Origin of the sequence: Moritella yayanosii, from assembly GCF_900465055.1 — a bacterium.
In the GTDB taxonomy this organism is placed as follows: Bacteria; Pseudomonadota; Gammaproteobacteria; order Enterobacterales; family Moritellaceae; genus Moritella; species Moritella yayanosii.
In genome coordinates this window covers 576,712-634,382 of the sequence record NZ_LS483250.1, presented here as the reverse complement: position 1 = coordinate 634,382, position 57,671 = coordinate 576,712, and the positions used below count along the sequence as shown (strand labels likewise).

Sequence of the window (57,671 nt, the reverse complement as noted above, 5' to 3'; positions counted from 1 at the left end):
CAACGCCACCACTACCAACACGCTTATAGTAGATACTTGGCATTTTCAGGCCGTTAAACCAGTTCAGTTTCACCATGGTATAACCTGCTGAATCTTTGATGGTTAAACGATCGCCAACTTGTAATGGTTGTGGAAAATTGGCTTCACCAAATATATCCCCCGCCAAACATGAACAGCTGCCAATAATATAAGGGTGCTGACCATTTTCAGTTGCTTCAGCAAAACTCGCCGGTTCGTTATAAATAAGCGTATCTAAACGATGCGCTTCGGTTGCACTGTCTACAATCACCGTTTTTTTATCATTTTCAACAATATCGAGTACCGATACCACTAAGTCAGTGGTATCGGTGATCACCGCTTCACCCGGTTCAAGATATAATTGTACTTGGTGTTTTTCTGCGAAGGCTTTAAGTGCTAATGCTAATTCTGCCACTGGATAGCCAGGATAAGTGAAAAACAAACCGCCACCCAAACTCACCCATGAAACTTGATCTAAGTGTGCTGAAAACTGTTCTGAAATAGTAGCCAAGATCTTGTTATAAGCAACAAAGTCTTTATTTTCACAGTTCATATGGAACATCAAACCATCAAGTTTAGCCACTGTTTCCGCAGTTAATCCAGATTTTTTCACCCCTAAACGAGAGTAAGCACGCGCTGGATCAGCAAGATCTTGCCCTGCGTAGCTCACTTCTGGATTAATGCGTAAACCAACACTGCTTGCTGCATTTAACAACGGCTGCATACGCTCAAGTTGTGATACCGAATTAAAAATAATTTTATCGGCGATATCACGCACGGCAATCACGTCATCTTCGCTGTAACCCACGCTATAAGCATGTGTTTCACCGGGGAATGTTTCGTGACCAAGCTGCACTTCGTACGGGCCACTGCTGGTGGTACCGTCTAGGTATTTACTGATAGTGTTGAATGTTCCCCAAGTAGAGAAACATTTCAATGCTAATACCAGTTTCACACCAGAAAGATCTTTTAACTGCTTGCAGATCTCAAGATTACGCAGCAGTTTGTCTTCATGGATCATGAAATACGGGGTTTTCAGAGGCGTGCTAGACGCCTCTGTTTGCATAGCTTTAGCAGCCGGCATTATTAGCATTCCAACTCTTGAACTTCCCACTTTAGACCAATACGAGGCATCAAGTCTAAGAAGTCATCAGGGTTAAGCTGTTCTACATTGAACAAACCAACGTCGCTCCACTTACCTTGGAAGTAAAGTAATGCAGCAGTGATTGCTGGCACGCCCGTAGTGTAAGAAATCGCTTGATGCTCAACTTCTTTGTATGCTTCTTCATGGTCGCAAATGTTGTATACGAATACGCTACGTGGCTTGCCACCTTTGGTACCACGAACCCAAGTACCGATACAGGTTTTACCTGTGTAACCAGCAGCAAGTGACGTTGGATCCGGTAAGATAGCTTTTAATACTTTAAGCGGCTCAACCGTAATACCGTCAGTTGTTGTTACTGGTACTTGGCTTAATAAACCAATATCACGCATTACGTTGAAGTAATTTAGGTAGCTATCAGAGAAACCCATCCAGAATTCAATACGTTTAGCAGGAATGAACTCGGCTAATGAACGCACTTCATCATGCGCCATTGAATAAACTTTTTGCGGACCAACAACCGGGAAATCAAATTCCATGACACGGCTGTGACAAGGTACTTGATGCCATTCTTTGTTCTCGTAATAGAATGAATCGCCTAAGATCTCTAACATGTTTGTTTCTGGATCAAAGTTAGTCGCAAAGCGTTGACCGTGATCACCCGCGTTTACGTCCATTACGTCGATACTATCAATTTCATCAAACAAGTGCTTGTAAGCATACGTTGCGAACACGCTTACTACGCCTGGATCAAAACCAGCACCAAGAATACCTGTGATACCGGCTTTTTCGAAGTCTTCACGGAATGCCCATTGTGGATCGTAAGCTTCTGGCACTTGTTGGCCTTCACTACATAGATCCGTTGCTACAGATGTATCTAGGTAAGCCGTTTTCGTTGCGACACAAGCTGCCATGATTGCTACGTTAACCCACGGAGGACCGGCATTGATTACTAAATCTGGATTTACTTCTTCGATAAGCGCAATAAGTGCTTCTTTGTTATCAACGTTAATCTGACGTGATACTAAGCTACGGCTCTTATCTTTTAAGTTGTCACGGTTGTGCACACTGGTGATGATCTTGTCACATTTAGCGATTGTGCGTGATGCGATAGTGATATCACCAAACACGTCATTGTTTTGTGCACATTTATGCGCAATAACCCAACCAACACCACCAGCACCAATTTGTAATACAGACATATCTATTCCTTAAACTTATTCTTTTTTGTTATTTATTAAATGGCTGGTTTATTCGAGAAACACCAACCACTGTTCTATTTGTTTTTCGTTATTCAGCACTGCTTATTTGCTATCAATTATTAATATAATCTTGCTCTGCTGCAAAATCAGCAATCTTGGTAAACAAGCTTTCAAAATCATTTAACTGCAAGCATGGATTCAAAATGGTCAGTTTTAGACAGGTATAACCATTGATTTTGGTTTCGCCTAATACGGCTTGCCCTGCTGTCAACAGATCTAAACGTAAACGTTGGTTGATCACGCTGATTTCTTCTTCATGCTCAATCGTTACGTCGTTGCCGCTGCAAAGGTGGTTATATCTAAATAACACAGTGCTTAGTTGCGGTTGTGCTAACAGATCAAACTTGTCCGTTGCTGTTACTAACGCTGCTACATCTTGAGTTAAGCTAATGAGGTGATCGTACATCGCACCAAATTTATCTGTCCCCAAAGCTTGCATAGACATCAGTAGCTTTAACGCATCAAAACGCTTGGTCGTGGCAATGGATTTATCCACCAAGTTTGGCAGTTCATCTGTTTCACGATTTAAATAATCGGCATGATGCAGTAAGTATTTGAAATTGTGTTTATCGCGGATCAACAATGCGCCACAGCTAATCGGTTGAAAAAACAACTTGTGAAAGTCAGTGCTAATCGAATCAGCTAGCTCAATACCCGCTAAACGGTCTTTGTGCGAGCTCAGGATCAATGCCCCGCCATATGCACCATCAACGTGGAACCACATGCTGTGCTGTTCGCTGATAGCCGCAATGGCTTGTAGATCATCAATCGCGCCAAGGTCAGTGGTACCCGCAGTACCAACCACGCAGAACGGGATCAAGTCTTGAGACTGTAAATCAGCTATCGTTGCAGTTAACGCGTTAATGTCTAAACGACCAAAGTCATCAGTCGCTACAGTAACGACGGCGCGCTCACCCAGCCCCATTAACGATGCTGATTTTTGCACTGTAAAATGACTGGTTTTCGAACATAGGATGCGTAATTTTTTGGCGTAACTTGGTAAACCGTCTTTTTGAACGCTTTCACCCGAGATCTGTTCTACCGCACGATCACGTGCTAATAATAGTCCCATTAAATTACTTTGCGTACCACCACTGGTAAATACACCATCAGCGCCATTACTTGTCGCTGACTGTTCCAGGTTATAACCAAATAGTTCACATAACCAATCTGTCATTTTCTGTTCTACGTAAGTAGCAGAAGACGCTTGGTCCCATGAATCCATCGACTGGTTTAATGCCGAGATAATCGTTTCAGCAGCAAGCGCTGGAATTAACGGTGGCGTATGCAAATGCGCAATACAGTGCGGGTGTTGCACAATAATTGAGTTTTTACCAATGAGGTCAACGTTATTCGAAATGATGTCTGCCAAGGGGGCAATCGGAGCTTTGCCAATTGGCATTGCCTTGATCCGCTCATTCAATTGCGCTGGTTCCAACCCTGAATACGGCGCATCAATCGCCGTAATCATTGTCGAAAGTTGTTGCACAGTATGCGAGATCGCATTCAAATAATGTGGTTCTGCAGTCGGATCTATATTTACAAATACATCAGACCAATCATTGTGTTGTTTTGAGTTTGTCATCATTCTTCAGCTTGAAATAAAATACATATTTAATTGTTTATCTCTAAAGTGTGTAATTACAAATATAACAATTGCGATTCACAATTTAATAAATAACGAGAGATGTTAAATTCTAGGCGGCAAAGCAAATAGCTCGCGCTAATCAGAGATCAGAAGTACGGTAGGGAAATTTGAAATGTGTGATTAATGGTTTGTATCACTGTATTTTAAAGTCCATATAAAAGAAAATAATCGATCGGGTCGATTTAATGACCGCAATGTAATTTAAATGTAATCGAGATGCAAGTTTTTTATCGCACGATTAATATAAATTAATCTGTTAATACAAGCTGGTTTAGTTATATCAACTATACAGATAACAACATATAGGTATATTTAATATGTTTTAAACGGTTTCAATTCTTCTGTCGGATAAAGCATTTGATCTAATGTGGCTTGTTGCTGAAAGCGAAAATACAGATTATCGACTTCTTGATAGAACTGCTTACTGCTGGCCTCACTCAATAACCGACTCGCGGAGTAAAATGGATAATTAGTCCCTGTATGTGAAGAGATCGCTTCTTTGATAACTCGCTGATTAACCCTGACTAATGTCTGATGCATAGGCCCATCAGAACGCCTCTTAATCAGTCGGTTTACAACAAAGTAAAAATGGTTGCCTTGTCCTAGTCTAATCAACGACAATTTTTCTAACTCTCGTAAATATAAATATATATCCGTTTGCTGTAAGTTATTTTGTGACGCCATCTCTCGACGGTGTCATTGTGACCGCGGATATAGGTGCAAACAAACAATATCTATTCACACTTATGATGATGGATAATAAAGTTAACGCATGGAAACTAAGTAATTTTTAATCATTCGCCTCCATCAGTTAATTCAAAACTAACTAGCGCCTCTTTTTTGGTACTGATCCTACTTTCCTGGCTAATAATAACGGCCAATTTATGGCTGCCCAAATGAAACACACGGGTGTTAATCACTTTGAAACTTTGGTGACGAATTATCTGTCTGCACATTATGACCTAACCACTGCGACAAAAAATATCTCATTAAAATCGCTCAACTTTAGTCCCCAACTAAAAGCATTACGCATATCAGGTAAATTGGTGTTATGAAACGCTTGTTTATTAGCCATGATGTTCTTCCTTGAGTTTTATTCGTGTTGGCCTTGCAGACCCGATAACGCTACTTTGCCACAATCCAAACATATCGTCCAATTGATGATTTATATAGTATTCATTGGTTATATCAATAATTAATTGAAGCGTATGGTTATCCTGTGTATCTTGTTTTCATTATAAAATTAAGACAGTTTTTATCGTCAATCGCGGTAATAAACTGGGGCAGTAAAAACGCCATGGTACCAATAAATGGTGATGATATTGCAGAGCTTGAATCAAAGTTAAATGGTTTTTTACCTGAGTCATATAAATATTTAATATCTACCTATGGCTTGGTTCACACGCCAAACGTGTTAACTAAGATTTGTGATTTGAATTCCGATATTTCTGAAGTGCAAGATTTCCTAAGCCTCGAAGATATCTCTTCGCTGTCTCAGTTATATGAAATGAGCGGTATGCCAAAGGGGCATATTTTGTTTGCATCTGATTGTAAGGGCAACATGTTTTGTTTCAAACTGAGCAATTGTATAAGTCAGCAAACCGATGCACCCGTCTGGTTTTTTGACCATGGTGCTTGTACCGTGACGCAAGTATCTGATTCTTTTACTCAATGGCTAGCCCAGTTCAATGAACTTTAACTGTGAATCGGATCTGTTGTTGTGATCTTATCACACACTTAATTGCGCGCAATTTGATTTTACACAACATTCATAACGTTGAACAAGGTTATCGTGAGTTTTAATTTGTAGACTTAAAAGGAAATATTTTATGTTGAGTTTAATCACAGGCTTATTCCTATTTCTCGGAATTCATTCAATATCAATCATTGCTGACGATTTCAGAAACAGAATGGCCGCCAAAAGCGAGAACGGATGGAAAATTATCTATGCACTCATATCCGTTGTAGGTATCGTACTTATCGCCAAGGGCTATGCTGCACTTCGACTCGAGCCTGTACTTGTGTATGTACCACCTTACTGGTTGAAGCATCTGACTTACTTGTTGATGCTGCCAGCTATGGTACTTTTTGTCGCTCCTTACCTCCCGGGAAAAATAAAACAAGTAACCAAGCATCCCCAGCTAATCGCGGTGAAACTATGGGCATTCAGCCATCTGCTAGTAAATGGCATGCTGGCCGATGTCATACTTTTCGGGGCGTTTATAATCTGGGCTGGTGTTGCTAGGATCTCGATGAACAAGAGAACGCCACGCGTCATTCCAGGACTTAAATCGAACGGAATAAACGACATTATTGCTATCATTATTGGCGTGCTTTTAACCGGTGTATTTATATTTTATCTACATCCATTATTGATCGGCATGCCATTGTCTATTTGAGCTTTTAACATTAAAAATCATCTAGTATAGCAGCTAGTATGATCCTAACTTCCCCCCATTCTATGTGTTTCGCTGGCGTTACCTAAACGCATTATCAATGAGGCAATTGGATGGGGGAAAGGGGATGATGCGGCAGTTAAAGTTTTACCTTATTAGCCATAAACGAATTGAGTTAATTCACTGTGCCACTGCAAAATCATCGATAAATGAGTAAGCAAGTGGCCAGCAATTTGTTTTTTAGTGAGAGTTCAACCAATTAGAGATCTTTTTATTAACGAGATCAGGTGAAGACTGCATAAACCAATGGCCTCCAGGTACAACTTCAACTTGCCCCTTATTCTGTTCTTGTAGCTCTTTTTCCCAGCTTTTAGCATGGAACCAGACCTTTTTGTCCTTCCCGTACATGAAAAGGAAAGGCGTGCCATAATCTTTTATCGCTGTCGCTTTTGTTGTGTTTTTCGTCAATACAGAGTTCCACAAATGCCAGTATGGATAAGTCATACGGGGATCTGAACGCAAATCGGCGATTGTTTTATTAGGGTCAACATCTTCAATTTTTAAAATTTTGTCCGCAGTATATAGTGCTAATTTATCGCCTAAAAATTCCGGTAACGTCCAAGCAACGGCAAGTGCAAAGGTATATTTAACATTGATGGTTGGTCGTTTCTCATCGCCAAAACTACCGATGTCAAATAGTACTAGTCTATCTACTAAGTCATTTTTCTTAAGATACTGAGAAGCATAAGCAGCACCCCAGTCGTGAGCCAGAACTGTTACATGTTCCTTATTTAAACCTTTGATAAAGGCGTTAATAATCATTCGGATCTGTTTTATATTGTAATGAGGTCTTTCTCCATTATCTTCTAATTCAAACCCAGGTAACGTGAATCTAGCAATCGAATAATCATCTTTAAAATATTCAACCTGCTTGTCCCAAAGCTCCAAACTGTCAGGGTAACCATGGATAAACACTAAGGTCTCTTCACCGTCACCATCGAATTTAACTTCAAGGTTTTTTACTATTTCAGGAAGTTTTTTCTGAAATTCCGCATCTGGCATAGGACCTGTAAAGGCAAATGTGTAAATGAGGTAGAGAACGGGAGAAAGTACAACGAGTACAATCAACAATATTCTAAGCATAATTTTTTTCATGTATATCCTTTTATTTCTACTTTTGTTTTCAAATCTGGTTTAAAAAGACCAAGCAGGTGTTTATCTTTGTATAAGCTAATTAAATTGAAACCTATTTATATTTAGCTAAATGAGCTAACAAGTGGCCTGTTAGTTCGTCATATTTTTCCTGGATAATCCAGTGGCCGGCATCCATTTCAATAAATTGATATTCACCTTCGACGTAATTTCTGGTGTCATCAACGCCAGAACGCTTAAGCGCATGGTCTTGATTTCCCCAAATAAACGTAACGGGTACGTTCACTTTACCAACATCTAAACCGTTGGTGAATACAGAGAAATTGGCACGATACCAGTTGATGGCACTTGTCAGGGCTTTCTCCTGACCAAGAATACCAACGTAGTGTTCAATTTCAGCTGCGTCATGCTGTGACCAAATAGATCTTAAACGCTCATAATCATTTTTTGCCATCATGAATTCAGGTAAGATCGGTTTCTGAAAGAAACGGATATAAGCACTCGATTCATATTGTGCTGTATCTTCACGATATGCTTTACCGAAAGCATCAATATGTGGAACAGAAATAGCCGCATAGCTGATCACACGATCAGGGTTTTCTGCAGCAACCTGCCAACCTACCGCTGCGCCCCAGTCATGACCAATTAAATGAAATTGTTTTAATTCAAGCTGATCGGCAATCGCAATGACATCTGAAGCCAGGTATTTCAATTGATATTGTTCAACGTCATCAGGTCGAGCACCGGCGCTGTAACCACGCTGATTTGGTGCAATAGCGTAATAGCCCTTTGTAGTGAGCTCATCCATGAATTTGTCCCACATCACTGCTGACTCTGGGAATCCGTGGAGCAATATAACCGGTGTCCCCGTTTTATCTCCACGTATATCAACCGCAAAACTAAGACCATTCGCTTCAATGGTTGTATAGCCTTGCGGGTCTGCTGCTGGTAGGCTACCTTTTCCGATTACATTGGCATATAACACGGCGCCAACCAATACACATGCAGAGGCGGCCGCTAAGCTTAAGAGTATTTTTGTTATTTTATTCACTTGTAGTTCCTTGTATAACAAATATAAAATAGAGTAATAACTCTATTTTATATTTGTTATACACTTTGCAATAATAGATGTAAAGCTACGTTAGATTAAAGAAGCTTTAATTATTGATTTTGTTACAGTTGTCACAAGCATAATCGGCAGAAGTCACAGAACGAGTTCAGATAGCGCGACTGACTTTATAACGGATGATTATCTAACTAACGCATGGATGCCGCACACTCACCCGATTCTTGCGGCGGTTAAATCTATCGCCATTTAGTTTCGAGCAAGTGACAGGCCAGCCAGCATTAGCATATGCGGTTATAGCTATCGTACAATAACTCTGAGCTTAATTTTCCCAGTAACAATTTAGCTGATACAGAAACGAACAACCAAAACGTTTTTATGTTTTTGGTTGTTGAGCTAGACCCGAGAACTAAAGAAGCTAAGACGATATTGATACAAGCGATCTGCTTTATAAACTTGCCAATCTTCATCATTCATTGTTTTCTTTGACGTTGCACGTTCATTAGCAAGTGTGGCCTCAAGTTGATTTAATCTCTGCTGATAATCCGTTATTTCTTGCTTTTGCTTATCAACTTGCTGATCTCGGTTAACAATGGATTGTTGTTCGTTAGCGGTTAGATATTGCGAAGCCAATTCGGCCTTAATTCTGACCGTTTCATCCTCGGGCATAGATGAAGGGATTAATTGCAACGCTTGTTCATACTTGGCTGTATCAGAGCTTAACGCAAAGCTATCTAAGTCCTCACCCCGGTCTGCCAACATCGCATTGTATTCATTGATAAAGTCATCCGAATTCTGAGTTTGGTTTAAACGATTATCAAGATCAGATAGCGACAAGCGGTAATCATAATAAGCATCTTGCTGCTGAAATAACAGCGCTGCATCATCACCCCATATTTGCTCTCTAATCGCTTTAACATTGGCGATTTTATCCGTCAAACTTGCATCCAGACTGATTAACGACGCCCCCATCAACCGCTGTTCGTTCTGTAGGTTTACAGGGAAGTTGACTAATAACTGATAACGATCATCATCAAGTAACAACTGCTGTTGGGTTAACAATTCATCGCAATTACTTTCCCTTCTACATTGCTGCCAAAATGACGTTATCGCTGTCATTAACGCTTGCCCTGATTGTAATAAAGTATCTTGCTCAGGCATATCCTCATTAATTTGTATCTGTGCTGTAGTTTGACTCGATGCAGAGGCTGTCGGCTGCACTTTTTCATCAGCCGTTTCAAATAATACTGGGCTCGCTGTTTCAAACTTAATAGCGTTGAGTTCATTTTCATTGGTGATGAATAAATAAACGCTGCCAATAAAGGCAACGCTTATTAATAGTAATGGCCATCGCATTAACGGATCACTGCTTTAACAGGGAAATGATCGGACAAATTCCAATGTTTCCATAAACTAGCAACCGTTGTACGCGGTATTTTCACTGTGTTTATGTTCTCGTTTCGCTTGGCAAACTCATTACTGACAACAATATAATCAAGATATTCGATATTTTCACCACCCGATAGTGCATTACCTGCGTAGGCATTAATACGCGGGTCGAACGTTGATTCTGTATAACCAGCATATTGCGGTTCATCAGCGCTCAAGTTGGCAAACATTTGTTGATAGTCAGTTGGGAATTTAAGTTTGTTCACATTAAAATCACCACCATAGACAACAGTATCAGTGATTGGGATATTCTGTGCATGAGCAAATTCGCGGATCTGGCGAAATTGACGCTGGCGGTAATCGCGTGCGGTATCAGTATCGAACGACGCGGTATGGGTTGCGAATACATGATATGCCTTACCATTTTTGATCACTTCAGCATAATTTACGCCTTTGTCAGCAAAGCAGTCTGTTCCAGAGCAATCGGGATAGACGTATTGCCCTTCATTAACAATTGGATAGCGACTCACAATAGTCACACCACCATCGTAAACATTAATCCCAGGGTAATCTAACATCTTCGTTTGATACGGGTATTCTTTAGCCAGATCACGCAAAAATGCATCACGACCAGAAGCAAATACTTCCTGTAGCATGAGTACATCATAGCCTTTTAAATGCTTCGGTATTTCCTGAAAACGGTCACCGATGTGCTTTGCAATCACAGGCAGAGCCCAGACGTTATATGACATGACTTTGAGTGTATCTGCGTCGGCTACAGGCTGTTCATCAATTTTTTGCGGGGTGATACTGTAATATATATCATCATAACGACCAGTCGCACTCGCTTTAAACGCAATTTCAGTACTGCTGCTGTTACTGTTATATTTTGACTGATAACGATGAGTATCACGATCATCCGCCCAATTCAACGCAACATCATTGGCACTGGCACCATGATCAAGTGTTGATTTATACCAATAGCCTTTCACTTGTTGTAACAACGACAGCGACTCGCCATTTTCATTGGTCACCAGTGTTTCGAACTGATAAGTATCACCCGACTTAACCCCTTCCCAGCGATTAAAACTTAATACCATTTTAGTTTCCCATGGTTTAAGTGTCTGTACATGTTGTTGCCATTCTGTGCCTTCTTCAAGTAAATCTGAACCGGTATGGTTAACTTGAATAGACATGGTCTGGTTGGAGTTATTCGTAAGGTAGATATCACTGTCGGCAAGTGCAGGCACACTCATAACACAAGTGAGGCAAGTTGTTGTTATTACATTTTTTAGTATATTCACATCAAATCCTTTGATTGTTGTTATAGCGAATATGAGGTTAAGTTAAGAATATGACATTTAAAATACAATAATATTAAATATTTAGTTGGGATCACAATTAAACATAAACATAGATAAAAAGCGTGATCGCTGATAATAAACACCAAAGTAACAACAAAAATAATCCGCTTTATCACTCCACCTTAAACCGACCACGGATCACACTTATATCGCTTTCTATATAAGTTTCGATCAAACCGTTTATAATGCTGTTAAATTTGACCTTTAATCAATAAATTATACGGAGAATCATGAGTAAAGTTTCTATCTTTCTAAAAGGCGTGGCGATGGGCGCAGCAGACGTTGTTCCTGGCGTGTCCGGCGGTACAATTGCCTTCATTACCGGCATTTACGATACTTTGTTAGGGAGTATTAGTCGCATTACCCCACGCCTTATCGGTATGATCAGAAAAGATGGTCTGAAAGCGGCTTTTGATTACATCAATGGGTCATTCTTGATCGTGTTACTGGCAGGTATCCTAACGAGTATCTTTACGCTAGCGCGTGTCATCACATGGATGCTGCACACCCACCCTATTCCGCTTTGGTCGTTCTTCTTTGGTTTAATCATCATCTCAGTAAACCACATGTTTAAGCAGGTCGAATTCTGGAAAGTCAACCGCTTTGTAGCTGTCATCGCCGGTATTGGTTTTGCTTATAGCATTACCGTGCTGCAACCGCTTAATCTTGAGCCAACGTCGCTCAATATCTTACTTGCAGGATCTATTGCGATCTGTGCCATGATCTTACCGGGTATTTCAGGTAGTTTTATCCTGTTGATGTTAGGTATGTATGCACCCATTCTTGCGGCGGCTAAATCTATCGACATCGTCACATTAGCGATTTTTGCATCTGGTTGTGCTATTGGCCTGCTGACATTCTCGCATGTGCTGACATGGGTACTAAAACACTACCGCGATATCACATTGACGTTTTTAACCGGACTTATGATTGGTACACTTGGTAAAGTATGGCCATGGAAAGAAACGTTAACGTGGCGAACTAATTCAAGTGGCCTTGAAGTGCCATTGTTAGAACGTAATCTTTCACCATTTAGCTTCGAGCAAGTGACAGGCCAGCCAGCATTATTAGCGTATGCTATCGTGGCTATGCTTGCTGCTATTATTCTTATCTTGGTGTTAGAAAAGACCGCAGAAAAAGCATCTTAAAAATATCAGTTCAATATCGAGTGAAAAATGAATGCGGCAGTTGATGTTGTCGCATTCACAACAGTTACTATCAACACCCTTTATATCAATGACTATGAATCCGTATTAGCATCATGAATGCGTTCCAACGCTTTAATACGGCGTTGTTGTTGAGATGGAAAATTCGTCTCACGTAATTCTGTTATCGCTGATGATAGCTCTCCCATCGTTAAGCGATCATCAGTCATTAACGCTTGTCGTTCATTTAAATAGTTATCAACGTCAGCGTTAAACACCTCGTTCTTTGCATCTAACTCAGCTAAACGTTGTGCTCCTTCGGCCCCTACCAGATCTTGACGTATTAAGTACTTTTCTTGCGTATCCAACCCTTTGGTATCTGCTAACGACCCCATTAAGGCCGCATTTTTATACGTTAGCTGCTCTTTCTCTGGAAGCAACTGTAATTCTTGTTGCCACATAGCATTGAACTCTTCTTTCGACGCAGCAACTTGCTGGAGCTCTAGTTTTTTCAATGCCATGGTTCTAAGTTGGTTTTCTTCTGCGAACAATAATTTTTGTTGTTCTGGTGTAAAAAACTTAAGCTGAGCAGCAAGTAATTGATCATTTAACGCCATAAGATCAACTAAACCAAAGTCAGCAGAGTTCGCATCTGACTCTAATGTCTGTAAATAGGTTTTATAATGAATATATTGCTGGAATAATGCTTTATCTATTTGTGAGTCAACAGGACGCTGCGAATTAAACTGCATAAATTTCGCTTGTAAAGCGTTTAATTCTTTCTCTCCTAATCCAGATAAAAAATACTCAAACGTATCGCGTGCAGATGCTGAATCAATAGCAGTGTCCAGCTGCGATTTTGACTGTAACGATTGCGTTTGTATTTGCTTGTCCGTGTTATTCGTATCGATAAAAATCGCAGTAACGACTGCAATTAAAATTATCGACGTTAATGCGATTTTTTTCATTTCTATAAGCCTTGTAATTGTAAACGGTTAGCGTGTTGACGATATAAGGTTTTTGGATCAGCCTCAAACAGGTGATGAATACCAAATGTATGGTTAATTTCATCAACATGATTCATTTTATAATCATCGCGAATTACTTTACCTAAGTGCGAACTACACGCAGATACCACACCATCATTAGGCTCACTAAAACCAATGCCAATTAAAACAAGTGCCGCATCGAGTGGGTCTAACAAATTAGTGAAATTAGCGGAACCACTCCATGAATAATAATAAACACCATTATCAGCAAGATACTCACCTTCACCACACGCTGTTGTCGGAATACCTTCTGGGTATGATTGATTAAATTCTAACGATCTTTTAGTTGTTAACGATTCTAATGCCGCAATTGGATCTTGTGGTAAGTCACCACCACCAGAAAGGAAGTTAATTAGGTTACTAAAACCAGCCGTGATCGTAACGGCTAACGCTTCTGATATTGAACCTTCTGGTACTTCTTTACGTATGATATCGATAATAATTGAACCTTTATTAACCCCACCAATACTGGTGACGGATGCCACATATTGAGGCGCAACAGATGCTACATAACGTGCTGTAGGCCCGCCATGACTATGCCCAATTAAGTTAACTTTATCTGCTCCTGTAGCAGCTAAAATCTGTTCAATCTGTGTTAATAGCTGCTCACCACGTTCTTCTGTTCGATTCGTTGCAGAAACCTGAGCGACGTACACCACAGCACCACTTCTGGTTAATGTACGAGGAATACCATAAAAATATTGAACACCAACAATTGAATCAAAACCAAAAAGTCCATGAACTAAAACTATTGGATACTTCGTTTCGGTATAACCTTTTTGTTCAGTTCTATCGCTCGATTCAGCAGCCAGACTGCTAAAAGCAACCAAACACATAGTTAAAAATGTAAAACATTGTTTCATTTATTCATCCCTAATTATTAAATTTAAATTAACAAGTCAGTTCAACCCCCAGAACAGAGCTGTACCTAAATAAATACAAAGGCATAGTATAGAGAGACGTTATTAATAAATGTGATGAAGTTCAATGAGTTGCTAAAGATAAATAGACATAAAATATAATGGGAGCCAGCCAATAGATGTTATGCTTAATAATAATTAAACATTGGGCTATTTATTGGGAATATTCAATTTGTCGATATAATAGTCCATAACTGTTATCGCCATCAGTTTATTGTACTAAATTGATCTTAAACAATAAATCAAAATAAAAGCACTAATCCAACACAAATAATCAGCTCACTATCGACGCCGTTACTTTACGATAACCCAACCAACCAAATAACATAATAAAAAACAAAGGTCCAAGCCACAACACGTAAGTTCTGGGTTCAAATTTAGGGTTATACAAAACCACATCACCAAAACGACTAGTCAGAAATTCAATCACTTGTCGATCGGTTTGCCCCTCATTTACCATCAAATACACTTCCAATCGCAAATCTTTGGCGATCGGCGAATTTGATTCCATCAGGTTCTGGTTTCGGCATTGAGGGCAACGTAATTGACGTGCTAAGTTAATCGCCCTATTTTGTTTATCTAAGGTATTAAATTCAAATATTTCTACCGACTGCTTAGGTTCACCACGAGACAAGCTAGACTGCTGTGCAGAGAGTGGCGTTATAATTAACATCGCCATCATGCCAAAACACGCTGATAATCGTTTCATTTATATTCTCACTTGATTAATTCATTTGTTCGTTAGCCGTATTCATTTATCTGTTAACAGCTGCATAAATGGCTTGAAGTAATGCTGCCAAACCGTTTCATCCAGAGCCCCTGAATAACGAAAGAGTACAATGCCCTGATTATCTAACAAGTAGGTTTCTGGCGTCGCAATCACCCCCATATCCAAGGCAATCTTGCCGTCAGGATCAAAGATGGTTGCTACGTAGGGATTGCCCAGCGATCTTAATACACGATTTGCATCAGCGCGATCATCACGGTAGTTTAAGCCAACGATGCGCACGCCATCTTTACCCGCAAGCTTCATTAAAAAACCATGCTCACTTTGGCAAACAGCGCACCAAGAAGCCCATACATTTAGCAAGGTGTAGTTTTTATCCGTCTGAAATATGCGGTTATCTAATCGTGCGCTATTACCTAATAACTGATTATTATCGACTAGCTCATTGTTATCGATTCGCTCATTATTACCAACTAGTTCAGTAGCACTTAAACTGCTGGCGGTAAACGCAGGGATCGGTTTCCCAACCAAGGCTGAAGGCGTCACTTGCCCCTCTTGAGAGGTTAATGCAAACATCATCGCTGCCACAAACAACAACCCTAACAAACTCGGTAGTATTAATTTAAAGTTATTATTTAACATATCGTTGCCCTATTGCCAACAGACCACCAACCATCATTATTATGCTGCCCGCCCATAACCAGTTGATAAATGCTCTATTCTGGATTCGGATTGCATAAGAGTTACTATCAATCTTTTCACCCATAGTAATGTAGATATCACGCAGCCAAGTTGAATGAATAGCGGGCTCACTCATATTCATCACTCGGACTGGATAATGGCGTTTTTGTGGTTTCAATTGCACAATATGGCCGTCCTTATCAACGACCTCAAGTACCGCCTGCTCTGCGGTATAATTAGACGCGACCAACCACTCAGTCTCTATATAGTTAACGGTTAAATCACCTAATTCGACCGAAACACCTGGGCTCATTTTAGTACTTATCTCGGAAGAATTATAACTGACGAGTAATATCCCAACCGCAGTAATCGCAACACCAACATGCGCAACGGTCATGGCTAAATGGCGAATACGCACGCCGCCAAATAAACTCGACATAACCACAGCCGCACACAATATCAGTACCAGAAGTACAAATACCGACAAGCTATCATTAACTAAGTAGCTAGCCACCGAACCGATAATCACAGCAAAAATCCAAATTAATATTAACTTGCTCTTCATGGCATCAAGGTTAGTTTTACTCCAGTGTATAAAAGGAGCAATACTCATTAATACAAAACACAATAACGCCAAAGGTACAAATACTGCATTAAAGAAAGGTGCGCCAACAGAGATACTGCCAAAATTGAAGACTTGAAAGATCATCGGATAAAAAGTGCCAAGCAATACCGATAATGTTGCAACCACCAGCACACTATTTAGCATCAAAAATAACACTTCTCGGCTAACAATACTGCGCAGTTTTAATGGTTTGATCTTACCGCTTTGTAACATAAACAACGTTAGCGGCACCACAACACAAACAGCTAAGATCACGAGCAATACCAGTCCGCGTGTCGGGTCTACCGCAAATGCATGCACAGAAGTTAAGATCCCAGAACGCACCACAAAAGTACCGAGTAAACTTAAGCTAAATGTAAATATGGACAGTAGTAAACTCCAGTTAATCAACGCCTGACGCTTTTCACTGGCTATCAATGAATGCAATAATGCAGTACCCGTTAACCAAGGCAGCAATGACGCATTTTCAACCGGGTCCCAAAACCACCAGCCGCCCCAACCCAGTTCATAATAAGCCCACCAAGCACCCAGTGCGATACCGCCCGTTAGCATGACCCAAGCAGCAAGCGTCCAAGCACGGCTCCACTGTGGCCAAGGAATGTCGATATCTGGCATCGTTAACGCCGCCACCGCAAAGGCAAAGGATCCCGAAAATCCCACATAGCCTAAATACAATAATGGCGGGTGAAAAATAAGACCAACATCTTGTAACATCGGGTGTAAATCTCGTCCTTGCATCGGTACCGGCAATAACCGCGAGAAAGGATTAGAGCCCAGCAGGGTAAATAAACCAAACGCGGCAGTTAATAAACTTAATACAATCAATACCCGGCTAATAAAAGCTTGATTGTGATGACGGTTAACGAACGCAATTGCCGCCGACCATAACGACAACGAAAACACCCAAAATAATAGTGAGCCTTCATGTCCGCCCCACACAGCGGCTATCTTAAACAATACTGGTAACTGAGAATTAGAATGTTGGGCAATATAGGTGACAGAGAAGTCATCGACAGTGAAACTATAAGCAAGTAGACAAATTGAGGTGGTCACCGCGACAAACGCGCCATAACTCAATGGCCACGAATAACGGCTTAAATGTGGTTGTTTAGTCGCGATGCCAAACAAGGGAATCGCGGCACCGAGAATAGCGCACAACGTACCAAGAATAAGTGAAAATAATGCAATTTCTGGGATCATAAATGGATCCATTGATAATAAAAAACAAAGAGAGTCCTAATCAACCCTCTTACTTTATATAAGTCATTAGCTGGTACTTAAGACATTAACTTATGCCCAAGATATTAACTTTGATTTAAGACAACCGTTAATAACACAATAAGATAATCCTTAAGTGATAGTCAGTTGTCAGTAACTAACAGTTAAACAACTGTCATCTGTCCCGCATACAAAATAAATGTACGCAGCATTAACACACCAGCAAGGCTGAGTGATGTAACTAACAATACAAACGCTTTGTTATGACGTGACTGTGCTGGCACAAAAAAGTTTAACGCTAATGGCATTAACATACCCGCACCGACGACACCGTACCAGAACCAAGATGCCCAAAAACCGCCGCCAATCGCGGCCATCGCGGCCACTTCCTTCTGGCCACCACCAAAGATAAGGCCAGTAAAAAATGTGAGCAATACAAACAATTCGAATACGACAACAGGACGTTCAATACCATGGATCCATTGCACACTTTTACTGTGGAATGATTCTTTAAACCCAACAATACCAAGCATGAGACAGGCAGCGGCACCCGATGACACGCTAGAGAAAATAAATAGCACAGGTAATACTGGATTATTTAACATCGGATAGGTTTTTAATGCCGATAATAAAAAACCAGTATAAGCCGCTAACATCATAGCGAGCAGTGCTAAAAGTAGCTCTAGTGCATTTTCAAATTTTGCCAGTTTATCTACTATCGAATTGACAAAATCAAAGCGACCTTTAAATAACTTCTGCAGTAATACCGCTAATTCATCTTTAAACATGATGGCAATCCAAGTAAATAAGATCATCATGTAAACTTGGAATAAGATCACGCCCATCGACATCACCGAAGTGGGATTAAAGTAAACCAAGATCTTCCAGAACGCTAAGGGCTTAGTTAAGTGGAAAATCAAAATGGTTAAACCAGTGATAATTCCGAGCGGTGCTAAAATAGCCGTTGCCTTAATGATGCCATTAGCTGACGCTTTACCATCAATAACCTTGCGCTTCAAATGAATCGAAATTAATACCATACCAGCCGACATCCCGGTTAAAAACAGGTATATCGCAATAAGCCAGTCCCACACCAAAGAATCAAACGTAAACGCACTTACAATTGTATTCATCGTTTTATCTCCCCTTTTGTATCCGCTACTTTATACAGTTTTGGCTCGGTACCTAATTCTACTTTCGAGCGATAAACGGCATTACTGGCAATCACTTTGTTTATCTCACTCGTCGGATCGTTCAGATCACCAAAGGTCAATGCTTTAGTCGGACATGATTCAACGCAAGCAGGCAATTTACCGGCTTTTAAATTAGTATCACGACAGAAATTACACTTATCTGCCACTTTAGTTTCTGGATGGAAGAATCGCACTTGATACGGACAAGCCGCTAAGCAATAACCACAACCAACACACTTATCGCTATGAACATCGACAATGCCTGTTTTTAAATCAACATACGAAGCACCCGTCGGACAAACAGTGACACAAGGTGCATTATCACAGTGCTGACAAGACACACGATTGAATGTGTAATCGACATCGGGATACTCCCCCATCGGTGCACTGCGTTCAATTTTTAAACGTGATACGCCTTCCGGTACATTGTTAACTTCACGGCAGGCATCTGTACAAGCTGTACAACCAATGCAAGCCGTTTCGTCAAAAACCATACCGTAGCGTTTATCACCGTCTTCTTGCGTAGCAACTAATGATTTTTTGGCTAGCGCAATTTTAGAGACGCCAGTCGTAAAAATTATCGCACCAGCACCAATTAATAAATTTCGTCTAGAACAGACCATGTCATTCTCCCTTATCTTCTTTTATCAAGTTAAAGTCTTTATGACAATCGACGCATTGCGCAATTTGCTCCTTACGTTCTAGCGCTTGCATACCTTCTTTCTCGCCATCGGCATGGATCATATGGCAAGACGAACACGTGGCTTTTTTCGCATGTACATCATGTACCCAGGTTTTTTCTTGTAATTTTTCTGGAGTGTGACAATCAGTACAATTACCCGTCGCTTTTAAGATAGCGCCAAAATCCAGCAGGTTTTTATGTGTGCCAATTTTAGATTGAGCGGCGAAAAATTTAGTGACTTGCGGGGCATCTTCGCGGTGGTTTGGACCAATAGTGTTATGGCATTCAACGCATTTCAGGTCTCTGCCTATTTCTGCTACGACTTTTTCACCATGTGTACCCTGGCGTGTTTCTTTCGAATCCTTATGACATTGTATACAAGCATAATCACTGTCGCGATTAAACGTCACTTCGTGTCGACTATCAGTGTTTGCATTAATGACCGCGTGATCTGGCGACTCTGCTGCAGCACTGACATTAAAACCATAGATACATATGAAGAGCAGAAAGCTAATCGTTGTACGTATGGCTAATTTTACATTACCCATTTTGCATCCTTCTATGAGAATTATAAAAATGTATATTAATTAAAAATACATTTTAATTTTCGTTAGTTTAATTATTCAGACAAAACATATTTTAAAATTAAAAGTAATTTCAATTTGTCAATTATTTGCTTTACTGAATAACACTAATTCTTATTAAGAATAATTCTTATTAACAATGCCAGCCACAACGCTTAACGATTCCATTATATTTTAAAACTGGAAAATTAAAAACAAATAACGCTTACCTATAACAAGTTAATTTTATATTTGAGATATACATCAACAAACGCATAAGCCAATGTTTTAAAAAGATTAATGTAACATGTTGAAATGTAAATAAATGTCAGTGTGTGTCATTTACTGTATAGCCGTCTCTTTGACCATCTTTTTTTCGTACTTATTTTGGGATTATTAAAACACATTGTTTATTATTTTAATAATCTTGATCGAGAACAACAAACAAGAGAGTAAGCGGCGATTTTTATTTATATACAGGTATATTTGAGATATTTTAAATAATGTGGTTATATGTTTTAAAAAATAATTATGACATTAAAGATTAAATTAAAATATATAGATACGTTTCCAACTCTTATTTATTGCCACTCTCACAACGCTTGGTCAACCTAAATAATTAATAATTGGAGACAACATGGCTAGTGTATATAAAACTCTAAAACCAGCCTCTGGCGTGGCAGTTCTGCTCGCGACATTATTACTTGGTGTTAGCAGTAGTACTGTATTTGCTGCTGATCAAGTATCAGCAAAATTAGAACCACGAAATGAAAAGTTCCAACAAGCACATCCTGATCAATACAAAACCTGGAAAGCGACCAGTGAAAGTAAAGAAATAGAAGATGCATTACAAGGTGATCCAAATATGGTCATCATGTGGGCCGGTTATGGTTTTTCTAAAGACTATAATAAAACCCGTGGTCATTTCTATGCCATTGATGATATTCGTAATACCCTACGTACAGGTGGACCAACTAATGCTAAAAATGGCCCTATGGTTATGTCTTGCTGGAGTTGTAAAAGCCCGGACGTAGCGCGCTTTATTGAAGAAAATGGTGAAGATGCTTACTTCTCAGGTAAATGGGCGAAAGGAGGGGCTGAGATTGTTAATGCCATTGGTTGTGCCGATTGTCATGATACCCGTAGCGACGCATTCAAAAATGGAGAACCCGCACTTAAATTGACTCGTCCATACGTTGAACGAGCAATGGAAGTAATTGGTAAGCCATTTAAAGAGCAAGGTCGCCTTGATCAACAAGCACAAGTTTGTGCGCAATGCCACGTTGAGTACTATTTCACGGGTCCAACTAAAGCCGTAAAATTCCCATGGGATAAAGGCACAACAGTTGACCAAATGGAAGAATACTATGACGAAATTGGTTTCAAAGATTGGACGCATGCAGTGTCTAAAACGCCCATGTTAAAAGCACAGCATCCCGGTTATGAAACATGGCGTGAAGGTATCCATGGTAAAAACAACGTAACGTGTGTTGATTGCCATATGCCAAAAATAAAAAATGCGGATGGTACCGTATTTACCGATCATAAAGTAGGTAATCCATTTGATCGTTTCCAAGATACTTGTGCAAACTGTCATACCCAAAGTAAAGAAATGCTACAAGACGTGGTTAAAACACGTAAAGATCAAGTGACTGAATTGAAACTGTTGGCTGAAAAGCAAATCATCGCAGCACACTTTGAAGCGAAGGCTGCATGGGAAGCCGGTGCCACACAGGCAGAGATGGATGAGATCCAACTCAACATCCGTCATGCGCAATGGCGTTGGGATTATGCGATTGCATCTCATGGTATACATATGCATGCACCAGAAGTTGCCTTACGTGTATTAGGTACAGCGTTAGACCGTGCGACAGATGCACGAACTCAGTTAATTCGCCTACTGGCCAAGAAAGGGATTACCGATCCAATCGAGATCCCTGATATCTCAACCAAAGAACTTGCACAACAAGCACTTGGTATGGACATGGACAAGATGCGTAAAGAAAAAGCAGAGTTCTTGAAAACACTTGTACCAAAATGGGAAGCGGAAGCAGAACAACGTGAAGCAACTTATTAATTACTGAACATTGGCAATGATAACAATGCCGACTTGATGTCGGCATTGTTTTCTGATTAAATAATAAGATGACTGAATGACGACAAGCCAAAGTGGTTCATCGTTATTTAATAAATTGCTTCGCTTGATTAATGGAATTAATAATTGAAATCCGGTCTAACCCCTGCTGATCTGAATCGAGTAATTGCACCCAAAGGTCGATTGCATGTTGATACCGCACATTCATAAATTCATTTGCCGCTAACATCATCAATGCCGTTTGGTTGTTAGGTTGAAGCGATAATGCTTGCTCAAGTAGCGCTTTAACCTCTGCGGTTAAATGCTGGCCGCGCGCGTAATACAACGCGGATGCTTTTGCAGCATAATGTATTGCAGTTGGTTCCGTCGTTAATCGAATTGAATAATCAAACACTAACAAAGCATCATCATATTCACCGTTATACAGGTAAGCATTGCCAAGTTGAAACCAAAGCTTGGCATTCTGCTTATCATCGTAAAGCTTGTCTTGCAGCGTTAAAATGCGCTTATCACTTATTTCAGACGCAGAAAGTTGTTCGAAAGAAACAGCCGCCATTAGCGCTTGTTGCGTCTCTAGCCGCTGATAATCGCTCAATAAATAGTAACTAGCCGCACTGCCGACAATCAGAACCGAAGAGATAAACGGTGTCCATAGACATTTACTCATAGTCAATTTCATCTGTTGATAATGATTGCGAACAGTTTAACAGACCTACCTATTAATAATTAGTTATTAAGCTCATTTATGAATATGCACTATTTGTCCTGCAATTCTTTACTCAATAAGCGTTGAGCCATACGTTCTGCAAAATTAACCGGATCAGTGAGGTCCATACGACTTAACAATCGCTGAATTTCTTCAGTTGGTTTTGTTGCCGTAAGTCCTTGCAACATCAGCTTGAACTTACCCCTTCTCGACTGTCCTTTATTTTTCAAAGACTTTAATGCCTTCATCAGTTTCAACTCAGCATGAGTAAAACTACTTCCGTGTGGGAATTGAGGAAATACGCCATGTTGCTTATGCTTGTTACAAAGATCGGTGATCGCCTCAGGTAAATTATGACAAAATGCGATGGGGATTTGGTAATTAGCAGCGACTTTGCCAGCGTCTTTTGCTTGTTGAAGTAATTGAGGTTGAAATCGTGAATCTGCAATCTTGATTAATTCGGTATAAACAATGTGATCGGGTTTACTACGTAGATCTGCAATACCATATTCAGTAATCACAATATCACGTAACTGACGCGGTATAGTGTTATGCCCATAGTTGAACAATACGTTGGATTGCAGTTTACCATTTCGTACACAGGTACTGCGTAATTTAATAATCGATCGGGCATCTTTCATTTGATGAGATTGAGCCACAAAATTATACTGGCCACCTACACCACTGACCACTTGGCCATTTTCTAATCCATCGGAGATCACGGAACCATCAAGTGTCACCATCATGGCAGAATTAAAAAAGCGAGCTTCTTTACGTTGCATCGCTTTAATTTTTTGATCACCCAAGAAATGATCGTATAGATCATTCACATACATCACACTTGTCATACAGAACTTAGCATGATCTTCTTCAGTCATTGCATTCAGTGCTTTATAAAATGCCTTAGGACCAATAAAAAAGGCGCCATGCATTACAATGCCACCTTTAAGCTTGTCTCCGAGGCAATGCTGCTCAATCCACAAAAGTGCATCTATTTGACTCAAATCTGCAATACAACTTTCGTCATTACTGTATAACGTGTTTTGATACAAAGTCACTGCCGATTTAAATATCCCTAATTCTTGTAGGTAAACTAGATCCTTCGTGGTTAGTTCGGTTGAAATTGCTTTATGCTTAAGTAATATGGTGAGTGTATTGATGTTTACATCAGTGATTATCACGTTATCATTCAGCAAAGATTGTAATAACACATCAGAGAATACTTGGCGTGTTAAGATCCCGGCTTGATACAAATGCATGAAACCATCGACCATTAATTCACTGCATCCGTATAAACCTTGGCTGAAAATACTTCTATCGCCGACTTTAGCCACGATAGGAAATTTTTCTTCAATTTTTAAATCATTGAAAATTTCATTATAACATCCATTATTTTGGTGGCGGAGTAACAAGCTATAGCTTAGTGCACTACAAAGTGAACCGATGCCAAGCTGCAGTGTTCCACCATCTTTAATCAAACTACTCGCATAAAATCCAATCATATGATCTGCGTTTGAAATAGCATCTTCAGGGGTAGCAAATAATGCGTAGTCTTTTTCTTGGCTTTCTAAAATAAAATGAAATGTATTAGCACTGACTTCAGCATGATTACGCATAAATGGCATATTCGAATTAACTTCACCCACACTGACAAATTTTCTGCCTTCTGCAACCTTTAACGCTTCTAACGCAGGAATTATATCTAATGCTAAATCTGAGTTACTGCAAAGACTATATGTCGTGATGTCATCAACTTGTCGCTCCGCAACAATTTGGGCAACAACGTTAACCCCTTTATCTATTAAATCTCGAACAGCATGGGTATAATTGGTACTTGTGTAATTGAGCTGCTGTGCGTGATTTATAAAACTACCCGCTTTAAAGAAGAATTCAAAAACCGTAATATTATCTGGTAACGTGTTGTTTCTAACATCTTTCATATAATCAAGTTCTTGCACACCAGCAAAATGGCGACTAACAAATGGGGCAAGAAATTTATTTTCAAGATCTGTTTTAGCGCGGGGGATTTCTAGCGATATAGCAGTTTCAATTTGCAACGTGATACTTGGATCAGCCTTTGCACGTTGATATAACGCGTTGCTAAACGTAATAGCTTTGCCAATTGCTATCGGCAGTCCCAAGACAATATGGTTTCCGACTTCAGCAAGTACGGCATCAACTAATTTCTCGACATCGTTTAACCTAACGGCTTCAGGTTTACTGATAGATTTATTTGAATTTAAAAATTGCTGAGCTGAGCGTGTTTTTGCTTCGACATCTAATACAGGCATTATCATATCCTTTTAATAATCGGTAACATCAGGCTTTTACAAATATACTCAATTAGTGATATGTTAGATTTGATTAAACGTAACAGCAAGTCATTTTTAGAGGACATACTCTATTCTAATTTTTAAAACGGTGCTAACAGCATGTTAATCTTAAGTTAATGATTACTTAGTATTAAAGAGGGCTTATTTTCGATGCTATTGAGAGTAATACATTGAAATACAGTAAAAAATAAAACATTTATATCAATATATTCAATAGTTAATTTAAATCAACTAATAGTAGACCTCAATACTGTAACATATTATAGATATATGATTAACAAGTTAAAGCGGGTTAATCCACTCGGTTCACATTACAGGCCTTCATTAATCCACTTCGATTCGTTAGCTGCTTTTCTAAGCCTTATTGCCAGAAACTCTGCTGTTGCTGCAACCGTCCAGAATATTTAGCTTTTATTACGACGCTATCAAGAATAATCGTATTGCGACACAGATAACAAACAACTAAAAACTACCTATAAATAGGTGTTTACTCTATGCTAAATTGATACTTCCTGCGTTTTAACGAGAGTTTAAATGAAAGCAAACATACAACAACAGAAAGTCGATACGACCATAGTCCGAACTCACGCGTTACTGCATATGGCTAAATCAATTCACAGTGTTCGAGGGGCAAGTTCACAAGGAATTGGCTATTTAGCACCCAGCATCGACCTTAGTGCTGTTCGTCATAAACTCGATCAACTTGAAAGTCAGTACTACGTGATGCGAAAAGGTGACTTAAATAGTCAAGGTTACGTGACCAACCAAGACAGCTTAGTTAAAACAGATGAAAAGAAACACCATAACGATTTGCTGTCACCAGCGACAAACAAGTACATTTGGCATTATAACGAAGCCATCGCCCTGCCCTTTATGCCCAATAAACTCGCTATTATTGGTGCTGGTATTAATGCCATCGAAATAGCGACTATCTATCAAGCCTTAGGCGCGGCTGTTGATATCTTTATTACTGGCGATGACGTTTTTCCTGAGCTAGACAAAGACATCAACAAAACCTTTCAACGTTATGTAAAACGACTTTTCAAAATAAAACCACAAGCAGAAATAACCGCCTTTAATTTTAGTGATGATCACGTTCAGTTATCTGTCACCAGTAAAGGTAAAGCATTGCCTGATGCAGACTATGACGCGGTATTTATTGCCAGTGATGATGAAGACTCACAAGACGATTTATTAATCCAGCCCTTCATCGCCACCAGCTTTCCGACTGTTACCTGGTTAGGCTGGACAGAAAAGCAATTAGCTAGCAGTGCGTTAAATTATAAGGTGATAAACATACCGTGGCGTTCACTGGGTCGAGCAAACACAGATGTAAACACCAATGGCTTAACGAAGCTGATCTTTAATACCGACAACCACGTCTTAATCGGTGGCGGCATGATAGGTAACAATGCCGATGAGATATTTGGTGAAGTGTGTTTAGCGATTCATAATAACTTTACGGCAGACAATATCGCCCATACCGTACATGCGCATCCAACCTTGCATGAATCCATACTCTTGGCTGCTGAAGTATATCTTGGCACAGCGACTGATGTGCTGAATAAAGAATAGGTGTACAAAAGAGTAGAGAGACTTACTTAACTGCAACATTGGCGTTAATCAGTTCACACAAGATAACAAGCTTAGCGCTTAACGCCAGTGCCTCTGCTTGTTTGTTAGCCGTGTCTTTTGCATTTGCCACGATCGGCCAGCCAATATTTAATCGGTAAAGGTGTGGTATTGGTAGCATTAAAGCGGTTTAAAAAGTCATAACCTCAACGATCAATCAGCGTTAATGGTGATAAATGTTGATTGATCACTGGTAACCGTACTATTTTTGATCGCAGTTTTAGCACCTTCGCAATACCCACTATTACATTGTTGAGTACATGATTTAGTGCAATGGACGCGTTTGTTACAGCTCCACAAACATAGCTGCCAAACTTGTTGTTTCGATTCTGGATCTAAACAGTTGAAATCCGCGGCACAAAGGTGACCCGCCTGGATCAACTCTGCTAACTTCCGAGTCGATATACTTAAATTAACCTTAGAAGACATAATTAAGTCCTTTATAAACGTGCTGACACTCCATGTATTCATCATACCTGCTATTGAGAATGATTATCAATAGCAGGTATGGGTTTTATTGACACTAAATTACAAAGTGTTCAGATAACGGACTAAAGTACGACTGAATCCAAGAGCACATGTACCAAGGTCGTAGACTTTGAAGTGCAACTATAAAGATCATCGATTATAAAGATCAGGGTATAAAAATGGTGCCATGGCTAATGTCAGCGCTTGGGTATAATTGCTTTCGCGTGTTGCATGACCATTGGTTAACAGGCCAATCGCCCCGCCCTTATGCTTAATATTGACGGTTTTAAATAGCTTATCCATCACCGGTCCTAACTCTTTACCATCGAGTAACGACTGATAAATAGGTGCAGGTAATGGTAACGCAGCACTTCGGCCGACAGACTGCTGATCTTTATTGGCAATGACAACGTATGCAAATGTAGCAGGACCATCGTCCAGCAGATCCACACCGCCTTCAATAGCAATATAAAAGTCTGCCTCAGCATTTTGTTGGCAATACTTAACACGATTAATCGCGCCTGCACGGGTTTCCGCTGCGTTCATTGGTTGGTCAGGTACATTAGAAGGAGCAGCAACGCCTTCGCATTCCACATCATGATCAGGATACAAGGCGGCGATAACGCTACGTGAGGCATTTATTTTTACTGGATTTTTAGACCCCACCACAACTTTAATTAACTTCTGTTCCATCATTTTAAATTAACTCTTCTTGATTGCCAGTAGTGGCTATTCCAATAGGGATTATCTAAACGCGATAAGATCACGCCACGACTGCTCGACGCATGAAAAAACTGTAATTCATCAACCATAATACCAACGTGACGAACATTCACCCCAGTTTTAAAAAACACTAAATCACCAGTGCGTAATTGCTGACGTTTAATCGAATGTCCGACTTTAACTTGACCGGCAGTCGTCCGAGGTAGAGATAATGAAAATTGTTGCTCAAAAGTCAGTTTAACCAACCCTGAACAGTCAACACCTTTCTTGCTCATGCCACCCCATTTATGTGGAGTGCCGCGCCAATCGTTATATTGTGATAATAACAGACCTTGAGCATAAGCAAGTTCGGCAGTTGGCGCATTAATTTTAGGGTTGTTCTCAGACTGTTTTATTGAACTATGCTGACTACAACCCGACATTATCAGCAATAGTACAGCACAGCAGAAAGATTTAACTACCATAGTATTTATCCGTTAGTTTTTATTCCTTGATATTCTACCTTTTCGTCATAGTGCAAAACAATCCGCTTATCACTGCCAAATCAAAATTATAACTAAAATGATTAAAATCTTAGCTTAATCAACACGACTTAAATAAAAAACCAACACCTTTTAGTTACCGATAACATGACAGCATGTAATTAACACCAGCAAGTAAAATCATTTTACCTACAGGGTTTACAACCCTATGTGGCTAGTTATAAAAATTAACAAATAACGACGTAAAAGTGTTAAGTAACACACGATTTATTGAATTTAATACTATTTTCATACCCTTAAAAGTACATTTAACACCCTGTCACTATTTACAAATAATAAACAACACAGTAACATATACCCATATAGATATAGATATAGATATAGATATAGATAAAAATAAAGCTTAGTGTCTAAACACTTTATTTTATGGATTTACTACATAGGGATTAGATTACATGCAAGCACTCACACTAGTTGATATGGGTTTCTTATATACAGAAACAGTTGCCAGTCCTAAACATGTAGCCGGATTACAGATTTTTTCTGTGCCAGAAGATTATCAAGGTAACTTTACCCGCGATCTTTTCGATTGCTTAATGTCACAAGACGAGGTCAAGGCACCTTTTAATTTAAAACTTAAAAAACAGCTGACAGGCCAATTTCACTGGCAAGAAGATAACAATATTGATCTGTCTTATCACGTAAGATTTGCCATGCTACCGCAACCAGGCAACGAAAGTCAGCTGCTTAATTTTGTTGAACACCAACATGAAAGTCTGCTTGATAGAAACAGACCGCTGTGGGAAATGATACTCATTGATGGCTTAGAAGATAACAAATTCGCTATTTATCTTAAAGCACACCATGCATTCACTGACGGTGCAAAAGCCAACCAACTATTAATGTCATATTTAAGCAGTAATGCAGATGGGGCAATGACCGCTTTCTGGAATGTTGAGCACGAGCAGAAAGAAAAAGAGCTTGATAGTATGCTCACTTCAATAACAAAAACATCGAAGAAACTATCAGATCAAATAAAATCAATTCCATCGCTGACTAAGCTTACCACGAAATTGCTTTTCCAAGCCGCTAATGTGTATAAAGCGGATATACCGACACCGTTTATGGCGCCGAAAACACCATTTTCAGTCAGTCCCAAACGTGCTCGTCGCGCCGCTATTTCGGCACTACCGTTAATACGCGTTAAACGTATTGGCAAAATGACAGGTGCAACGATCAATGATGTTGTCGTCACCATTTGTGATATGGCGATTCATAACTACCTTGAAAGTAAGAATTTTAAACTTAAAAAGCCGCTTGTTGCCCAAATGCCAATGAGCTTAAGAAAAGCTGGCGACACTGTGACAAACAACCAAGTCGCAATCAGCTTAGTCGAATTAGCTTATAGTGGCGAATCACCGCTTGAACGTTTAATGACAATTAAAGATTCGTGTATCAAGTTAAAAAATGAAACTCGTTTACTGACCAAAGAAGCACTGACAAGCTATACCATGGTGAGCCAAGGTCTTGCTGTTGTTAGCGAATTCTTAAATTTAGATACCATATTACCCCCTATGGGTAACGTGCTTATTTCGAATGTGCCAGGACCACAGCATCCTCTGTATATGATGGGTGCGAAAATGGAACAATGCTTCCCTATTTCGGTATTACCACCAGGGATGTCATTAAACATAACGTTATATAGCTACAACGGCACAATCAATGTTGGTCTCGTATCATGCCGCTCTGCACTGCCTGATTTAACTGACCTTGCTGATTATGTGACTAATGCGTTTGTTGAATTAGAAAGTGAGGTACTTACAAGTGCTGTGTCCTCAGTATCAGAACAAATTGCACTATTAACAAAGCCTAGTGAAAACTCTGATATTAAACAAGAAACATTAGCTATTATCGAGCAAATATTAGCTGAAAGTGACACCGATATCAAAGCTGAGAATACCGCTGCAATAGAAGCAACAATTTAACATTGTGGTAAATTCAACAGTATCAGATCCAGCTTAGGGAAAAATGATGAAAACACGTGATAGGATATTACAGTGTAGTTTAGAAATGTTCAGCCAGTACGGACACGTAAAAGTATCAACGGTTGAAATTGCGAATGCCTTAGAAATAAGTCCAGGTAATTTGTATTATCATTTTAATGGTAAAGATCAGTTATTAACTGAGCTGTTTTATGAGTACGAAGCTGCCATTAATAAGCTAATGTCATTCTATGAAGAAGATGTGCAAGCGTTTGAAGATTACTGGGCATACCTAAATATATACGTCGGTTTAATTCAGCAATATTCATTCTTCTATCGCGACATGAAAGTTATCTTTGATGAAAATAAACTATTGAAACGTCGTTTTATGCGTTTGGTCAATAACCATCATAGTTTTTTCTTGAAGATGCTTGCATCGTTAAACGAGAGCAGTGAAATAAAAATGCCAGAGGCACAGCAAAGTTCGATGGCTGATACTATATGCTTGATTGCCACAAGTTCACTGGATACACAATTAGCTGAAGAAGATTACGATCTAAAAGAAATAACTCAGCGTATCGTATTGCGTATTATCATGTTAGTAAAACCTTATTTTTCTAACGAATCAAAAGAAAAATACTTGCATGAAGTAGAGCTAAATCCCGTTGAAACAACGAGTCTGTTTAGTTAGTTAAAAATATTGATTTAGCGTTTATGATCAAATATTAAAGAACCTAGTGACGATCAAGTTACTAGGTTTTTTTATCGATCTTATTCCATCTTTGATATTTTATCTACGACTACTAATGCAATCATAACGACAACAAACATCAAGCCAACATCGAACCAACGCCCATTAGCTATATCGTTGACAAGAATAAAACTAAAAACAATACCAACGCCTTGTAAACAGGTATAAACAGATCGCTTCTCTTCCATAGTGATATCCTACAAATTCACCACACACGATGTTCATTGATGATAAAAGTAATACAGTTATTATAGTTGATAAGCGATGCTAAAGCTGCTTATATCTATCGCGTTATTGTTAAGGTTTTACCCAAACGGCTACTGTCCATTGCGAGTTCGATAAGCTTAATACTCCACAGTGCATCTTCAGCATTAACGGGGGCATCGCTGTTAGAGCGAATTGCGTCCGCTATAGCCAGGAAATAATGTTGATAGCCACCACGTTGTGTGACCACAGTCTCGACTGAGTCAGCACGGTATAAACGACCGTATTGCTCAACAGTTTCATCAGCCCAATTTGGTTCGGTCGGTAACACCCCGGCTTTTAAACGATCTTCTTGCGGATCTAAACCCTGTTTTTCATAACTGCCTTTATTGCCTTTCACACTAAACCGTTTATTTGGTCCCGCGCTGTATAAATCACTATGTAATGTCGCGATTTTATCAGGGTAGTGCAACACAAGATTAAAGTAATCAATATTTGTTGAGCCTTCTCTCATGATTAAACACTGTGCCGTGATCGCATCAGGCACACCAAATAGCTGTAATGTTTGATCAATGAGATGCGGACCTAAATCAAATAATATCCCGCCACCAGAGGCTGACTGTTCACGCCACCGTTGACGTACTTCGGGTCTAAAACGATCGAAGTGAGATTCAAAACACTTAACTTCGCCTAAACTACCCTCTTGTATTAGCTTTTTGACCGTGAGAAAATCACCATCCCAGCGACGGTTATTGTAAACACTTAAAATGAGCCCTTTTTCTGCGGCTAACGCAATAAGTTCTTCACCATCTGCAACATTGGTTACAAACGGTTTCTCAATAATAACGTGTTTATTTTGCTCTAATGCTGTTTTGGCTAAAGAGAAATGAACATCGTTAGGCGCAGTAATAATCACTAATTCAACATCAGAATTTTTTAGTAGCCCATCCGCTGACAGATAATGTTTAGTCATTGGCCAGTCAGCGGTAACGGCAGCAACTTGACTACTGCTTATAGCAGTCAGTTCAAATTCAGCCAAACTACTGATAAATGGGATATGAAACGTTGTTGCCGAAAATCCATAACCTATTACGGCAGTTTTAATTGGTGTTCCATTCATACTACTTAACTCTCTTTATCATAACTCGGTGACGATATGCTGCGGATAGCGTAACATGATTAACGTTTTTCCATACGAATAGCGACGACCAACATGGCTGGAATGACAAAGATAGTAAACACAGTTGAAACCGCCAAGAATGACACTACCCAGGCCACGATAAAGCTCTGAACCCGGCCCGGGGATCAGCACTAACGGCAACATTCCACAAATACTGGTGGTAGCACTCATGTATATCGGACGCAGTCGGCTACGGGTTGATTCAAGCACTGCTTGCTGATAACCCATCCCCCCAGAGTGGAAATTGTTCAGCGCTTGGTACACGATCAAGATCGCGTTGTTCACCACCACCCCAACAAGGATAACAAAACCCAGCATGGTTAATACGTCCATTGGCTGCGGTACAATAAATATGTTCAGTAGCTTGAGGCCAATAAAACCACCAGCACCAGCCAGCGGCACTGTTAACATAATAATTAATGGGTAAATAAAATTACCAAACAATGATGCCATCAATAGATACGCAATCAGGGTAGCAAGTAAAAAATGCCACTGTAGAGCTTCACGGGTCTGCTCTAGCTTATCGGCAGCACCCGTCATATTAACTTGCAAACCATCAAGCAAGTTCATATCTCTCACTTGCGGGATGATCTGTTGTTCAATAACTTCCATTGCTCTTTGTAATGGCATTGATTTGGGCGGCGTTATTTGCAGCGTCACGGTTCTGTTTGTTTCAAGATGGCGGATCAAAGCCATCCCTGTGGTTTGTTGTAATTGCGCTAATGACGAAACCGGCACGACCTTACCACCGGGGGTGGCTAGATTCGCCTGATAAAGATCTTGCGGGGTGGGAAAATCACTGTCTGCCGCTTTTAGGATCAAGTCTATTTTCTTTTTTCCCTCTTGTTTAAAATCACCAATAACACGACCATCCATTAATACGTCCAGTGCTATGCCTAAATCACGGGTCGACATATTATTAGCCCGTAAGCGGTCATGGTCCGGCAAAATTTGCACTTCTGGGTAGGTGAGTTCAATAGACGGTATCGGTCGTATCTGACTGCCAGTTAACTCAATATGAATCATTTTGAACAGCGCCGCAGCAGCAGTGGCAATTTTATTCAGATCATTACCGCTAATATTAAGTTTTATCGCTCGTCCTTCACCCAATCCTGATTCAAATACGCCAGGCTGTAAACTCACGCCGTACATACCTGGAATACTGTAAATCAGCTCGGTAAAAAAAGGCAGTAACTCGCGGGCACGATCCCATTCTTCACTGATCGCCCCTGAAATCATAAACCCCTCGGCACCGACGTAAAACATATTTTTGATCGCAGGGACACCATCTACTTCAGCCCCGATATGTGGCAGTGCCATATCAAACAAACGCTCGCCTATTTCCACCCGCTCCGCTGTCGATAATCCTGGTGGTGGTATCAAAATATTAAGTACCAGGTTACGATTTCCTTGTGGCAGATATTCCATTTTTGGCGTTAACAGCCATACCGAAGTGATTGCCAACGAAATAAGCAAACCGATAGTCGAGATCCGTGTTAGCCAATTACGGATCACCAGAGTCACCAGTGCCATCAATCCGTTTGACAAGCATTGACCGAGTCTATCGAGAAACGTAGGTTTGTTGTCTGTTTTTTGTTTTTGACCCTTGAACAGCCAATAGGCAAACATAGGGATCACTGATACCGATACAAACAGGCTTAACGAGACAGCGGCAACAACAGCGATTGCGATGTCACGGAACAACTGCCCTGCTTCTTCTTCAATAAACACCACAGGTAAAAATACCGCAACTGTGGTAATCGTTGAGGCCAGCACAGCCCCCCATACTTCTTTAGTCCCTTGCAGAGCAGCATCGAACGCTGATTTCCCCATCTGCCGATGTCGCACAATATTTTCGATAACCACAATGGCATTGTCCACCAGCATGCCGACAGCAAAGGCGATCCCCGCGAGACTAACAACATTCAGGTTACGACCCAGCAAATCAAGAAAAATAAAGGTGCCGATAACACTGATTGGAATAGCCGTAGCAACAACGATAGTAGCGCGGACACTGCGTAAAAATAGCAATAATACACCCACTGCAAGTAAGCCACCAAACAAGATGTTTTGTTGGATCTGATCAATCGCACCGTTAATGTAGAACCGTTGATCATAAACCCAGTCTAGATAGAGTCCTTCATCTTCGAGCGTGTTTGCGTTTAGCCATTGATAGCGCGCTTCCACCAGATTCGTCATATCAAGAATGTTAGTGCCTGTTTCCGGGCGAACGCCAATCGCAATACCTGGGATCCCATTGTGTAAAACAACAGCGTTTTTCTTGGCATAATCTTGCCGGACCTCCGCTACGTCACCCAGTAATACCCGTTGCTGTCCGATAGAACGTAAAACTACAGCAGCGATGTCTTCCGCCGATTTAAATTCTCCAATGGTACGAACGCGAACATCATGCCGACCCATCGCCAACGTACCTGCCGATATGTTGGTATTTTCATTTTGGATCACCTCGATCACATTATTAATAGTCAACCCGTATGCAGCCAGTTTATCGGCACTGATGATCACATGCATCTGCTCTTCGGTTCCGCTACCAACAAACAGATCAGACACGCCTTTCACCCGTTCGATATACTGACGAACTTCATTTTCAAAAAAGGTTTTGTAAGTTTGGATCGGACGTTGATTACCGTCTTTCGTTTTCAGGATCATCCAGATCACCGGGGACACAGTCGCACCCGAGGCATTCACGACAGGGTTATCAACATCAGCAGGGTAAGAAGCCACTTCGTTGATCTTGTTAGTAACTCGCAGCAACGCTTGTTCAACACTGGTGCCTACCTTAAAACGTAAGGTAACACTGCCCTGGCCATTGCGCGCTTCACTTTCCATTTCGATGAGATCAGGCAAGCCTTTAAGAATGCTTTCCTGCTCCTCAATGATCTCACGTTCAATTTCGTAAGGTGTCGCACCGCGCCAGCTGGTTTTAACTTGGATCTCTGGTTCGATCACCGTCGGGCTGAGCTGATAAGGTAACCGCGCCAAACTGATCATACCGAACAGCAACAGCATGATAATACCAGCCAAAATGGTGACAGGTTTTAAAATTGAGAAGCGGATAATGTCCATAAGCAATCTCGGTGTTGTCTAATGGTCTACGATTTAAAAGCGAATAGCCTGACCGTCGTGTAATCGCTCGTTACCTTTGGTGATAACTTGCAGGAAGTCATCGATTTCAGGCGCTTCTATCGCAACAAGCAACCCTTTATACCCCAAGATCTGCACAGTAACCATCTTAGCTCTGCCATCAACGGCAAGAAAAACAATCGGTTTACCAAACTGTCTGATAACTGCATCTCTCGGTACTAACAGGCTGTTAAGTTTGGAACCACTCGGTAAACTAACCAGTGCTTGCATGCCTGCAATTAAATTTTTACCTTGCTCAAGTTTTAACTTAACGGTGAAAGTCCGTGTCGCTATGTCTCCTTGGGGAATAAAGTGAACAAACAAACTGGTGTAGTCTTTGTCGCCACTGCGAACCGAAATTTGGCGACCCGGATATAAAAAGTTTAACAAGTGCCCGGGAACATCGACTTCAACCTCGATATCTTTATCATCAGCAACCACGGCAACCTGACCACCGATATCAACCCACTCCCCTTGTTCTGTCAACTTTGCTTGAATCAAACCACTGAAAGGGGCATTTATCTGGGTCTTTTGTATTTGTAATTTCTGATAGTCGAGAATTGCCTTAAGAGATATAACGCGTTTTTTCTGCGCGAGTACACGATAATAGTTTTCATCGTACAGAGATTCGGAAATTGATTTATCGGCGTATAACGCTTTTATACGCTGTAAATCTTTATCTGCGCGCTCCAGTTCAAGCAGAGACTGCCGGTAATTAGCACGAACACCCGCAAGTCTTGCTTCAAGTAAATCAGAGCGCAGAGTGACTAAAGGTTGACCGACTTTGACTCGGGAACCAGCCGTGAAGTGGATAGTTTTAACAATGCCAGCAACCTCTGCAGCAACACGTGATACTCGTGTATAGCTAATACTACCAACGAGTTTGACCATAGGCTCTACTATTCCACGGGTAATTTGGCTGACTTCCACCAACATAGGAGGCGGCCCTGAGTTTTTCGGGGGTGGATCTTTATCTGGTGCTGCGTAAAGAATCATTGGACAGAGAACGACCAATAGCAGGATGTATAATGGAACCTTCAGTAAATACAATCGCATTAGCACTCCAAATGACTCTACTACCTCATTGTATTTTAGCTGAAAATGAAGGATTATCTAAAATACCCGATATATTTTTGTATCAGATAATGTGAGATAATGACGGTATACAATACACTCATTAGTATTAATTACGGTCGCTAACCCAAGTGGTTCTTCTTATAATTCGTTATTACGTCAAGTATCTGAAGTAAGCAGTCCAACTAAAGCGCTTGTTCGTGGTGTGTACCGCATCTCATTCACTTCATTTCGCTCAGCTATTGAAGGTTCTTTTGAAGCGACTATTGATACAAACGTCCCAGGTGTTAACATCGCAGCTTCTTTAGAATAATTACATGAGCTAGTTAACAAAGAAGGTTAATTCTTTTTAAATTAACTCGGTAATCTTCATGATAACCTGAAATAATGTAATTAAACGGCGCATCTTGCGCCGTTTATATTTTTACCTGTATGTAATTATTCGCAACGATTAAGCACAATGTACGCATCCACACAAACTAAGAACCTAAATGCTGGTTAAAAGAAAACCACTTTAACTTTATGTCCTTAATAGCCTGTATTCCTAAACAATTCGCACCTTTAATTTTTCGTATTAATTTACCCCCAAAGGCTTATTATGAATCTTTCAGCTAAAACCGTTGGTTATGGCATTGTTGGCTACATTCTACTGACTGCGTATGCGAAACGTAAGAAACAACGCCGCAACTTGACCGAAGGTGAATCAACAATGACCATCTAATTTTTTGACTTCTCTTTTAAATATGCTTCGCAGGATAAAGCGACACTAAAAGGCATAAATCTAAGGATAGAGAAAGGAGAAAAATTTATCATTATATTACCTTAGTGGTAACGTTAGACTTTTAGCTATCTCCTCCCTGTCTTCCTTTTCCCTTTATTCATGCCGTAATTTGATGAAGCCGACGACTGCCAATACGATAAACATTGCCAGCATTGGGAACAACACCAAATCAAGGTATTTGATCGCAGCGGCTAAACCCACAGCACTGAATATGATCACTAGGATTGGCGTAAAACAACAAATCGCGGTGACGATTCCGCCTAACACGCCAGTCTTAAACATCTTTCTACTCATATAACCGCTCCCCCTGACTTAAGCCTAGGATAATAAATAACATTAGCCCCTAAAAATCTATATCTGTTCGACATATAGTTCATGCTAAGATAGCTAAATTAGCTTACCCCTCGTCATGCAATGGAATAAATAGTGCTTTCAACGTCAACAGACAAACTAACCTTAGCCACAAATGAAATTCATTTGTGGTCGGTAGATCCGAAACAAATCCAACAGCCTGAATTATTACACGCTTATAGCCAGTTGTTATCAGCAGAAGAAACAACAAAACAACAACGCTTTCATTTTGAAAAAGATCGCCATAGTGCATTAATCACCCGCGCCTTTGTCCGTGATTTATTATCTCGTTATGCTGATGTGTCACCAACTGATTGGACGTTTATCAAAGGCGCCAAGGATAAACCCGAAATTGTTGATCCACCCATTCCACTACGCTTTAACATTAGCCATACCAATAACTTGATCATTTGTGCGGTCATGCTTAATGACGATATTGGTTGCGATGTAGAAAATATCAAGCGTAGCAGTGATGTGCTGAGTATCGCTAAATACTCTTTCTCAGCAAGTGAAATAAATGATTTAGTCATGCAGCCTACAATGCAGAAAACGAGTCGTTTTTTTGATTACTGGACGTTAAAAGAATCTTATATCAAAGCATGGGGATTAGGTTTGTCGATCCCGTTGAAAGACTTTAGTTTCAAGCTGCCAGATAGCCAGCAGGACAACGTTAGCTGTATTGACGACATTAAATTAAGCTTTGCAACTCACCGCATTGATAATACCAATATCTGGCGTAGCTGGCTGTTTTATCCAAATAACATTCACCGCGTCGCACTGTCAATACGCGCAAAAAGTAATAATCAAAATACCAATTATAAAATGCGATTTTTTAATTCAGTCCCCCTCATTAAAATCACTGAAACGACTACTTTTAGTCCTGACGTAATCTCTGACCCAAATTAGAATTCAGTTTAACGATTAACATTCACTAATTCAGATTCTACCAGCGCTTTTATCCTCACCGTTTACTCAAAAATGATCGAGCTTATGCGTCATGAACCACCATTGCACAGCTGCCATTAATCATGCGAGAACTTCATTCTTATTCGCGAAAAGTGCATAAAATGATAGACCCACATCAGTCTCTTCCTGGCCTAGTCTATTTTACTTTCGCAAACAGTGATTATTTTTTGTCTTAGTATTTCTTTCATTATATTTATTCCAATTTACACCGTCGCTAACTGCTCCGTTATTTATTCTAAGCCTCGACATTTAAAGCAATAACCTGACAACATTAAAAACTAACAAGCCCAGAAGGTACCGATAATAATGTGCCTGTTAATAAATAGTTACAGTTTAATATTCCCCTTTAGGCCAAAAAATCATGATAACCCAATGCTAGACATTAAACCAACCACTAAATAAAACAGTTAAAACATTTAAATTCATGACGTTGAAAAGATGTCAACGAGTCACGTAAATATGTCATTTAGGTAATCCAATGTCAAAATGATGTATTCCTTTGTGAGCATTCATGTAATATACACATAACTTTAACATTAGTGACAGTAAGTCATAACATCAGATGTGATGATATATGCGGTATAACGCAATCGGACGCAAACTATCAATCACATTAATAAAATAGGATATGGCTATGGAAGCACTCACATTAGTTGATATGGGTTTTTTATACACAGAAACAGTAACAAGCCCAAAACACATTGCAGGATTACAAATTTTCTCAATACCAGAAAATTATCCTGGTAACTTCAGTCGAGACCTATTTGATAATTTAATGTCACAACAAGAGGTTAAAAATCCATTTAACCAAAAATTAAAAAAACAAATCACCGGCCAATACTTTTGGCAAGACGATAACAATATTGACCTGTCATATCACGTACGTTTTGCAATGCTGCCACAACCAGGTAATCAAAATCAGTTACTTAGCTTTGTTGAACACCAGCATGAAACATTACTTGATCGTAATCGACCATTATGGGAAATGACTCTCATCGACGGTTTAGAAGACAACAAATTTGCTATCTACGTTAAAGTTCACCACGCATTTACGGATGGGGCAAAAGCCAACCAGCTGTTGATGGCTTATTTAAGTGAAAATGCTGAATCAGCCATGACCGCATTCTGGGCTGTTGAGCGACCACAAAAACAGCACACCGCAAAAAGCACCTTATCGATACTGGCTGATACATCAAAAATCTTAACTGGTCATATTAAATCAATACCATCACTGACTAAGTTGACAACTAAATTACTGCTCCAAGCAGCAAACATGTACAAGGCCGATATGCCAACCCCATTCATGGCGCCTAAAACACCGTTTTCAGTTAGTCCAAAGCGTGCACGCCGTGCGGCAATGTCATCGTTGCCACTGGCACGGGTTAAAACACTTGGTCGTCTCACGGGTGCAACGATTAACGACGTGATTGTGACTGTTTGTGATATGGCGATCCACAACTACCTAGAAGCACATGATGTAATACTTAAGAAGCCACTTGTAGCACAAATGCCAATGAGTTTGCGGGATGCCTCAGACCAGTTATCAAACAACCAAGTTGCGATCAGTTTAGTTGAACTTGCTTATGCTGGAGAACGACCACTAGAACGTTTAATGACCGTCAAAGAATCGTGTCAAAAACTGAAAACTGAAGCAAAGTTATTAACAAAAGAAGCGTTAACGAATTATACATTAGTAAGCCAAGGACTCGCAGCGGCCAGCGAACTATTAAATTTGGATACAATATTACCACCAATGGGGAACGTACTGATATCTAACGTACCGGGTCCAAGTAAAGCCTTATACATGATGGGTGCAAAAATGAAGAAATGCTTCCCCATTTCAGTATTACCTCCAGGCATGTCGCTAAACATAACGTTATATAGCTACAACGGCTCCATTCATGTTGGCCTGATCGCTTGTCGCTCTGCATTACCTGACTTGACCGAGTTAGCGGATTACATTGAAGATGCTTTTACTGAACTTGAAAATGAAGTATTAAATAGCGCAATCGAGAGTGTTACCGACCATATAAATCTATTGTCGTCTTCACCGCGTAATGATGATATTAGACAAGAAAGCATTAATATCATCACCCATAATATTAACCATGCGGAGCAAGTTAATTCGCAACCTAAAGTTAACCATGAAGACTCACCATTATGTGAAACAGCTTAGATCAGTAGATAAGTAAATCAATAGAGGAATTGCAGTTAGTAGCCATATCACAGCGGCTAACTGCTTTAGATAATAGCATTATTTATTTAGCTCAATGGTGCTAAAACGCTGTGTAGGTTATTTGCTGTTTCAATACCGCTATCGGTTAAATACCCACCGTCTTCTTGTGAAATAAGGCCTTTATCAAAAAGTGATTTCGCCGCACTAATAACAGAGGGGCTAGCTTCATTATGAATCTTAATACCTTCTAATTGAGATTGTGTTGGGAATTTAGCCAGTAATTTCATTTCTTCAAACAGTGTATCAGAATACTTTTTAGTCATAATTGCTCGCTTTTTTTAATAGGGATAGTTTCATAATAGGGGCTTCAAAGAAGATTGTAAATTAAAAACAGAGGAAATAGGGCTAGATCAACAAAGCCCCCAATAAAATGAAAGATTGAGGGCCTATAGGTCATAATTAATGCAATCATCCTTATTGCACAAACACTTACAGTCTATTTAATGCTTACATATTAAGGTTACGATAACAAAGACGAGCTTATTACTTGATATAGCAACTCATGCCCGGCACTGTTTGGGTGTAATCCATCTGCCGTTAAATAGGCTTCTTTATTGTCATTAAACGGCGTGTAAACATCAATCAAATTCACACTGTACTTCACAGACAATGTTAACAAAGCTTGGTTGTAACGACGAATGGTTTCATCATTGCGAATGCGGTTATTGACATTAGGAATGCCATCAAGCTGGGCTGCAATTGGCGTGACATTAATCAGCACAACATTAGCGTCCTTCTCAAGTGAGAACTCCATACAGCGACTTATGTTGTCAATATACGTTTCAATATCAACAAGGTAGTTACCGTCTTGCTTAGCAAGATCATTTGCGCCATAGCCAAACAATACTGTATTTTGCTTATCGTCTGCTAAACGGGTAACAAACTCATGTTGAAAACGTTGGATTAAACCATTTGTTGTTTCACCACTAATGCCCATATTAAAGACACTAATCCTATCTGATCCGCTTCCAGAAACTGTTGCACTTATTATGCGACTCAAGCAGCGCGTTTTAATGCGATCAGCCCAACCACCATATATCGCGTCACTTTCGCCACGAGTAATACTATCACCAAAACAAATTATGCTCGCCATATGGCCTAGCTCCGAAAATATTCATGAATAAACTATTGAAAATAAACTACTACAATTGACTAAAACTAGCTATATTATCTTGATATTCAACAAAGCAGACATCCAGTTTCAGAGAATGGTTAATTAAAATAATGAGATGCAATTGCGAATGATTTTCACTTGCAATATACTGTACCACTCATTATTTTCATCATTACTAGCACTTACGAGTGCTCGTATACATTTATTCACTAACATGGCCACTATGCAAAATACATCACTAAACCGAGTAAAAAGTGCCTTTACCCAAGGTATCTGGGTCACATTAATCAGCATTGCTATCGGTTTTAGCTTTAAGATTTGGTTAGCACACTGGGTCCCAAAAGATGACCTTGCTCTGTTCCACAGCGTCGTCGATCTAATCTCTTTGTCGTTAATATTAATGACCGGATTTCGTTCATCAATGGTGGTGAGTTATTCACAAACACAGAATGACCGCGATATCATTAACGTGTTTCGCTATAGTTTAATGACCATGGTACTTATTACTTGGGGAGTTGTGATCCCCTACATTAAGCATCAGTTAGATATTGACGTCAGTTATTACCAGTTGGTGGGCATTATCTTGGGGATGGGACTAAAAGTATATTTCACTAATCTTATTGCCATGTATCGATTATACAGTATTTCGAATAAAGTCGTTTGGTTAGAACCTCTCGCGAATGTACTCATGTTTTTTGTTTGTTATTACATATTTAACTTAGATGCCTTGGTATCACTGTTTATGGGTTTAACCCTATCATCACTTGCCATTGCCGCTTACATGTTTAAAAAACGTCGCAGAGATATTTCAACGCGCCCTTTAACTGGTGTACATTTCGATCCCAACTTAGTTAATTTTGTAAAAAAAAGCTTCACCGCATCACTTGAAGCTGGCGCGAGTATTTTAATGATATACATTACCGTACTGCTGACCATTCGACATTTTAGTGTGGACGAGTTAGGTGATTTCCAAGTTGTGGTACGTCCGGTATTTACTTATTTAACCCTGCTATTCGTGTTTCCTATCTATCGGTTTGTATTACCCGAGCTGGCGGTGTGTGTCCGAAATGGCGACCATCAACAAATCAAACTTATCCGCCAATGGGTATTTAAAGTATCTTTCGCTGTTAGCAGTCTGTTTTTCTTGGTCATGCTGTTGTTTGGTGAATCATTAGTGCTTACACTTTTCCCTCATGAATACGCTGGCGCAATTCCTGTTCTGCTGCATTTTTCATTCTTCTTTATTTTTATGATGCTGAATGCTTATCAGCTTGCTTATATTAAAGCGCATGGGCATTTTATGTATAGTTTATGTATTCGGATCAGCGGTATTATCACACTCATACTTTCATTCGAATTATTAAGCCGATTTACCGACAATGTCGTCGCCATTATTATCGCTTTATGCAGCGGTTACTTGATGATGTTTATCTTATCCAGCATCGTAGAACGACAAATTTTAAAGAGCCACAATATTAAGCTGATTCATCAGCCTGTTTAACCCAATCAGCAAGGATTGAAATGCATAAAGCCAGTCACTGACAACAGCGACTGGCTTTAACGCTAAACAAACAACCAATTTACAGACGCACACCTTCAATATTAAACGTCATATCTACATACACAGATGCAGGTCCAAGATCAGTCGTAATGCCATAATCAGTTAGTTTCAAACTTGCTTCACCCGTGAATCCAACGCGGTGGCCACCCCAAGGATCGGCACCTTCACCCACTTTTGTAATAGGGAAAGTGATTGTCTTAGTAATGCCTTTTAAGGTGAATAGCCCCGTAACCATGCCATTTGTATCATCACTAAATTTGATACTTTGACTTCTGAACTTTGCTTTCGGGAATTTCTTCACGTCCAAAAAATCATCACTTTTTAAATGCTTATCACGCTCGGCATGATTAGAATCTAAACTTGCAGTATCAATAATTAGATTGATTTGCGACGCGTTTGGCGATTTAGCATCATACGAAAAATCTCCATCAAACGTATTAAAACGACCCAGTAACCAACTGTAACCTAAATGCTTAATTTTAAACTGTACAGAAGCATGTGCACCGGCAACATCAATATTGTAATCTGCAGCCTGAGCTACATTGGGTGCCACAGCAGTGAACAGTGAACTTGCTGTTATAGCAACAGCTAAAATTTGTTTTTTCATCATATTCCCCATTTTAATCTAGCTTTAATTATGAATTTTTCATTGCGTCTTCATACTCGATAAAGTCGTTATTTATTTTCTGTTGTTTGTACTTTCAACATACGCACAAGTGTCTTATTCTTATTGATAACATGATGTTTAACCGCAGCTAATGCGTGCACTCCAGCTAACAGCACTAATACCCATGCCAAAATTTCATGTATTTCACCCGCGATGTCCTCTTGATTAGCAACAGACAATGGGAACGCAGGTACGTTAAATATCTCAAACACCATGATGCCACGTCCATCCGCAGTCGAAATTAAGTATCCCGATATCATTAATGTAAACATCAGCAGATAGAGACCGAGATGAACCAAATGCGCGCTTGTTACTTCAAACTTACTCGCATACTTGTCTGCGCTATCAGGATTAATATTGATCCCACGCCATAACGTACGAAACAATAATAAACCAAACAATAAAATACCTATGCTCTTGTGTAAATAGAGAGAGCCTTTATACCAAGCATCATAATAAGTTAATTCAACCATATATAAGCCTAAGCCAAACATGCCCAAAATGGCTAATGCCATAATCCAGTGCAATAAAATGGCTACCCAGCCATACGCTGTTTTAGTATTATTTAGCATTCAAGTATGTCCCCACCTCAGTTAATTCATAATACGGTAATTTTGACTATTACAAAACAGTCATTAATGCGAAACTATTGTGCATAAATGCACAGAACTTTTACATTAAAGTAAATAACGTCATTCACAGTAACTGGCATAAGCGCTTGTTTATTTGAATGTTCAGTAATTGAACTCAACACTAAAAGAATTTTAATATGACAAACATTTCTTGGGATGATTACAAAATAGCGTATCAAGTTGCCATCGATGGCAGTTTAAGCCAAGCAGGTAAATCGCTAAATATCAATCATACGACTGTACTACGACGTATTAACCAGTTGGAAACAGCCTTAGAAATTAAATTGTTTTTTCGGCACCAACGCGGTTATAAGGTGACTGATGCAGGCAAGATCCTCCTCGCAGAGTTACCAGAACTCATTGCTCGCTTCAGCAAACTTGAATATCAATTACAGAATGTGGAAAGTAATATTAGCGGTGAATTACGTATTTCCACCATCAGTTCGTATTCTTCACAGTTAGCGCCTGCACTTAAAGCATTTAGAGATATCTACCCTGCTATTCGTATCAAGGTATTATCTACAGATGATATCGTGTCATTGGAGTCTGGAGCCGCTCACGTATCACTACGTGCAGGGCCAAAACCCAACGGCGCAGATCTGATCGTTAAAGAGTTAACGCGGTTTAAAACCCATTATTATGCGTCAAAAGAATATGTAAAAGAGTTCGGAAAACCGAGTACTAACAGTAGCTTTAACGAGCATTATTGGGTGTTACCTACGGCAGAGAAATACCGGATCCCTTTTGTCCGCCATGTCGTTGATAACATAGACCAGAATAGAATTGTATTTCAGAGCAATCACTTTCCTGATGTTAACCAGGCTGTCATCGAAGGGATGGGAATCGGACCCATGGGAGAGCATCAAGCGAAGCTTTATCCGTCACTAGTAAAGATACCGTTGAACTCACCTAAATCAGAAGAAGCAATGTGGTTTGTTTATCATAAAGATGCAAAACACAGTGCCAGGGTGAAGTGTTTTTATGAATTTTTACATGCTCGATTAAAACGACTGCAGAATAATAATTAACTGACTTACATAAAAAGATAAGAAGCTGAATGACTTGAGTATTATTTTAACGTCGCAGGTGCTTCTTCTAATTGCGTTTGTATTTCTGCTTTGACCTCAACACCAAAAGGAACATTGAGAATAAGTTGACCTACAAGATCCTGCTGAGAGAATTAGTACACACCGAAGCAACCACTAAGTATATTTCGCATATTAAATACAGATAAACCATAAATTAACACTAAAGTAATAGTCTAGTTAACATATGTCAAGGTAACATCATGATGTTACTGTGATAATAAAAAAGGAGCACAACAAATTTACGACCATAATTGAGAACATAATGAAATCAACAAAATTGAACACTGCAAAAACGTTGCATGAAAATGAAATAGATTATTCAGCCACGTTAAATCTAATATCAACAACAAATCCACAAAGTAATATAACTTACACCAATCAACACTTTTGTGATGTTGCCGGATATACAGCAGATGAAATGTATGAACAGCCGCATAATTTAATCCGGCACCCAGATATGCCCAAACAAGCTTTTTCACAGCTCTGGCAATATATCAGTTCCGGTAAAAGTTGGATGGGATTGGTAAAAAACAGCTGTAAAAATGGTAGCCATTACTGGGTTTCAGCTTTTGTTACGCCAATTACCAATGAGCAGGGGCAAATCATTGAATATCAATCAGTGCGGAGCAAACCTGATCGAGAGACGGTAACTCGGGCCTCAGCACTGTATCAAAAAATGCACACAGGTAAGTCTTCCAAAGCTTCTCAACTGCGCTTTAAACAAAACACCATATTACTCATTTTAACCGGGATCACCCTGCTGCTTTTAGCTGCACAACTGTTCATCGCGGGTATATCACCATTAACCGTCGCGATGGCCGTCACGATGTTATGTTGTTTTATCATAATTAAGTATACACAAACTCGAATTAATCAATTAGCGGCATTGGCTAAGGAAGCATATGATAACCCGTTAATGGAGCATGTCTATACGGGTAAAAAAGACGATTTCTCAGCAATCGAACTGGCACTAAAAATGCGCCAAGCAGAACTACGAGCCATTGTCGGCCGTGTTAGTGAAACGTCAGCAGATCTCTTGCTCTCAGCGGAAGAAGAATTTTCCCAAGCCCTACAGATAAAAACCAATCTAGAACAGCAGAATGATGCCACAGAACAGGTCAGTGTCGCCATGGAACAAATGTCACTCTCTGTTCGTGATATTGCAGAAAGTGCCGTGCAAGCATCTTTACTGACCTCCGAAGCACAAAAAATGTCAACTGAAGGACAACAAAGTGTCGAAACCACCATCAATTCAGTGCATTCGTTACACCAAGAATTAGATAATTCGAAACGTGTGATAAACATATTATCTGAAGATTGTGTACAAATTGAAACGATTCTGGACGTGATTGGTGCGATCGCAGATCAAACTAATTTATTGGCATTAAACGCCGCGATTGAAGCGGCACGCGCTGGTGAACAAGGTCGTGGTTTTGCTGTTGTTGCTGATGAAGTGCGATCTTTAGCCCAAAAAACGCAGGCATCAACGGGGGAGATCCAGCAGATGATCACAAAATTACAGCAAACCGCAGGTCAGGCTGTTGAATCGGTAGATCGGGGAGTAACATTATCCCAACAATGTAATGATCAAGCCGCAGAAACAGGTACACGTTTAGAGGAAATTAACCATAAGTTAAACCGAGTTACAGACAGCAGCCATCAGATCGCTTCTGCCGTTGAGGAGCAAGCAGGCGTGAGTGATGATATTTTACGTAACGTTGAGCATATTGGTCAACTCAGTGCCGCGACTTCAAAAACCAGTGATGACTCTGTTGAAAGCACTCGTCTGTTAGTTAATAGATTAGAAGCAATGCAACGCTTAATTAGTCAATTTCAAAAAAACTAATTAAAAGGAGCCAACGGTGTTTTTCAAAACAGTTGGCTCCTTACTCTAGCACTAATGTCGATGACTTAACTAGCTACTGCTTTTTACTTCAAGTCCGTGAAGCATGCGATAAAGTACAGGCACCACAAGTAAGGTCAATACCGTCGCGAAGCCTAAACCAAACATAATAGTTACCGCCATTGGCTTAAAGAAAACATCAGGAAGTAACGGGATCATCCCCAGTACGGTTGTGATCGCGGCCATACATACAGGACGAACACGACTCACAGACGCATCAACAACAGCTTGATAACGATCTTTACCACTTTGTATTTCAATATCAATCTGATCCATTAATACAATGCCGTTTTTAACCAACATACCAGACAGACTCAAGAAACCGAGCAAGGCCATAAAACCAAATGGCGTATTAAGCACCAAGAGTCCAGTTGTCACACCGATAATCGACAATGGTACAGTTGCCCATACAATCACTGCATTTTTCACGTTATTAAACAAGAATATCGTGATTAAGAACATGAACAGATATCCCATAGGCATCGTTTGGAACAATGATGCTTGTGCGTCTGCAGACGATTCATACTCACCACCCCACTCTAATGAGTAACCCGGTGGAAAATCGATTGCTTCGATTAACGGTTGAATACGTTTTTGTAGCGTTGCAGCAGTCTCTTCACCTAATGGATCTGGGTCAGCAAATATAGTTAACATGCGTTTACGGTTTTTGCGGACGACAATCGGATCTTCCCAACGAATATTTACAGCTAAAATCACTTGCTGTAACGGCACATAACCTTTTAACACAGGACTCCAGATCTTCATACCTTCAATAGTACTGATATCCACCCGTTCTTTTTCAGGTAATCGCGCGATAATGGGGAGTAAGTTGGTCCCATCACGATAAAGACCCACAGCCAAGCCCGAGAATGCCATTTGCAATAAATCATCAACGTCAGACTTAGTGATACCGTAGCGACGAGCCTGACTTTCGTTAAACACAGGTTCAATCACCTTAGTCCGTTCACGCCAGTCATGGCGCACGTTAAATGCCCCTGGATCGGCTCGCATAATATCAATTGCTTGTTGTGCTAAGCCACGTAATACCGTTGGATCAGAACCCACTAAACGCGCTTCAATCTTAGAACCGGAAGAAGGTCCTAATTCGATACGTTTTAGTTTATATTCAATATCAGGATGAAGTGAATCAAGTTCCGCGCTCACTTTACGTAACATTGGCATTACATCGTCATAACTAGCAACACGCACAATTAATTCACCATACGATGCATAGCTTTTCTCTGGCGCGTAGGTCAACATAAAGCGCTGAGAACCTTTGCCCGTGCTAGAAGATACATGTGTAACATCCTCATGAGCTCTTACCATCGCGTCTAGTTCACGTAGTTTTTCACTGGTAGCTCGAATATCTGTACCTTCCGGTAGCCAAACATCAACCATAAACATCGGTGTGGTTGACGAAGGGAAAAACGATTGTTTTAACTGTGTGAAGCCATACAAACTAGCCACCAGCATCAAGATTAATGTGAATACCGTTGTCCACGCATTTTTCATACATTTTTCTAATACGCGTTTATAAACAACAAAGACAACCCCTTTGTACGGGTCATTGTCTTCACTAGCTGCATCGACTTTAAGACCTTTAAAGAACATATCCGCAAAAAATGGTGTCAATGATATCGCCGTAAACCAACTCAACATCAACGAAATAAGTAAAACACTAAATAGCGTTTGCGTATATTCACCTGTCGAATCTTGAGATAAACCAATTGGAGCGAATGCGGTAACAGCAATAACCGTTGCACCTAATAGAGGCCATTTAGTCTGGGTGACAATATCGGTTGCAGCCTGCAGGCGAGTTCGACCTTTTTGAATCCCAATTAAAATACCTTCGACCACGACGATGGCGTTGTCCACCAGCATACCTAATGCGATCACTAATCCACCAAGCGAAATACGCTGTAGATCAATTGCCATTAGATTCATGAACAAAAACGTCCCCAACACGGTAAGCAACAGAATTAGCCCAATTAGAACACCAGCACGAACCCCCATGAATAAAAGTAAAACTACGATAACAATAGCAATAGCTTGACCTAAACTAGAAATGAAACCTTTAACAGACTTATCGACTTCGTCAGGTTGGCTATAAACAACATCAATATCGATACCTATCGGTTGCTGCTCTTTGAGTTCACTTAAACGTTGATAAACGCCCTTCCCTTTTTCTACAACATTAACACCCGCAATAAATGAGACACCGACATTCAATGCGACCTTGCCATTAAAAGTAACTAAATTATCAGGTACTTCTTTAAAACCACGACTAATCGTTGCCACATCGCGTAAATAAATTAATCCTTGTGCGCCCGTTTCAGTAATAATCAAATCACCTAAGGCATCAACATCCGTAAACTCCCCCGTTGGATGAATACGGATATATTCCGTCCCAATCCTTACTGCACCAGCACTGGATACCAGATTTTGGGTGGCCAACGTATTGTAAATAGTCGTCGGCGAAATGCCCAAACTGCTTAAACGTTGCATCGACATTTCAATAAAGACCTGCTCTTGCTGCACGCCAGTGACTGAGACTTTACCAACACCATCAACGAGTTCTATTTCTCGACGTAAATAGTCAACATAATCATTTAGCTCTTTATAGGAGTAATCATCGCCAGTGATCGCTAACAAAATACCGTAAACATCACCAAAATCATCAATAACTGACGGTTCTGCGACACCCGGTGGTAAATGGGATTTAATATCATTGACTTTACGGCGCAATTCATCCCAAATTTGTGGTAAATCATCCGGCCCATACTTGTTCTTCATCGTCACCGTGATTTGTGACAAACCACGGCTCGAAATAGAGTTGACTTCATCTACATATGTCAGCTGCTGTATGGCTTTTTCTAATGGATAAGTAACTTCTTCTTCCACTTGTAATGGTGTGGCTCCAGGATAAGAAGTCACAACCATTGCGTCTTTAATTGTAAATGCCGGATCTTCTAATCGACCTAAGCCGAAAAAAGCCATGGTTCCGCCAATTAAGAAGATCAGTGTGATCATCCAGCTAATTACTTTATTTTTAATAAAATAGGCAGCGATATCTTGTTTCATTATTGTCCAGCCTCTTTATCGCTGTTTGACTTGTCTTGTAAATTATTCATTGATTGATCGAAAATTTTAACTGATTGACCTTCACGTAAGCGGTTACCACCAGCAACCACTACCTTTTCGCCTACCGCTAAACCAGAGCTTAAACGCACGCCCTCATTAATCACTTTATCAGTGACCACTTGACGTTTACTCACCGTATTATCACTGTTGACTACCCACACGAATTTCTGCGTTGCATTCAAATCGTCACCGTCTTCGTTTAAGATCGCTTCAAGTGGAATAAATGGTTCGTTTATCTTATAAATATTAAGCTTTTGCGCATCAACACGCACTTCGACTGCCATGCCATCGAGAATAAGTCTATCTTTAGGCATCGGCATCGTCAGTGTGATAACAAATGATCCCACCTTAGGGTCTGGCTCTGTCGTAAATTCTTTTAAATGAGCTTCGTATTCCATACCATCAGCAGTAATGACTTTCGCGCCGGGCCTTGATGTTTCAATTTTAACAGCAGAACTTTGCGAATAAATAATATCCGGTGCTTGTAATTGAATATCTACAGTCGTCGTACTATAAATATTCATCACTTGCTGCCCGACTTGCACATTTTCAAATTGTTGTATTGGCACATACGAAATAACACCTGAAAAGGGCGCTTTCAATTCAGTAAAACTTAAATTCAGTTTGGCAATATCCAGCCTTGCTTTAGCAATACGACGTTGCGCTTTGAGCTCATCAAATTGAGAGGGGGCGATATAACCTTGATCAACCAATTTTGCCGAGCGACGATATTGACTATCAGCAATGGCATATTCAGCTTTTGCGTCATCCACTTCTAAGCGGTAATAAGTCGGATCAATTTGAGCGAGTATTTGCCCCTTAGTCACGCGATCACCTGGGCCAACCGTCACCGATGTGATCTCACCTTGTAACCGGAAAGACAAGCTTGATTTATCTGCTGCAACAGCCACTGCTGGAAACGATAACCTCGCAGTTTCTGCGGCTAGTAGCACGGTCTCAACCTTAACTAACTGTATTTTTTGTCTTGGCTCTATGATCGGGTTTTCACAACCTTGCAATATTGTTATCGCACTAAGTGCAATAACAATCGAAGATAATTTGTTCATATTACAGTCCCCGCTCCTTGACCCAAGATCGTACTTTCTGACCTTCTCGCAACTCGCTCACGCCAGAAATAGCAATATTATCACCATCATTTAAGCCTTTCGTTACACGTCCTTTTTCATCTAACTCGATTTCTCGCTTGTGTACAATACCTTGATCATCAACCTGCCATACAAAAATGGAGTCACCCTTTCGCATTAATGCTTGCGAGGAAATCGCACCAGCACTACCTTTAGGAAGCGCAATACGGACTGCACCCGCCATCCCCGGTAGAATATTTTTACCTTCAGGTCGGTCCATAAACAGGGTGACTTTATAGCTGGAATTTGTCGGGTTGGCTTCGATATCAATTTCTTTAAATTGAGCAGGAAATTCTTCGCCAGGGAGAGTATCGAAAATAACGGTCGGGCGACGACTATATTCATTATTAAAACGTGCAAGCAGCTGTTCAGGCAGCTGGAAGGTGACATTGATAATACCCGCCCGCTGAATATGCACTACAGGTTCTTTTGCCATGACATATTCATAATTTTCTTTTAACGATAATGATAATGTACCGTCATAGGGCGCGACCAAGGTCGCATAACCGAGGTTGGATTCTTGTTTACTCAACGTCGCTTGCGCTTGGTTGCGCTTAGCCTTAGAAATATCGTATGCTAATTCAGAAACAACATTGGTTTTACGTAATTTAGCATCACGCTTAAACTGGACTGAGGCCAGCTCATAATTTGCTTGTGCTTGTTCGACTTGTAGCAAAAACTCATCTTGGTTCAAACTCGCAAGCGTTTGCCCTTTTACAACATTCTCGCCAGGTCTAACATCCATCGATGATAGAACACCCGAAACACGAAATCCAAGTACCGCTTTATCATCAGCTTCGACAATACCTGGAAAGGTTCGAAATGTATCTTTAATACCAACATCGACGGTTTGCAATTTAACAGGCCGTGAGTCCGGTTCAGGTATTACAACCTGTTTTTCACTGCAGCCAGAAAGTAACAGGCCAGCAACAACTGTGGTCGCTATAATTCCCTTCATATAATCACCCTAATAATGTGCTGTTTACTTAACAATTAATATTTCTTTTAAACCCGTCAAGTTGTCATCATAAACTATAGCCTTTAAAATAGTATTTACAATGACTTATATACAAGTCATTTATGACAACGATAAGAACACATCATTCAATAAAATAATTAATATTAAAAGTGATAATCATTATATACATCAATAAACTGATAACATCTAAAATTAGAGTGTGAAATTCAGTTAATTCATGAGCACAAGACAAAATTCTAGCTCATCCCACACGACGATCACCCAAATTGTACTCGGTAATTGCATCGCGACTTTTAAACTACCGTCAATTCCATCGGCATATATTTAATGACAAATGGTGTGATTAACTGGCTGATCCCATCAATATCATTATGTTTGGCTTTTCTTATTATCATGACATCCCCTTAGTCACGCTAGCTGCTCGTTTATATCAAAATTACACGCTAAGGGATTGTTATTCAATATATAATCATCAACAAATCAGATTAATATAAGTTGAAGATAATACCTGTTCATTTAACCCCAGATATTTAATCGGCCTTTAATCAATAAGAAAATAAATGCGAGGTATAACGGTTGCCATATCAACATAGTCCAACCCCGTGTTAACCAATACGAAGCACTCGCCTCTGGATGTTGCATTTACCAATAATTATACAGTTACTTAATCGCAACCTGACTATCGTGCAGCGGTTTGAAAAAATTGCGCATAATGCTTAGCCTGCATATTCGCATCCTTATCTAGAGGCATAAATTGTCCAGGTATGACACCTGGTCCTATTGAAATTAAATTAAATTAACGATTAAAAGTTAAATTTAACATTAGCAGTGATACTACGTTCGGCACCAAACCAACAGTTATTGGTGTCATAACAAGAATAATATTCCGTACCAAACAAGTTACTCGCAACCACAGAAATACTTGAACCATCTAAACTGTCGCTTAAATAAGACAGATCATACGCAACTGACATATCAACGAGCGTGTAATCAGGTACTTGATCGCTATTCATCGCATCGATCTGAGTTTCACCGACATAACGGATACCCGTACCTATGGTCGTGCCTGCTGGCATACCGTTATAAATATAATAATTCAACCACGCATTCGCAGCATGCTTGGGAACCCAAATCGGCGTTTTACCTTCCAACCCGGTATTATCCTCGGTCACTTTCATGTCCATATAGGTATAACTTGTCGCCAGATCTAGATTGTCGGTTAGCATTAGATTCGCTTCGACTTCGACGCCTTTAGATTGCGTTTCACCCGTTTGAACTTTGTCATATGGTGTGCCGGTCGGATCGCGTGTTAAATCATTCTTCTTGGTAATGTTAAACAGTGAAATAACAAACGTTTTACTCATATCTGCAGATTCATACTTCAGACCAGCTTCCCACTGTTCACCCGTCGATGGTACAAACGCATTCCCATGACGATCATTCCCCACTACAGGCTCAAAGCTCTGTGCATAGCTAACATAAGGTGCTAAGCCATTATCAAAGTTATATAAACCGCCTAAACGGAAAGCAAAGTTATCTTGTTTAATGGCTGCAGCAGTATCAGCCCCTGAAGCATGGTCTGTTGATGTTTGTTCATATTCATCATAACGGCCACCAGCGATCACAATCCAATTACCCAATAATAACTGGTCTTGCACATAAATGCCGACTTGACGACTTTCTAGATCAAAATCGGTGGTGTAGGTGAAATTAAGCGAGCTACCGTCAATTTGTTGATGATTAGGGTTAAACACATCAATCGATGGCGCACTAGCATCTTTGTAAATAATACGTGAATCGAGTTGCTGATAATCAAACCCTAACAGTACGTTATGTTCGAGTACGCCTGTATTGAAACGACCTGAAATTTGATTATCTATAACAAAGCTTTGTGATTTCTCATCGGTAAGATACGCATTACGGCCAACGGTACGCATATCGCTCTGCAGCGCAGTGTTATAGGTATTTTCTTGGTAAGCATCCGCATTCATGTAACGCGCATTCATCAAGAAGCGCCAGTCAGCATTAAATTCGTGGTTAATTTTATAACCGAGCATCAATACTTCACGCTCGTAGGTATTCCAATTTTCATCACCAGTAAAGATACTTGAATCAAGCTTCCCGTTAGGATTTGATAAAACACTCCCTGCCCCAGGTACTGACGTGTAAATACCTGCTGATGGATCATTTTGGTAATAAACATTAAAATTAACGAGCGTCTTATCAGACAACTGCCAATCTAAAGATGGCGCCAATACATAACGCTCTTCTTCAGAGGTATCTGCTTGTCCCTCTTTCTTACGCACTAAAGCAACTACACGATAAGACAGATTTGAATCAGCTATCTGCCCGGTTGAATCAATAGATAATTCTTTACGATCAAAGTTCCCAGCCGTCACCGTCACATCCGTACTCTGTTCTTGTTGTGGCGATTTAGCAATAAGATTAACCATGCCGCCCGGTGGGATGTTTCCGTATAATACCGACGTTGGTCCCTTAAACACTTCGACTTGTTCAAGTGCAATTGAATCAATTTGTGGCTGTAGATTCCAGCCATTAAACATCAGCGGCAAACCATCGTAAAAATTCTGATAGTTAATAAAACCGCGAATATTAAATAAATCTAATCGAGAAACCGCGCCACCCCTTAGTTCAGTATTCACTGCGGGTACATAACGTAGTGCTTCGGCTACCGACTTCACCCCTCGTAAATCAAGCGTTTCTCGATCAACATTCGAGATAGCTTGAGGTGTATCCATAGGCGCTAACGTCGTTTTGGTCGCGGTATTTCGATAAGCTTTACCAAAGACAGTCATTTGTTCTTCAGTACTATCTATAATAGGCTGCTCAGCAAAAGCTGAACTCGATAAAGCGCAAATAATGGCAAAGGCCACTGGGGATAATATACGAATAGGTTGGTATAACATTCGGACTCCAAATCTCAATTCATGCAAATGATAATTATTATCGTTCGCATTGTATAGGGAGATTTAGAGAAAAAATTAACAATTTGGTGCAATAATCAAAAAGTTCAAATTATTTTAGCTTCGAGGTTCGATTGGTAACCAATATTCCATGTAAGAAGATGAGTCCTCTGGGTCATAATTTATCGGATAGATCTCCAATTCATAACCGTCAACACTGTTATAATTTGAATCCGGTATCCAATGTGAAAACAACCAAACAAGTACTTGTTCTAATTGTTTAATCGGTCCTTTAAATGGAATAACAGCGTACTCTTGTGCAGGTACGTCTATAGTATCTAATGACGTGGTGCCGAGTAAAGTACTCGCAGTACTGCCCGCCCAATAAGGGATCGCATCTATATCATCATTAGCTTTAATCACTCCGACAACACCAATCAACTCTATATCCGCAGCCAGTGATGAGCTTTCACTCAACACGGACAGCATTTCAGCTTCAGGCAAGTTTTTGACAAATTCAGACCAAATGAGCGGGACTTGCTGCTGATAGTTAGGTCTTAATGAAAACAACCCTGAAATAATGCCAGATGTGCAGTAAAGCGTAAATTCTGGACGGGTTTCAATACGGATTTGTAATAATCTGGCCTCTAGATCAAAGCTATCTAACACCCGAGAACAGAGCTTAATTGGTGTGCGTAGACCAAGGCGCTTACCGCGTCGTCGGTATGCCATCGGCGAATGTGAAAACATATTTTTAAACGTACGACTAAAGCTAGCTTCAGAGCTAAAACCTAATGCCAACGCAATATCAACAACCCGACTTTTACTGCCTAATAATTGCTCTGCCGCTAAACTCAATTTTAACTCTCGCACATACTGCGCAAGATTCAGCCCCGTTTCATGATGAAATACGCGCTGTAATTGCCAACGTGACCAACAACTTTTATCCGCCAGTTGTTCAACGGATAACGGTTGATCTATATTTTCATTGATAAAATCCAACAACTTTCCGATGCGGGTAAAACGGTTAACTTGTTTTTTATTTTCTTTCTGCATCGTACACACAATACCTTTGGTAAATAACCGAGAGAGTAAGAGAATTTAAATCGTCCATTATAAGAATAATTCTCATTTGTGCAATAAAGCAGAAGGATAAATAGTGATTAATGTATGCATAAAAGATAAGTATCATCCCAAGTATTGCATGTA

50 protein-coding genes (1 of these 50 running past the window's edge) are annotated in these 57,671 nt (G+C 40.0%); 14 read left to right on the top strand and 36 right to left on the bottom strand.

Features of this window, described 5'->3' with window-relative positions:
* From nspC to MORIYA_RS20710, 4 genes are all read right to left on the bottom strand, one after another.
* Positions 1-1,102: the 5' portion of a carboxynorspermidine decarboxylase gene (gene nspC / locus MORIYA_RS02875; RefSeq protein ID WP_112712545.1), read on the bottom strand. It extends 83 nt beyond the left edge of the window; only the first 1,102 of its 1,185 coding nucleotides appear in the window; it begins with the start codon at positions 1,100-1,102; its stop codon lies off the left edge, out of view.
* 2 nt (positions 1,103-1,104) lie between these two features.
* Positions 1,105-2,322 (bottom strand): carboxynorspermidine synthase, encoded by a 1,218-nt coding sequence (locus MORIYA_RS02870; protein ID WP_112712543.1) that lies wholly within the window; start codon positions 2,320-2,322, stop codon positions 1,105-1,107.
* Positions 2,323-2,434: 112 nt separating this feature from the next.
* Entirely contained in the window at positions 2,435-3,970 is a 1,536-nt protein-coding gene (locus tag MORIYA_RS02865; RefSeq protein ID WP_408632075.1) for a pyridoxal phosphate-dependent decarboxylase family protein, read from the bottom strand.
* A gap of 372 nt (positions 3,971-4,342) precedes the next feature.
* A complete protein-coding gene (locus MORIYA_RS20710; protein ID WP_162629218.1) occupies positions 4,343-4,570 on the bottom strand; it encodes a hypothetical protein in 228 nt (75 codons plus the stop codon).
* 757 nt (positions 4,571-5,327) lie between these two features.
* Between MORIYA_RS20710 and MORIYA_RS02845 the strand changes: the two genes are divergently transcribed.
* Positions 5,328-5,729, top strand: coding sequence for an SMI1/KNR4 family protein (locus tag MORIYA_RS02845; RefSeq protein WP_112718394.1), 402 nt, complete (start codon positions 5,328-5,330; stop codon positions 5,727-5,729).
* Positions 5,730-5,859: 130 nt separating this feature from the next.
* Positions 5,860-6,429, top strand: coding sequence for an NnrU family protein (locus tag MORIYA_RS02840; protein WP_112712537.1), 570 nt, complete (start codon positions 5,860-5,862; stop codon positions 6,427-6,429).
* A gap of 237 nt (positions 6,430-6,666) precedes the next feature.
* Here MORIYA_RS02840 and MORIYA_RS02835 read toward each other — a convergent pair whose 3' ends face one another.
* The 4 genes from MORIYA_RS02835 to MORIYA_RS02820 form a co-directional block, all read right to left on the bottom strand.
* Positions 6,667-7,581, bottom strand: coding sequence for an alpha/beta fold hydrolase (locus MORIYA_RS02835; protein ID WP_112712535.1), 915 nt, complete (start codon positions 7,579-7,581; stop codon positions 6,667-6,669).
* A 91-nt stretch (positions 7,582-7,672) separates the two neighbouring features.
* Positions 7,673-8,629, bottom strand: a complete 957-nt coding sequence (locus tag MORIYA_RS02830) for an alpha/beta fold hydrolase (RefSeq protein WP_112712533.1) — start codon at positions 8,627-8,629, stop codon at positions 7,673-7,675.
* Between the two features lie 411 nt (positions 8,630-9,040).
* The gene (locus MORIYA_RS02825) at positions 9,041-10,000 is read right to left on the bottom strand and encodes a chromosome segregation ATPase (RefSeq protein ID WP_112712531.1); all 960 of its coding nucleotides are present in this window, start codon (positions 9,998-10,000) and stop codon (positions 9,041-9,043) included.
* A complete protein-coding gene (locus MORIYA_RS02820; RefSeq protein WP_232011487.1) occupies positions 10,000-11,337 on the bottom strand; it encodes a sphingomyelin phosphodiesterase in 1,338 nt (445 codons plus the stop codon). Before MORIYA_RS02820 ends, MORIYA_RS02825 begins: the two co-directional genes overlap by 1 nt.
* A 290-nt stretch (positions 11,338-11,627) precedes the next feature.
* On the opposite strand from MORIYA_RS02820, the gene MORIYA_RS02815 reads away from it, so the two are divergent.
* Positions 11,628-12,545, top strand: coding sequence for a DUF368 domain-containing protein (locus MORIYA_RS02815; protein WP_112712529.1), 918 nt, complete (start codon positions 11,628-11,630; stop codon positions 12,543-12,545).
* A gap of 92 nt (positions 12,546-12,637) precedes the next feature.
* On the opposite strand, the gene MORIYA_RS02810 is transcribed toward MORIYA_RS02815, so the two are convergent.
* The 8 genes from MORIYA_RS02810 to nrfB form a co-directional block, all read right to left on the bottom strand.
* Positions 12,638-13,510 (bottom strand): lipase secretion chaperone, encoded by an 873-nt coding sequence (locus MORIYA_RS02810; protein WP_112712527.1) that lies wholly within the window; start codon positions 13,508-13,510, stop codon positions 12,638-12,640.
* 2 nt (positions 13,511-13,512) lie between these two features.
* Positions 13,513-14,454, bottom strand: a complete 942-nt coding sequence (locus MORIYA_RS02805) for an esterase/lipase family protein (protein ID WP_112712525.1) — start codon at positions 14,452-14,454, stop codon at positions 13,513-13,515.
* Positions 14,455-14,785: 331 nt separating this feature from the next.
* Positions 14,786-15,220, bottom strand: coding sequence for a cytochrome c-type biogenesis protein CcmH (locus MORIYA_RS02800; protein ID WP_232011486.1), 435 nt, complete (start codon positions 15,218-15,220; stop codon positions 14,786-14,788).
* Positions 15,221-15,262: 42 nt separating this feature from the next.
* Complete coding sequence (locus MORIYA_RS02795) at positions 15,263-15,880, bottom strand: DsbE family thiol:disulfide interchange protein (protein WP_112712523.1); 618 nt, start codon at positions 15,878-15,880, stop codon at positions 15,263-15,265.
* Positions 15,870-17,744 (bottom strand): heme lyase CcmF/NrfE family subunit, encoded by a 1,875-nt coding sequence (locus MORIYA_RS02790; RefSeq protein ID WP_112712521.1) that lies wholly within the window; start codon positions 17,742-17,744, stop codon positions 15,870-15,872. The genes MORIYA_RS02795 and MORIYA_RS02790 overlap by 11 nt, the downstream gene beginning before the upstream one ends.
* 182 nt (positions 17,745-17,926) lie before the next feature.
* Positions 17,927-18,895 (bottom strand): cytochrome c nitrite reductase subunit NrfD, encoded by a 969-nt coding sequence (gene nrfD, locus MORIYA_RS02785; protein ID WP_112712519.1) that lies wholly within the window; start codon positions 18,893-18,895, stop codon positions 17,927-17,929.
* Positions 18,892-19,578: a cytochrome c nitrite reductase Fe-S protein gene (nrfC, locus tag MORIYA_RS02780; protein ID WP_112712517.1), complete on the bottom strand. Its 687-nt coding sequence runs from the start codon at positions 19,576-19,578 to the stop codon at positions 18,892-18,894. Before nrfC ends, nrfD begins: the two co-directional genes overlap by 4 nt.
* A gap of 1 nt (position 19,579) precedes the next feature.
* On the bottom strand, positions 19,580-20,185 hold the full coding sequence (gene nrfB, locus MORIYA_RS02775; protein WP_112712515.1) for a cytochrome c nitrite reductase pentaheme subunit: 606 nt from the start codon (positions 20,183-20,185) through the stop codon (positions 19,580-19,582).
* A 652-nt stretch (positions 20,186-20,837) separates the two neighbouring features.
* On the opposite strand from nrfB, the gene nrfA reads away from it, so the two are divergent.
* The gene (gene nrfA, locus MORIYA_RS02770; protein WP_112712513.1) at positions 20,838-22,277 is read left to right on the top strand and encodes an ammonia-forming nitrite reductase cytochrome c552 subunit; all 1,440 of its coding nucleotides are present in this window, start codon (positions 20,838-20,840) and stop codon (positions 22,275-22,277) included.
* Positions 22,278-22,380: 103 nt separating this feature from the next.
* Here the strand turns inward: nrfA and MORIYA_RS02765 are convergent, their stop codons facing one another.
* Positions 22,381-22,962 (bottom strand): TPR domain-containing protein, encoded by a 582-nt coding sequence (locus MORIYA_RS02765; protein WP_112712511.1) that lies wholly within the window; start codon positions 22,960-22,962, stop codon positions 22,381-22,383.
* Positions 22,963-23,051: 89 nt separating this feature from the next.
* Positions 23,052-25,292 (bottom strand): acetyl-CoA hydrolase/transferase C-terminal domain-containing protein, encoded by a 2,241-nt coding sequence (locus tag MORIYA_RS02760; RefSeq protein ID WP_112712509.1) that lies wholly within the window; start codon positions 25,290-25,292, stop codon positions 23,052-23,054.
* Positions 25,293-25,868: 576 nt separating this feature from the next.
* On the opposite strand from MORIYA_RS02760, the gene MORIYA_RS02755 reads away from it, so the two are divergent.
* Complete coding sequence (locus MORIYA_RS02755; RefSeq protein WP_112712507.1) at positions 25,869-26,909, top strand: FAD-dependent oxidoreductase; 1,041 nt, start codon at positions 25,869-25,871, stop codon at positions 26,907-26,909.
* Positions 26,910-26,931: 22 nt separating this feature from the next.
* On the opposite strand, the gene MORIYA_RS20705 is transcribed toward MORIYA_RS02755, so the two are convergent.
* The 4 genes from MORIYA_RS20705 to MORIYA_RS02740 all read right to left on the bottom strand — a co-directional run bounded on the left by MORIYA_RS20705 (position 26,932) and on the right by MORIYA_RS02740 (position 28,621).
* A complete protein-coding gene (locus tag MORIYA_RS20705) occupies positions 26,932-27,087 on the bottom strand; it encodes a hypothetical protein (protein ID WP_162629202.1) in 156 nt (51 codons plus the stop codon).
* A 32-nt stretch (positions 27,088-27,119) separates the two neighbouring features.
* Positions 27,120-27,395, bottom strand: a complete 276-nt coding sequence (locus tag MORIYA_RS02750) for a hypothetical protein (RefSeq protein WP_112712505.1) — start codon at positions 27,393-27,395, stop codon at positions 27,120-27,122.
* Between the two features lie 189 nt (positions 27,396-27,584).
* Positions 27,585-28,127, bottom strand: coding sequence for an inosine/xanthosine triphosphatase (gene yjjX, locus MORIYA_RS02745; protein WP_174216957.1), 543 nt, complete (start codon positions 28,125-28,127; stop codon positions 27,585-27,587).
* Positions 28,127-28,621, bottom strand: coding sequence for an NlpC/P60 family protein (locus MORIYA_RS02740; RefSeq protein ID WP_112712501.1), 495 nt, complete (start codon positions 28,619-28,621; stop codon positions 28,127-28,129). The genes yjjX and MORIYA_RS02740 overlap by 1 nt, the downstream gene beginning before the upstream one ends.
* Positions 28,622-29,094: 473 nt before the next feature.
* On the opposite strand from MORIYA_RS02740, the gene MORIYA_RS02735 reads away from it, so the two are divergent.
* Both MORIYA_RS02735 and MORIYA_RS02730 read left to right on the top strand, forming a co-directional pair.
* Positions 29,095-30,624 (top strand): wax ester/triacylglycerol synthase family O-acyltransferase, encoded by a 1,530-nt coding sequence (locus MORIYA_RS02735; protein WP_112712499.1) that lies wholly within the window; start codon positions 29,095-29,097, stop codon positions 30,622-30,624.
* A gap of 43 nt (positions 30,625-30,667) precedes the next feature.
* Positions 30,668-31,312, top strand: coding sequence for a TetR/AcrR family transcriptional regulator (locus tag MORIYA_RS02730; protein ID WP_232011485.1), 645 nt, complete (start codon positions 30,668-30,670; stop codon positions 31,310-31,312).
* A gap of 80 nt (positions 31,313-31,392) precedes the next feature.
* Here the strand turns inward: MORIYA_RS02730 and MORIYA_RS20700 are convergent, their stop codons facing one another.
* The 4 genes from MORIYA_RS20700 to MORIYA_RS02715 all read right to left on the bottom strand — a co-directional run bounded on the left by MORIYA_RS20700 (position 31,393) and on the right by MORIYA_RS02715 (position 36,956).
* Positions 31,393-31,560, bottom strand: coding sequence for a hypothetical protein (locus MORIYA_RS20700; protein ID WP_162629217.1), 168 nt, complete (start codon positions 31,558-31,560; stop codon positions 31,393-31,395).
* 95 nt (positions 31,561-31,655) lie between these two features.
* Entirely contained in the window at positions 31,656-32,696 is a 1,041-nt protein-coding gene (locus tag MORIYA_RS02725) for an oxidoreductase (protein WP_112712495.1), read from the bottom strand.
* An 18-nt stretch (positions 32,697-32,714) separates the two neighbouring features.
* Positions 32,715-35,843 (bottom strand): efflux RND transporter permease subunit, encoded by a 3,129-nt coding sequence (locus MORIYA_RS02720; RefSeq protein WP_232011484.1) that lies wholly within the window; start codon positions 35,841-35,843, stop codon positions 32,715-32,717.
* Between the two features lie 33 nt (positions 35,844-35,876).
* Positions 35,877-36,956, bottom strand: coding sequence for an efflux RND transporter periplasmic adaptor subunit (locus tag MORIYA_RS02715; RefSeq protein ID WP_112712493.1), 1,080 nt, complete (start codon positions 36,954-36,956; stop codon positions 35,877-35,879).
* A gap of 112 nt (positions 36,957-37,068) precedes the next feature.
* Between MORIYA_RS02715 and MORIYA_RS02710 the strand changes: the two genes are divergently transcribed.
* On the top strand, positions 37,069-37,287 hold the full coding sequence (locus tag MORIYA_RS02710; RefSeq protein ID WP_331838548.1) for a LipL32 family surface lipoprotein: 219 nt from the start codon (positions 37,069-37,071) through the stop codon (positions 37,285-37,287).
* 285 nt (positions 37,288-37,572) lie between these two features.
* Positions 37,573-37,695, top strand: a complete 123-nt coding sequence (locus MORIYA_RS21560) for a hypothetical protein (protein WP_269461233.1) — start codon at positions 37,573-37,575, stop codon at positions 37,693-37,695.
* Between the two features lie 153 nt (positions 37,696-37,848).
* Here MORIYA_RS21560 and merF read toward each other — a convergent pair whose 3' ends face one another.
* On the bottom strand, positions 37,849-38,049 hold the full coding sequence (gene merF / locus MORIYA_RS02700) for a mercury resistance system transport protein MerF (protein ID WP_232011483.1): 201 nt from the start codon (positions 38,047-38,049) through the stop codon (positions 37,849-37,851).
* Positions 38,050-38,181: 132 nt separating this feature from the next.
* On the opposite strand from merF, the gene MORIYA_RS02695 reads away from it, so the two are divergent.
* Together MORIYA_RS02695 and MORIYA_RS02685 are read left to right on the top strand one after the other, a co-directional pair.
* Entirely contained in the window at positions 38,182-39,012 is an 831-nt protein-coding gene (locus MORIYA_RS02695; RefSeq protein WP_112712491.1) for a 4'-phosphopantetheinyl transferase family protein, read from the top strand.
* A gap of 694 nt (positions 39,013-39,706) precedes the next feature.
* Entirely contained in the window at positions 39,707-41,248 is a 1,542-nt protein-coding gene (locus tag MORIYA_RS02685; protein ID WP_112712489.1) for a wax ester/triacylglycerol synthase family O-acyltransferase, read from the top strand.
* A gap of 86 nt (positions 41,249-41,334) precedes the next feature.
* Here MORIYA_RS02685 and MORIYA_RS02680 read toward each other — a convergent pair whose 3' ends face one another.
* On the bottom strand, positions 41,335-41,571 hold the full coding sequence (locus MORIYA_RS02680) for a TIGR02647 family protein (RefSeq protein ID WP_112712487.1): 237 nt from the start codon (positions 41,569-41,571) through the stop codon (positions 41,335-41,337).
* A gap of 197 nt (positions 41,572-41,768) precedes the next feature.
* Positions 41,769-42,401, bottom strand: a complete 633-nt coding sequence (locus MORIYA_RS02675; protein ID WP_112712485.1) for an SGNH/GDSL hydrolase family protein — start codon at positions 42,399-42,401, stop codon at positions 41,769-41,771.
* A gap of 244 nt (positions 42,402-42,645) precedes the next feature.
* Here MORIYA_RS02675 and MORIYA_RS02670 point away from each other — a divergent pair, with 244 nt between their 5' ends.
* On the top strand, positions 42,646-43,923 hold the full coding sequence (locus tag MORIYA_RS02670) for a lipopolysaccharide biosynthesis protein (RefSeq protein WP_112712483.1): 1,278 nt from the start codon (positions 42,646-42,648) through the stop codon (positions 43,921-43,923).
* A gap of 79 nt (positions 43,924-44,002) precedes the next feature.
* Here the strand turns inward: MORIYA_RS02670 and MORIYA_RS02665 are convergent, their stop codons facing one another.
* Together MORIYA_RS02665 and MORIYA_RS02660 are read right to left on the bottom strand one after the other, a co-directional pair.
* Complete coding sequence (locus MORIYA_RS02665; protein WP_112712481.1) at positions 44,003-44,590, bottom strand: YceI family protein; 588 nt, start codon at positions 44,588-44,590, stop codon at positions 44,003-44,005.
* Between the two features lie 68 nt (positions 44,591-44,658).
* Positions 44,659-45,222 (bottom strand): cytochrome b, encoded by a 564-nt coding sequence (locus MORIYA_RS02660; RefSeq protein WP_112712479.1) that lies wholly within the window; start codon positions 45,220-45,222, stop codon positions 44,659-44,661.
* Between the two features lie 197 nt (positions 45,223-45,419).
* Between MORIYA_RS02660 and MORIYA_RS02655 the strand changes: the two genes are divergently transcribed.
* Positions 45,420-46,310 (top strand): LysR family transcriptional regulator, encoded by an 891-nt coding sequence (locus MORIYA_RS02655; protein ID WP_112712477.1) that lies wholly within the window; start codon positions 45,420-45,422, stop codon positions 46,308-46,310.
* Positions 46,311-46,632: 322 nt separating this feature from the next.
* Entirely contained in the window at positions 46,633-48,216 is a 1,584-nt protein-coding gene (locus MORIYA_RS02650; protein ID WP_112712475.1) for a methyl-accepting chemotaxis protein, read from the top strand.
* A gap of 69 nt (positions 48,217-48,285) precedes the next feature.
* Here the strand turns inward: MORIYA_RS02650 and MORIYA_RS02645 are convergent, their stop codons facing one another.
* The 5 genes from MORIYA_RS02645 to MORIYA_RS02615 all read right to left on the bottom strand — a co-directional run bounded on the left by MORIYA_RS02645 (position 48,286) and on the right by MORIYA_RS02615 (position 57,518).
* Complete coding sequence (locus MORIYA_RS02645; protein WP_112712473.1) at positions 48,286-51,354, bottom strand: efflux RND transporter permease subunit; 3,069 nt, start codon at positions 51,352-51,354, stop codon at positions 48,286-48,288.
* A complete protein-coding gene (locus MORIYA_RS02640) occupies positions 51,354-52,481 on the bottom strand; it encodes an efflux RND transporter periplasmic adaptor subunit (protein WP_112712471.1) in 1,128 nt (375 codons plus the stop codon). The genes MORIYA_RS02645 and MORIYA_RS02640 overlap by 1 nt, the downstream gene beginning before the upstream one ends.
* 1 nt (position 52,482) lies before the next feature.
* Positions 52,483-53,517 carry an efflux RND transporter periplasmic adaptor subunit gene (locus MORIYA_RS02635; RefSeq protein WP_112712469.1) on the bottom strand — a complete coding sequence of 345 codons (1,035 nt, stop codon included), beginning with the start codon at positions 53,515-53,517 and terminating at the stop codon, positions 52,483-52,485.
* A gap of 824 nt (positions 53,518-54,341) precedes the next feature.
* Positions 54,342-56,465: a TonB-dependent siderophore receptor gene (locus MORIYA_RS02620; RefSeq protein ID WP_112712467.1), complete on the bottom strand. Its 2,124-nt coding sequence runs from the start codon at positions 56,463-56,465 to the stop codon at positions 54,342-54,344.
* A gap of 114 nt (positions 56,466-56,579) precedes the next feature.
* Positions 56,580-57,518, bottom strand: a complete 939-nt coding sequence (locus MORIYA_RS02615; protein WP_112712465.1) for an AraC family transcriptional regulator — start codon at positions 57,516-57,518, stop codon at positions 56,580-56,582.
* Between the last annotated feature and the right edge of the window lie 153 nt (positions 57,519-57,671).

Coding starts and splice junctions, on each gene's coding strand:
- MORIYA_RS02870 (WP_112712543.1), bottom strand. CDS start 2,322: ATGTCTGTATTACAAATTGGTGCTGGTGGTGTTGGTTGGGTTATTGCG.
- MORIYA_RS02865 (WP_408632075.1), bottom strand. CDS start 3,970: ATGATGACAAACTCAAAACAACACAATGATTGGTCTGATGTATTTGTA.
- MORIYA_RS20710 (WP_162629218.1), bottom strand. CDS start 4,570: ATGCATCAGACATTAGTCAGGGTTAATCAGCGAGTTATCAAAGAAGCG.
- MORIYA_RS02845 (WP_112718394.1), top strand. CDS start 5,328: ATGGTACCAATAAATGGTGATGATATTGCAGAGCTTGAATCAAAGTTA.
- MORIYA_RS02840 (WP_112712537.1), top strand. CDS start 5,860: ATGTTGAGTTTAATCACAGGCTTATTCCTATTTCTCGGAATTCATTCA.
- MORIYA_RS02835 (WP_112712535.1), bottom strand. CDS start 7,581: ATGAAAAAAATTATGCTTAGAATATTGTTGATTGTACTCGTTGTACTT.
- MORIYA_RS02825 (WP_112712531.1), bottom strand. CDS start 10,000: ATGCGATGGCCATTACTATTAATAAGCGTTGCCTTTATTGGCAGCGTT.
- MORIYA_RS02815 (WP_112712529.1), top strand. CDS start 11,628: ATGAGTAAAGTTTCTATCTTTCTAAAAGGCGTGGCGATGGGCGCAGCA.
- MORIYA_RS02810 (WP_112712527.1), bottom strand. CDS start 13,510: ATGAAAAAAATCGCATTAACGTCGATAATTTTAATTGCAGTCGTTACT.
- MORIYA_RS02805 (WP_112712525.1), bottom strand. CDS start 14,454: ATGAAACAATGTTTTACATTTTTAACTATGTGTTTGGTTGCTTTTAGC.
- MORIYA_RS02800 (WP_232011486.1), bottom strand. CDS start 15,220: ATGAAACGATTATCAGCGTGTTTTGGCATGATGGCGATGTTAATTATA.
- MORIYA_RS02795 (WP_112712523.1), bottom strand. CDS start 15,880: ATGTTAAATAATAACTTTAAATTAATACTACCGAGTTTGTTAGGGTTG.
- MORIYA_RS02790 (WP_112712521.1), bottom strand. CDS start 17,744: ATGATCCCAGAAATTGCATTATTTTCACTTATTCTTGGTACGTTGTGC.
- nrfD (WP_112712519.1), bottom strand. CDS start 18,895: ATGAATACAATTGTAAGTGCGTTTACGTTTGATTCTTTGGTGTGGGAC.
- nrfC (WP_112712517.1), bottom strand. CDS start 19,578: ATGGTCTGTTCTAGACGAAATTTATTAATTGGTGCTGGTGCGATAATT.
- nrfB (WP_112712515.1), bottom strand. CDS start 20,185: ATGGGTAATGTAAAATTAGCCATACGTACAACGATTAGCTTTCTGCTC.
- nrfA (WP_112712513.1), top strand. CDS start 20,838: ATGGCTAGTGTATATAAAACTCTAAAACCAGCCTCTGGCGTGGCAGTT.
- MORIYA_RS02765 (WP_112712511.1), bottom strand. CDS start 22,962: ATGAGTAAATGTCTATGGACACCGTTTATCTCTTCGGTTCTGATTGTC.
- MORIYA_RS02760 (WP_112712509.1), bottom strand. CDS start 25,292: ATGCCTGTATTAGATGTCGAAGCAAAAACACGCTCAGCTCAGCAATTT.
- MORIYA_RS02755 (WP_112712507.1), top strand. CDS start 25,869: ATGAAAGCAAACATACAACAACAGAAAGTCGATACGACCATAGTCCGA.
- MORIYA_RS20705 (WP_162629202.1), bottom strand. CDS start 27,087: ATGCTACCAATACCACACCTTTACCGATTAAATATTGGCTGGCCGATC.
- MORIYA_RS02750 (WP_112712505.1), bottom strand. CDS start 27,395: ATGTCTTCTAAGGTTAATTTAAGTATATCGACTCGGAAGTTAGCAGAG.
- yjjX (WP_174216957.1), bottom strand. CDS start 28,127: ATGGAACAGAAGTTAATTAAAGTTGTGGTGGGGTCTAAAAATCCAGTA.
- MORIYA_RS02740 (WP_112712501.1), bottom strand. CDS start 28,621: ATGGTAGTTAAATCTTTCTGCTGTGCTGTACTATTGCTGATAATGTCG.
- MORIYA_RS02735 (WP_112712499.1), top strand. CDS start 29,095: ATGCAAGCACTCACACTAGTTGATATGGGTTTCTTATATACAGAAACA.
- MORIYA_RS02730 (WP_232011485.1), top strand. CDS start 30,668: ATGATGAAAACACGTGATAGGATATTACAGTGTAGTTTAGAAATGTTC.
- MORIYA_RS20700 (WP_162629217.1), bottom strand. CDS start 31,560: ATGGAAGAGAAGCGATCTGTTTATACCTGTTTACAAGGCGTTGGTATT.
- MORIYA_RS02725 (WP_112712495.1), bottom strand. CDS start 32,696: ATGAATGGAACACCAATTAAAACTGCCGTAATAGGTTATGGATTTTCG.
- MORIYA_RS02720 (WP_232011484.1), bottom strand. CDS start 35,843: ATGGACATTATCCGCTTCTCAATTTTAAAACCTGTCACCATTTTGGCT.
- MORIYA_RS02715 (WP_112712493.1), bottom strand. CDS start 36,956: ATGCGATTGTATTTACTGAAGGTTCCATTATACATCCTGCTATTGGTC.
- MORIYA_RS21560 (WP_269461233.1), top strand. CDS start 37,573: ATGAATCTTTCAGCTAAAACCGTTGGTTATGGCATTGTTGGCTACATT.
- merF (WP_232011483.1), bottom strand. CDS start 38,049: ATGAGTAGAAAGATGTTTAAGACTGGCGTGTTAGGCGGAATCGTCACC.
- MORIYA_RS02685 (WP_112712489.1), top strand. CDS start 39,707: ATGGAAGCACTCACATTAGTTGATATGGGTTTTTTATACACAGAAACA.
- MORIYA_RS02680 (WP_112712487.1), bottom strand. CDS start 41,571: ATGACTAAAAAGTATTCTGATACACTGTTTGAAGAAATGAAATTACTG.
- MORIYA_RS02675 (WP_112712485.1), bottom strand. CDS start 42,401: ATGGCGAGCATAATTTGTTTTGGTGATAGTATTACTCGTGGCGAAAGT.
- MORIYA_RS02670 (WP_112712483.1), top strand. CDS start 42,646: ATGCAAAATACATCACTAAACCGAGTAAAAAGTGCCTTTACCCAAGGT.
- MORIYA_RS02665 (WP_112712481.1), bottom strand. CDS start 44,590: ATGAAAAAACAAATTTTAGCTGTTGCTATAACAGCAAGTTCACTGTTC.
- MORIYA_RS02660 (WP_112712479.1), bottom strand. CDS start 45,222: ATGCTAAATAATACTAAAACAGCGTATGGCTGGGTAGCCATTTTATTG.
- MORIYA_RS02655 (WP_112712477.1), top strand. CDS start 45,420: ATGACAAACATTTCTTGGGATGATTACAAAATAGCGTATCAAGTTGCC.
- MORIYA_RS02650 (WP_112712475.1), top strand. CDS start 46,633: ATGAAATCAACAAAATTGAACACTGCAAAAACGTTGCATGAAAATGAA.
- MORIYA_RS02645 (WP_112712473.1), bottom strand. CDS start 51,354: ATGAAACAAGATATCGCTGCCTATTTTATTAAAAATAAAGTAATTAGC.
- MORIYA_RS02640 (WP_112712471.1), bottom strand. CDS start 52,481: ATGAACAAATTATCTTCGATTGTTATTGCACTTAGTGCGATAACAATA.
- MORIYA_RS02635 (WP_112712469.1), bottom strand. CDS start 53,517: ATGAAGGGAATTATAGCGACCACAGTTGTTGCTGGCCTGTTACTTTCT.
- MORIYA_RS02620 (WP_112712467.1), bottom strand. CDS start 56,465: ATGTTATACCAACCTATTCGTATATTATCCCCAGTGGCCTTTGCCATT.
- MORIYA_RS02615 (WP_112712465.1), bottom strand. CDS start 57,518: ATGCAGAAAGAAAATAAAAAACAAGTTAACCGTTTTACCCGCATCGGA.